This is a genomic window from Rhizobium sp. SVR5-9E (genome assembly GCF_056755095.1).
The window spans coordinates 1-54,948 of record NZ_JBNDHS010000013.1 but is presented as its reverse complement, the minus strand read 5'-3'; the positions used below and the strand labels follow the sequence as shown (position 1 = coordinate 54,948).

Below are 54,948 nucleotides of genomic sequence, written 5' to 3'. Positions count from 1 at the left end.
AACGCAGACCTGCCGCTCAGAAATAGAAAGCGATAACAATCACATACGAGTTAGCAGTTTCATCTCGTCTGGTGTGCCATTTCCTTTCAGGGATGATCGTGGTCTCGGATCCCATATTCATGACGGGCGGCTGAAGCGGGCAACCTGCGCATCCTTCATCAGGTTGCGGAAATTCGGTCCGCTCATATGGACCAGCGTCCGGTGATCGCCACCTTCGAAATAGACGTCAGCCGCGTCGTTGAGGCTCTCATCGAGGAGCATGCGGACGTTGTAGGCCGATCCTACAGGAGGGACCGCGCCAACTTCGCAATCGGCGAAAAGCGAGCTGATCTCATCCTCCGACGCAAGCCCGAGGCGCTTATTCATGACGCTTTGTAGCAGCGAAAGCTCGACCTGGTGCGTGCTCGGAACAACCGCCAGTGTATAGCCCGTTTCGTCGTGAATGAGCACGGATTTGGCGAGGCGGCTGCCGGGAACATGGGCTGCCTGAGCCGTCTGGCTGGTGGTTGCCGTCCGGTGATGCGGGACGGTGTCATAGGCGATTCCGACGCCGTCGATATAGTCCTGAAGTTTCCTTGCGATCGTCATCGTGAGCCCCTTTGTGCTGTGGGGTGGACGCATGCGAAACATTTTCCTCTCATCACTTGTGAAGTCAACGACAAATGGACAGCCACAAATGCGAGTGGTGGCCCTGTTCGGTTGACCGGATGTCTGGCCCCTGTCATGGGAGACTGTGCTGTGACCGCCACCGATACAAATGAGCGAGATCTACATGGTCAGCACATCCAGCATGGGACACTGCGGAACAGCCGCTCCGCTGCACTTGGCCGAAGTCTCGGCGAGAACTCTCTCAATTCTCTTGAGGTCTGCGATTTTGGTGCGGATGTCGGCCAAGTGCCTTTCCGTCCGTTCCTTCACTTCGGTGCAGGTTTGAGTGCCGCCATCGACCAAATTCAGAAGTCCGCGAATGCCGTCGATCGAAAAGCCGAGTTCCCGGGCGCGGAGAATAAAGCGCAGGCGCTGTACGTGCCCTTCCTCGTAGAACCGGTATCCCGTCCTGCTTGGCCGCGGGTCTGGCATCATGCCGATTTTCTCGTAGTAGCGGATGGTTTCGAGATTGCAGCCGGATCGCCGTGCCAGGTCCGCGCGCTGCAATCCCTTCTCGGACTTGTGATCGCTCATGCGCAAAGTCTCCCTTGAGTCTGTAGATCCTACAGACTGTAGCTTCGATTCATAGATGTTTCGATGTCGGGATCGCATGCGTGACATGGAAACTGGAACTGTCTCTATTGAGGTACCGCCGTATACCGCGAATCGCGGCAAAGGGTGGTTGGCCGCCGGAGGCTTGATCGGCGCGGTTCTGGCTTCGACGTGTTGTGTTGGGCCGCTGGTTCTGTTGATGCTCGGCATTTCCGGAGCGTGGATCGGCAATCTGACGGCACTCGAACCCTATAAGCCCCTATTCGCCGCTATCGCGCTCGGCTTCATCGGTTTCGGCTTCAGGCAGGTTTATTTCTCAAGCAAGGTTGTTGTTTGTGCCGAAGGCGCCTATTGCGCACGATCCGCATCGTCGTTGGTCGTCAAGACCACGCTTTGGCTCGCGACCGGGCTGGTCGTTCTCGCCCTGACCGTCGACTGGTGGGCGCCCATTTTCTACTAGGAGAACCCTCAGGGATGAAACGATCCTTCTTCTTTAAGGCCATGGCAGTCACTATAGGTGCGATTGCAATCGAGGCCGCCACCCCGGTGGTGCTACTTGCGCAGCCGCTCGCCACCAAAGGTGTGGCCATGCAAACAGCGACCTTTGCCATAGACAACATGACCTGCGCCCTTTGCCCGATAACTGTGCAAGCGGCGATGCAGGCCGTCAAAGGCGTCGGCTCGGTTGATATAGACCTCCAAACGAAAACAGCGACGGTCGCATTTGATCCTGCCCTCACCACGACCGAGGCAATTGCTGCTTCATCGACGAACGCAGGTTATCCGGCATCTGTTATGAGCGAAACCGGGCCATCATGACAATTTTCCACCGGTCGACAATCACCTGCCCGGAATGCGGCCATCGGGCCTTGGAGGCCATGCCCACCGACGCCTGCCAGTATTTCTATGACTGCAAAGGATGCGGCGCTGTGCTGAGGCCGAAAGTGGGCGACTGTTGCGTCTATTGTTCATACGGAGACATCCCATGTCCGCCTGTCCAGGCGGCACGCGACAATGAAATTGATGCGGGAAATTGTCACCGCTGTTGAGGACCATTTCCCCGTTTCATTCTGTTGTCGTGCCATTCGTTTTTCTGCACTCCGTCATCGCATGCTTAGCTTCGCGCAATCTTGAAGCGGTACCTATTCTGTGCCGGGGTCGAAAGCAGCTTGCGCAGGAGAGAAATGCATGAAAGCGAGGATGGGGATTGCGATTTCAATGGCGGCAGCCGCAGCCATTCTTGCCGGGTGCGTCCAGGACCCCAGCCAGCCGGTTCTTTATCCTGTCGGCAGCCCGGTCAATCCGCCATTCCTTGCGAACCTCATGTGCAACGGTGAAGGCAATGCGATGTACCGCGAGGCGATGCAGCAATACAGGCTGAACGCGCAGATCACCGGTCACTATGACGCCGCCGAGGCAGATGCGCTGGCGCGCAGCGCGGCGCACAGGAAATACATCACCTGTGCCTCGTCCGAGGGTTATCGGGCCGTTTACCCTCAATAAGGGGGGCTAGATCTTGGGCGTCGATGATCTTGTCGAGGCTCACGCCCGTCATGATGTGCTCTCTTGTTTGAATGCGTACCGTACGGACGTCAGGCTCTCGGCTGCCTGCCAGAGCTGTCGTCGCAGCTGTTCGTCGTTGGCTTGTTTCGGGACGGCGATTGCGCCCGGCGATCCGCGGGACTGGATGATTCTGGTCGGCCCGATGTAGGCGCCTGCCTTCGCCATCGTTGCCGCGAAGGCCACCGTGTCGGCGACGCGATCGAGCGGGTAGCCGATCAGGCTTATCAAAATCTCCGCCGCCCGGCGCAGGACCGGCGAGGTGTGGCGCTGCAAGGCCGTTTTGGCTGTTCCGGGGTCCACGGCGAGGCTGGCCACGCCCGTTGCGGCGGCGCGCTTGTTGAGTTCGAGGGCAAACAGAATATCGGCGAGCTTCGACAACGCATAGGCGCGCATCGGCCGGTAATCTCCTTGCGATTGCAAGTCGTTGATGTCGAGAGGATACCAGCTGGCCGCGCGGGCGCTGACGGTGACGACGCGGCCGGACGCTGCCTCGATCGCCGGAAAAAGCCGGCCGGTCAGCGCGAAATGACCGAGGAAATTTGTGCCCATATGCATCTCGAAGCCGTCCGCCGTGAGCGTGCGTTTGGGGATCATCATGACGCCGGCGACATTGAAGAGATGATCGAGAGGCGCTCCGCTTTCGAGCACGGCTTCTGCGAAGCGGGCGATTGAAGCCACATTGCCGAGGTCGAGAAGGCCGAAAGAAAAGCTGGCCTGCGGCACGAGTCTGCGCAGCTCGGCGACCGCGGCGATACCCTTGTCTTTATCCCGTCCCGTGATCAGCACATCTGCGCCCTTCAGCGCCATTGCCCGGGCAACCTGGAAGCCGATGCCGGACGCTCCGCCTGTAACAATGACCTTTTTTCCGGTCTGTTGCGGCATGTCTTTCGCGGTCCACATATGTTTCGATCCCTGTAGCAGATTGCAAACAAATATTGCATTAACTGCAAAAATGCAATAGATATAAAATTGCAACAGATAAAGGATTTGTGAGATGAGGCCGAACGAAATCGATGGAAGTGCCGCAAGCTGCATGAGAATGCCTTGGAATTGCCATTCTCGAAGCGATGGTCGTGCGGATACTCAAGCGGCATTTCAGTCAGGTGGGCCAATCAAGATGGTTGCAGGCATTGGACACTCGGATTACCTGCATTTTTTCCGCTCATGGATCAGCAACCCCCTCCGCGTGGCGGCGATCGCTCCGTCCGGCACTTCGCTGGCGAAGCTTATGACGCAGGAGATTGCCGCGCTTGACGGACCGATTATCGAGCTCGGACCCGGCACCGGTGTTTTCACGCGGGCGTTGCTCGAACGCGGCACAAGAGAACAGGACTTGACGCTGATCGAATATGGCCCCGAGTTCGTCAGCAGCCTGAGGTCGCGCTTTCCGGGCGCGCGTGTTCTGCAGATGGATGCCGCCCATCTCGGCCAGGCCGGTATCTTCGAAGGCGAGCCGGTCACTGCGGTCATCAGCGGTTTGCCGCTGCTTTCCATGTCGCCGCGCAAAATCACAGCCATTCTCGTCAGTGCCTTTGCGTATATGCGGCCTGGCGGTGCGTTTTATCAGTTCACCTACGGGCCTCGCTGCCCGGTGCCGCGCCCGATCCTCGACAGATTGGGGCTCAAGGCAACGCACCTCGGTGGTACTGTGCGCAACTTGCCACCCGCCGCAGTCTATAAAATTTCACGCCGTAAGCCGCTTGAGCTCTCGCGGGATCGTTTCAAATACCGTACCAGGGAAGCGGAGACGGGCACGGCCGCCGTTCCGGGAGAGACCCGCGGCTGACACAATCGGACGCAGATGGTTGAATTGAAACAAAGCGGCGCGGCGGAAGGCCGGCGTGAGCGCAAGCGGCGGGAGACGCGTGAGCGTATCGAGCAGGCGGCAATGACGCTGTTCCTCGAGAGAGGCTTCGACGCAACGACGATCGAGGACATTACCGAAGCCGCCGATGTCTCCAAGCGCAGCTTTTTCGATTATTTCCCTTCGAAAGAGGAGGTCGTCTTCGCATGGCAGGATTCCTTTGCCGATCGGCTGATGGCGGCCATCCTCGCGAGGCCGAAGGGCGAGCCGCGACTGAAGACCGTGGAGGAAGCGCTCATAGAAACCATCGTCGCTTCCGCCGATGAACGCGGTCTTGCCGTGGGCGAACTCGTCCGCTGCACACCGGCACTAAAGGCGCGTGATCAGCTGAAATATGCGAAACTCGAGCTGAAATTGACGGAAGCATTGGCGCTAAGAGCCGGCGACAGCAAGGAAGCGCGTATTCGCATGCGGCTTCTCTCGGCAATCGTCATTGGCGCATTGCGCGTGGGCGGCGAACTCTGGCAGGAACGCTCACCAGGGGCGCCGCTCGAAGCTTTCGCCAGGAGCATTTTTGCCGATCTGTGGGCGGTCCTGTCGGAATTCGGCGAGACGGCAAAAACCCGGCTTTAGAGATTGGCGCCTTCCGTTTGCGGCCCATGGTGGTTTGAGGGCAAATGTCTTCGGCCTCGTTACTGTCATGCAAGCCATGATGCCCTATGTACGCAGGCGTCGCAGAGGCCGCACCATCAACGTCAAGCTCCACCGACTTTGAGCTTTTTGATCAACGAGAGGAAAGACCATGCCCGCCTTGAACGCAGCAAAATCCGGCACCTTCAAGATCGACGGTGATATCGAGGTCAATCGCCTCGGCTTCGGCGCAATGCGCATCACCGGCGAAGGCATCTGGGGTGATCCGGCAGACCACGACGAATCCATCCGTACGCTGAAGCGCCTGCCGGAACTTGGCGTCAACTTCATCGATACGGCCGATTCCTATGGCCCGGATGTTTCCGAGCTACTGATCCGGGAAGCGCTTCATCCTTATAGCAAAATGATTGTCGCCACCAAGGGCGGGCTCACACGGCATGGCCCCGACATCTGGCTGCCGCTCGGCCGTCCGGAATATCTGATCCAGCAGGCGCACAAGAGCCTTCGCAATCTCGGCGTCGAGCAGATCGATCTCTGGCAACTTCACCGCATTGATCCGAAAGTGCCGGCAAAGGAACAGTTCGACACGGTCAAGTCGCTGCTCGATGCAAAGATCATCCGGCATGCCGGTCTCAGCGAAGTCTCGGTTGCCGATATCGAGGCGGCTTCGAAGCACTTCAAGGTCGCCACCGTGCAGAACCGTTACAACCTCGTCGACCGCACCAGTGAAGATGTGCTGGACTACTGCGAAAAACACAAAATCGGCTTCATCCCTTGGTATCCGCTGGCTGCGGGGGATCTCGCAAAGCCGGGATCGCTACTCGATACGATCGCAAAGAAGCACAATGCAGCGCCAAGCCAGATCGCGTTGGCCTGGGTGCTGAAGCGCAGCCCCGTGATGCTGCCTATCCCCGGCACTTCCAAGGTGAAGCATCTGGAAGAGAACGTCGCTGCCGTGGATATCGCCTTGTCCGACGAAGAGTTCAAGGCGCTCGACGGCGAAGGCAAGAAGCTCTTCAAGGCTGCCTGATCTGCTCCGCCAATTTGAATCGGCCGCGGCTTTCCGCGGCCGATTCTATTTTATCTCATCTCGAAACCGCGGGGTGATTGGCAGACCGGGAAGACATCGACTTTATGCGGTCATATTTTGCGCAATAATTTAACCCCCGATCCAAAATTGCTGCAAAATGAGGCGGCTTTGCAATATTGCTCCGTTAAGCCATGCGAAAAGTGCATTGCTGCGTTGCGGTAATATCTCTATTCCCGATGAAATTAATTGGGTATTCATAGCCTCGTAAGCAGCGCACTCCTCCTCCCAGCGCTCCTTACTTCGACTGGTAACACTCCTCCTCCCAGTTAACCAGTCAGGATCAAGAGCCCGGTGCACCTCCTCCCGCGCCGGGCTCTTTTCTATTTCAACCTCCAAACACCAATTCCAATCCGCGAAGCTATCGTCCGCAGGCGGCTGCCTTATTTGACTCCCATTGCGCCCGCTGGTTATTAGGCCGCCATCCAGCGCGTCCGGTCAGGCGCCGATGTTTAGGGTAGGCGATGTTTGATGGATTGGCGGCGATGCGGAAGACGCTTGTGAGCGTAACGCTCGCCACCTTCTTGTTGTCAGCCTGCGGTGGGCGGCATATCGGCGTGATGACGCCGGTCGGATCAGCGCAGCCCGGCACGTCCGAAGTCGATCTTCTCGTCGCAACCACCCGCGCACCGGACAAAGATCCGGCCGTTCTCTTTTCCGGCGAGCGTGGCTCCGGCCTGATGCTAAATGCCGTCGAGGTGTCTATCCCGCCGGATGCCAACCGCAAGATCGGTCAGGTGCAATGGCCGAAGCGCCTGCCGGCAGATCCGCTTCGTGATTTTGTTACCGTGTCGGTCGATCCGTTGGAAGGCGAAAAGCCCGGCGAGGTCTGGCTGAAGAACCATATGCCGAAGAGCCGCCGTGTGCTGATCTTCGTCCACGGCTTCAACAATCTCTACGAAGATTCGGTCTACCGCTTCGCGCAGATCGTTCACGATTCGCACGCGGACGTCGCCCCGGTCGTCTTCACCTGGCCATCACGCGGCAGCATCTTCGACTATAATTACGACAAGGAAAGCACCAACTATTCCCGCGACGCGCTGGAAGAGCTGCTGCACCGCGCTGCCCAAAATCCTGCGGTCGGCGATATCACCATCATGGCCCATTCGATGGGCACCTGGCTGACGGTCGAGGCGCTGCGCCAGATGGCGATCCGCGACGGGCATGTTGCAAGCAAGATCAACAACGTCATCCTTGCCTCGCCTGATCTCGATGTCGACGTCTTCGGCCGCCAGTTCGCCAGCCTTGGCAAGGAGCGGCCCCACTTCACCATCTTCGTTTCGCAGGACGACCGGGCTCTTGCGCTGTCACGCCGCATTTCCGGCAACGTCGATCGCCTTGGCCAGATTGATCCTTCCGTGGAGCCTTATCGCAGCAAGCTCGAGGCGGCGGGTATCACTGTCCTCGATCTCACCAAGCTCAAGGGCGGCGACAGGCTGAACCATGGCAAATTCGCTGAAAGCCCGGAGGTCGTGAAACTGATCGGCGACCGGCTGATTGCCGGCCAGACGATTACCGATTCGCGGGTGGGCCTCGGGGAGGCGGTTGGCGCTGTCGCGATCGGCGCGGCACAAACCGTCGGAAGTGCGACGAGCGTCGCCGTCAGCACGCCGATTGCGATCTTTGATCGGCGCACGCGACGTAACTACAATGCCCAGCTGAAACGCCTCGGCCAGTCCATGGAAAATACCGCGGGCTCGGTCGGAGATACGGTCGGCGCCGGCTTGCCGACGCAATAAAATTTCCCATAGGCATTCGTGCAGTTCTGATATATCACAGAGGCAAATCGCGGCCCGAAGCCGTTGCCTCTGATGGATGATGACATGAGCAATGAAATCAGGCCGACCGTGGCCGTTGTCGGTGCGGGCGTGATCGGCGCTTCGATCGCTTTCGAACTGCAGCGGCGCGGCTTCCAGGTGACATTGATCGATAAAGGCGAGCCCGGCCGCGGCACCTCCTACGGCAACATGGCCAGTATTGCGCTTGACTTCGCCGCGGGCTCCGGCCCGGCGACGTGGAAGAGAATTCCAGGCTGGCTGATGGACCCCGAGGGGCCGGTCTGGCTGCGTCCATCCTACGCGCCGAAAATGCTGCCTTGGTTCCTACGCTTCATTGCGGCCGGACGTCCATCCCGCCTTCGCGAGATCGAAGATGCAGGCATGAGCCTGACTCGCCAGGCACTTGGCGATTTCCGCGCCATGCTTTCTGCGATCGGCGCGCCGGAGCTGATGACGGAGGAGGGCTGCCTCGCGATCTATGAGACCGAGGCCGAATTTGCCGCCGATCGCGGTCATATCGAGATAATGCAGCGCTACGGCTTCGATTTCGAGGTGCTGAACGGCGGCGCGATCCGGCACTACGAGCCGGAACTTTCGCCTTCGATCGCAAAGGCCGTGCTTTTGCCAGACAACAAATCCATCCGCGATCCGTACCAGTTGGTTGTCAAATTGGCGGATGCCGCCCAGGCGGCAGGCACGCGCTTCGTCTCCGGCGCGGTGCGCAACATCGAACGCAAGCCGGGTGGGGCTGCAGTCGTGTTGCTCGAGGATGGTAGGGCCATTGAGGTAAACTCTGTCGTGCTGGCAGCTGGGGTGCATACACGCGCGCTTGCCGAAAGGCTCGGCGAGCCGATCCCGCTCGAAACTGAGCGCGGCTATCATACGCAGGTCATGAAACCCGGCATCTCCATGCGTTATGCGGTCATCTGGCCGCATCGTGCCTTCATGGTAACGCCGACGGCAGGAGGCATTCGCGTCGGCGGGAATGTCGAACTTGCGGGTCTTGCAGCACCACCGGATTTCCGCCGGGCGCGCGTGCTGGTACGGCATGCACAGCGCGCGCTGCCGGGTTTGAAAATCGAAGAGGCGTCCGAGTGGATGGGCCACCGCCCCGCGTTGCCGGACACGATTCCGATTATCTCGCCTTCATCGAAGGTGCCTGGCGTCTGGTATGCGACCGGCCACGGTCATCTCGGCCTGACGCTTTCGGCAACGACAGCGCGGTTGATCGCCGATATGGTGACAGGGGCCGAGCCTGCGGTCGGCATGACCCCTTTCCGCATTGATCGATACTAGGAGGAAACCGATGCCGGATAATGCGAAACCCGTAGCGCTGATTACCGGTGGCGGCCGGGGCATGGGCGAGGCAATCGCCCGCGAGCTCGCCGCACAAGGCTACCGCCTGGCACTGATGTCGCCTTCCGAAAGCTGCGAAAAGCTGGCGGCGGAGCTCGGCGGCGTCGCCTCCCGCGGCGTCGCGGAAAAGGCAGAGGACATTCAGGCGATCTTCGACCTGACAATGAGGACCTATGGCCGCATCGATGCGGTGGTGAACCACACCGGCCATCCGCCCAAGGGCGACCTCCTGGACATCACCGACGAGAATTGGACCCTCGGTTCAGACATGATGGTGCTTTCGCTGGTGCGCATGGCGCGGCTCGTGACACCGGTGATGCTGAAGCAAGGCAAGGGCGCCTTCGTCAACATCACGACTTTCGCCGCCTACGAGCCGTCGCTGATCTTTCCTGTTTCCTGTACCTACCGCGCAGCAGCGGGCGCGTTTACCAAGCTCTATTCGGATCGCTATGCGGCTGACAACATCCGCATGAACTGCATCCTTCCCGGCTATATCGACAGCCTCAACCACAAGCCGGAAACTGCCGAGAAGATCCCGATGAAGCGTATCGGCCACATGGAAGAAATCGCCAAGACTGCGGCCTTCCTGCTCTCTGACGGCGCCGGCTACATCACCGGCCAGAATATCCGCGTCGATGGCGGCATCACGCGCCACGTTTGATTTTGGAGTTTGAACGATGAGATGGAAGCGCACGATCCAGCTTCTGGATGTCCATGCGGAAGGCGAAATTGGCAAGGTCGCGATCGGCGGCGTGCCGAAGATCCCTGGCGAGACAGTCGCCGCGCAGCTTGCCTGGCTGAACAGCGATCCGAAGGGGCAGGAGCTTCGCCGCTTCCTCTGCCTGGAGCCGCGCGGCGCCCCGATCGGCTCCGTCAACCTGCTGCTGCCGCCGAAGCACCCCGATGCAGATGCTGCCTTCATCATCCTGCAACCGGATCAGGCGCATGCGAGTTCCGGTTCGAACTCGATCTGCGTGACCACAGCGCTGCTCGAATCCGGAATCGTCGAAATGCAGGAGCCGGAAACCGTCGTCACGCTGGAAACGGCTGCCGGTCTCGTCAAGGCGGTCGCGACCTGCCGCGACGGACGCTGTGAAAAGGTGAAGCTCACCATGGTGCCCTCCTTCGTGCATGAACTCGACGTGCCGGTCGAGACGCCGCATTGGGGCACGATCAAGGTCGATATATGCTATGGCGGCATCTTCTATGCGCTTGTCGATGTCGGTCAGATCAACCTGACGATCGAGAAGGCCAATGCCGCGGCCCTTGTCCAGGCCGGCATGATCCTGAAAGACCTCATCAACCGTGCCGTGCCGGTCGTGCATCCGGAAATCCCGGCCATCTCGGGCGTTGCCTATGTGATGTTCCGCGATCTCGAAGCAGACGGCACGGTACGCACCTGCACGACCATGTGGCCCGGCCGCGCCGACCGCTCGCCCTGCGGCACCGGCAATTCCGCCAACCTCGCCACGCGTTATGCCCGCGGCACCGCCAAGGTCGGCGACGTCTTCAAGTCGCGTTCGATCATCGGCTCGGAATTCGAGGTCGGCCTGCAGGCGGTCACCGAAGTCGCGGGCCGCCCTGCGATCATTCCGACGATCACCGGCCGCGGCTTCACCTTCGGCCTGTCGCAGGTGGCGCTCGACCCCTTCGATCCGCATCCTGGCGGTTTTGCTCTGACGGACGTCTGGGGACCGCAGGCGGGCGAGATTTGAGCGTTAGCAATTCCAGGAAAAGTACGCAGCGGTTTTCCGTCCGGAATTGCGTGAAAACAAAGAGATAGAGCGGTTCCGTGATTCCGTGAAAAGCTGAGCCGCTCTAGTAGTCGAAAGGCTCTGCCGTCGTCTTGACGTCCTCGCCGGGGGCTTTCGGATAGATGACCCCCTTGCGCAGGATAATGTTGGCGTAGAGGCGCGGCTCGCTCGTCTGGATGACGGCGTGGGCGGCACGTACGCGATTATAGAAATCCTGGCCGACGAGTGGCGTCACTTGGCGATGTGGCTCGTGCTTGGCACAGCAATCGATCATCTCCTCGTGCACGGGGTCGAGCTTGTCGCGCTCGGATTTCACCGTCGATCGGAAGATCGCTTCCGGCACGAAGTCGTCGATCGGCAGGACGCTGAGAACGGCGTCGAGTACAGGCACGATAGCGTGGCCGTCGAGGCGGATCAGCCGGCGCGCATGCTCGACACCCGGATAATTGCCGTCGACGATGGCGATTTCGTCGCCGTGGCCCATCTCTCGTAGCGTCGCAAGCAATTGCGGACTCAAGAGAGGATCAAGCCCCTTCAGCATTCTCGATCTCCTTGAAGAGTACATTCTGATCGGTCAGATAGCGGGCGAAAATCGGCAGGCTCGCTCCGCCGATGGCGCGTGCCTGGGCCCCGACCGCGCCTTCGATAATCTCCGGCATGACGACGCCCTGCAGGTCAAGCTTCGCCGCTTCCTGGATGGTCGCATGCACGATACGCTTGCGCACCCAGCCGGGGAAGCCGCCGTCGATGACGGCGGCGCTGAAATCAATGATCGAGGCTGCAGCGACGATCGCCTGCGCCAGCGCTTTCGCCGTATCCTGGATCCAGGTTTCCATCGGTTCGCCGAAATCCACCCAGTCGTTGGCGGAATACCAGAGCGGCTGAGGGTCGATGCCCTTCTCGCGCAGCATGTTTTCAAGCACGAAGATCGAGGCGATATCGAGAAGCTGACGGTTTTCACCATTCTTGCCGCGGACCGGGAGAGGGCCGATCGCGCCTGCGGTGCCCGTGCGGCCGGAGAAGATCGCCGAGTTGAGGACGATGCCGCCGCCGATGAAAGAGCCGATGAAAAGATAGACGAAATCGGGATAGGACGGGCCGACGCCGAAGACGAGCTCCGCTCCGCAGGCGCTGGTCGCGTCGTTTTGCAGATAGACCGGATGCGAGACACGGGCCGCAACTTCGGCCTGCAGGTCGAACCCGCGCCAGACCTCCATCGCGCCCTCCGGGGCACCGACCTCGTCAGCCCAGTTCCAAAGCTCGAAAGGAGCCGCAATGCCCAGTCCAGCGACACGGCTTCGCTGCTTGTCGTCAAGCCTGCTTTCGAGCTCCCCAATGCCGGCGATGATAAAATCAAGTATTTCGCCGGGCAATGGATAGGCATAGGTCCGGTGCAGTTGCATGCGAATGCGTCCGACGAAATCCATCAACACCAGATCGGCGCTGCGGCGACCCATTTTGACCCCGAAGGAATAGACGGCGTCCGGGTTGAGAAGCATCGGGATCGACGGTTGCCCGACGCGGCCGCGCACGGGTTCGCCTCTTGAAAGCAGGCCCTCCTTCTCCAATTCCCGCATGATGACGGAAACGGTCTGGGCGGAAAGACCGCTGCGGCGTGCGATATCGGCTTTCGAAAGGGAGCCGTAGAGGCGTACCAGCGAAAGGACAAGCCGCTCATTATAGGCGCGCACCCTGATCTGGTTCGCGCCTCCGGCGGGGTTCAGAATAGGTGGTGGAGCCGGTGCTTGCACCGGACCGTCCAAGGACGACATTGGCCACTCCTCCTGTTCATTGGCCTATGCCTGATTTTTTGTCAGCATGCCATAGGGAATTAATAATTCAATCAGATTTATTTATTGACAAGCGAATTTGTTTTCGCTCTTAATTGCGATCGTCAACGGTAGGGACGGCCTTGGGGGAGACCTTTGACCAATCCGCAGCGCCGTCCCGTGCTTTCATATTCCGGTTCTGCCATGCGGGCGTTCCGGCTAATCTGTGGGAGGAGTTCATGAAGAAATCAGTTCTTGCTTTCGGCGCGCTTGCGCTCGGCGTCGCCTTTTCCGCTCCGGCGATGGCGGCAGATGTTTCCGCCTGCCTGATCACCAAAACCGACACCAATCCCTTTTTCGTGAAGATGAAGGAAGGTGCGACTGCCAAGGCCAAAGAGCTTGGCATGACGCTGAAGTCCTACGCGGGCAAGATCGACGGCGACAGTGAAACTCAGGTGGCGGCCATCGAAACCTGCATAGCAGACGGGGCAAAAGGTATTCTGCTGACCGCCTCCGATACCAAGGGCATCGTTCCCGTGGTGAAAAAGGCGCGTGATGCGGGAATTCTGGTGATCGCGCTGGATACGCCTCTCGATCCGATCGATGCGGCTGATTCCACCTTCGCCACTGACAACTTCCTTGCTGGAAAGTTGATCGGCCAGTGGGCCGCCGCAACGCTCGGCGATGCCGCCAAGGATGCGAAAGTCGCCTTCCTCGACCTGACCCCGGCACAGCCGACGGTCGGCGTCCTCCGTGACCAGGGCTTCATGACGGGCTTTGGCATGGATACGAAGGATCCCAACAAGATCGGCGACGAGGACGACTCGCGCATCGTCGGCCACGACGTCACCAACGGTAACGAGGAAGGTGGACGCACCGCGATGGAGAACCTTCTCCAGAAGGATCCGACCATCAATGTCGTCTATACGATCAACGAGCCGGCCGCTGCCGGTGCGTTCCAGTCCCTGAAGGCCGTCGGACGCGACAAGGACGTCCTGATCGTCTCCGTTGATGGTGGCTGCCCGGGCGTCAAGAACGTCACGGAAGGCGTCATTGGCGCGACGTCTCAGCAGTATCCGCTGCAGATGGCGGCGCTCGGCATGGAAGCCATCAAGAAGTTCGCCGACAGCGGCGAAAAGCCTAAGCCGACAGAAGGAAAGAATTTCTTCGATACGGGTGTCGCGCTGGTGACCGACAAGCCCGCATCGGGTGTCGAATCGATCGACACCAAGGCAGGCATGGACAAGTGCTGGGGCTAGGAAGCCGCAGCCGATGCGAAGGCGGGGGCGCGCTTGCCCCCGCTGCCCGACTCATCTTTGACAGCACGCCGAATTGGGTGCAGCTTAATCGAAATCGCTAAAATACCGGACCCTGCAAGCCGGGCAGCGATGCGCCCCCGGAAATGGGGCACAGGCGGGAGGAATATCCATGAGCGAGCCTACAACAGCCGCACCGCATCACGACTACGAAAAAGTTCTCAGGGACAGTTCGACCGAGGTCGCCTCATTCGACACGCATGAGCGGACAGCCCTTCAGAAGTTCCAGCATTTCCTGCACTCCAGCCCGTCGACAGTGTCGCTGATCGTGCTGGTACTGTCGCTGATCGTCTTCGGGGTCCTGCTCGGGACCAAGTTTTTCTCTGCCTTTGCCTTGACGCTGATCCTGCAGCAGGTCGCGATTACCGGCATCGTCGGCGCGGCCCAGACGCTGGTCATCATGACCGCCGGCATCGACCTGTCGGTTGGCGCTATCATGGTCCTCTCTTCCGTCGTCATGGGGCAGTTCGTCTTCCGCTACGGCTTTCCGCCGACTATCGCCATTCTCGGCGGTTTCGCTCTGGGCGCGCTCTGCGGCTATATCAACGGGCTGCTCGTTGCGCGCATGAAGCTGCCGCCATTCATCGTCACGCTCGGCATGTGGCAGATCGTGCTGGCGACGAACTTCCTCTATTCCGCGAATGAGACCATTCGGGCGCAGGACATCGAGGCGAATGCGCCGATGCTGCAGTTCTTCGGCAACACGTTCCGTGTCGGCGGTGCGGTCTTCACCTATGGCGTCATCGTTCTGGTGCTGCTGGTGGCTCTGCTCTGGTACGTGCTCAACCACACCGCATGGGGCCGGCATCTTTATGCCGTCGGCGACGATCCGGAAGCGGCGCAGCTGTCCGGCGTCAACGTCAAGCGCATGCTGATTTCCGTCTACGTTCTTTCGGGCTTGATCTGTGCGCTCGCGGGCTGGGCCTTGATTGGCCGGCTCGGCTCCGTCTCTCCGACCGCGGGCCAGTTCGCCAATATTGAATCCATTACGGCGGTGGTGATCGGCGGCATCTCGCTCTTCGGCGGGCGCGGTTCGATCCTGGGTATGCTCTTTGGCGCGCTGATCGTCGGCGTCTTCTCGCTCGGTCTGCGCCTGCTTGGGACGGACGTGCAATGGACTTATCTCTTGATCGGCGTGCTCATCATTGCTGCCGTCGCGATTGACCAGTGGATCAGAAAGGTAGCAGGCTGATGGCTCAGGAACCCATTCTCACGGCGCGCGGCCTCGTCAAGCGTTACGGCCGGGTCACGGCTCTGGACCACGCCGATTTCGATCTCTACCCGGGCGAAATCCTTGCCGTTATCGGCGATAACGGCGCTGGCAAGTCGTCGCTGATTAAGGCCATCTCTGGCGCGATCCATGCGGACGAGGGAGAAATCCGCCTCGAAGGGCAGCCGGTGCATTTCCGTTCGCCGATCGATGCCCGCAAGGCCGGCATCGAGACGGTGTATCAGAACCTGGCGCTGTCACCGGCCCTCTCGATTGCCGACAACATGTTCCTTGGCCGCGAAATCCGCAAGCCGGGCTTCATGGGCAAGTTCCTGCGCAAGCTCGATCATTCCGCAATGGAGAAGGCGGCTCGTGGCAAGCTTAACGAACTCGGCCTGATGACCATCCAGAACATCAACCAGGCGGTGGAAACGCTCTCGGGTGGCCAGCGCCAGGGCGTGGCAGTGGCTCGTGCGGCTGCCTTCGGCTCGAAGATGGTCATCATGGACGAACCGACGGCTGCTCTCGGCGTCAAGGAAAGCCGGCGGGTTCTGGAACTGATCCTGGATGTTCGGGCCCGCGGCCTGCCGATCGTGCTCATCTCCCACAACATGCCGCATGTCTTCGAAGTGGCTGACCGCATCCACATCCACCGTCTCGGTCGCCGCCTGACGGTTATCAATCCGAAGGAGTACACAATGTCCGACGCCGTCGCCTTCATGACCGGCGCCAAGACACCTCCCGCGGAAACGGTCGCCGCATGAGCGAAGAGATTGAAAACATCGCCGGCGAGGTCATCAGACGCGCCGGCGATGCAAGGCGGTTCCTGATCGCCATCGCCGGTCCGCCGGGTGCCGGCAAATCCACCATGGCGGAGGGTCTGGCCGAGGCGCTGAAAGCGAGGGGCGAGAGCGCGGAAGTGCTGCCCATGGACGGCTTTCACATGGACAACGCAATCCTCATCGAGCGCGGCCTGCTCGCCCGCAAGGGCATCCCGGAAACCTTCGATGTCCGCGGCTTCCTCGATATCATACGCGCTGTCAGGCCTGCGGATCAGGAGGTTCTCGTGCCGGTCTTCGACCGCTCGCGCGAACTTGCGATCGCCTCTGCCCGCGTCGTCTCGCCGGAACATCGCTTCATCATCGTCGAGGGCAACTATCTGCTGCTTAGCCTCGGCAAGTGGGCGGAGCTCGAGGGCATCTTCGACTACACCGTCATGCTCGCCCCGCCGATCGAGGTCCTGGAAGAGCGCCTCTGGGCGCGCTGGCGCGGCTACAAGCTGACGGAAGAGCAAGCGAGCGCCAAGGTCTATGGCAACGACCTACCGAACGGCAGGCTGATCCTCGCCAACCGCCGTCCCGCCGATATCACGCTCGAGATTGCCTGATCCTGTGTGATTGCGCCTGGCGTGCTCGCCTTGCGGAGCCTGGAGAATCGGTGCATCCTCACCCGAATACAACTTCTGCTTTGCAGCGGAGGTTCTGCGGGCCAGAGGGAGCCGGACATGAACTTCACGGAAGCCGTATCGTCAGTCTTCTCAAAATACGCTGTCTTCAGCGGCCGGGCCGGGCGTCCGGAATTTTGGTTGTTTGCGCTCTTCAATGTGATCGCGTCTTTGGTCGTTGCATTCATCGACAATCTGCTGTTCGGCCACGAAATCCTCGGTGCAATCTATGGCCTCGGCGTGCTGCTTCCCAGCCTTGCCGTCGCTGTCCGGCGACTGCACGACATAGACCACTCCGGCTGGTGGATTCTGGTCGGTCTCGTCCCGCTGATCGGCTGGATCATCCTGCTCATCTGGTATATCCGCCCAGGAACGCCCGACCCGAACCAGTACGGTCCGCCGGTCTGAAAATCCGAGGCAAAATGTTGCCATTGCCTGCACAGGGGTGATAATGCCGGGGCTGAACCTATAGGCCAGCCGCCGGAGCCGCAGCATGCAATCGATCACCATTCGCCGTCCAGATGACTGGCACCTCCACCTACGTGACGGCGCCATGCTCGAAGGGGTGATCGGCGATACCAGCCGCGATTTCGCTCGCGCCATCATCATGCCGAACCTCGTGCCGCCGGTCGTGACGACGGCGGACGCGGCAGCCTATCGCGAGCGGATCATGAAAGCCCTGCCGAAGGGCGATCGCTTCGAGCCGCTGATGACACTCTATCTCACGGAGCACACGAGCGCCGACGATGTGGAGGAAGGCTACAAAATCGGTCTGATAACGGCGGTGAAACTCTATCCGGCAGGTGCCACCACCAATTCACATGGCGGCGTGCGCGACCTGGAAAAGGCGATGCCGGTGTTGGAGCGCATGGCGAAGATCGGTCTGCCGCTCTGCGTGCATGGCGAAGTCACGACGCCCGAGGTCGACATCTTCGATCGCGAAGCGGTGTTCATCGAAACCGTGCTGGACCCTTTGCGCAAGCGCCTGCCGGAGCTGAAGGTCACGATGGAGCATGTCACGACGGCCGACGGCATCAACTACATCAAGTCGTCGAAGGCCAACCTCGCAGGCTCCATCACCACACATCACCTGATCATCAACCGCAATGCCATCCTCGTCGGCGGCATTCGCCCGCATTATTACTGCCTGCCGGTCGCCAAACGCGAAAACCATCGGCTTGCGTTGCGTGCGGCAGCGGTCAGCGGCGACCAGCGCTTCTTCCTCGGCACGGATTCGGCACCGCATATCGATCCGCTGAAGGAATGCGCCTGCGGCTGCGCCGGCATCTACACGTCGGTTAACACTATGAGCTGCCTTGCGCATGTCTTTGAACAGGAAAACGCGCTCGAAAAGCTCGAAGCCTTTGTCTCGCTGAGCGGCCCCGCCTGGTATGGCCTTCAGCCGAACGAAGAGCGCATCACGCTCGTGAGGCGTGAAAAACCCGTGGCGTTTCCGGCAAAAGTCGAAACAGGTGCCGGACTGGTGACCGTGTTCGACCCCATGTTCCCCCTGCATTGGGAGGTTGAACGCTAACTGTGCGGTCACGGCCACTTGCCGCTAAAGAGTGGCGGGAGGACAGCACCGTCCGGCGCTTGATCAATCACAGGATCATCAGGGCCCGGACGAACGCGATTGCGGCAAGGAGCGATGCGGCGGTGCGAACATGGTTCCACCGCGTCCAGTCCTTCAGATAGCTATTCCACACGCTTACCGCTTCTGCCCCGCTGCCGCTGACTTTCGCCAGCGCATCGTTCATCGGCACGTTGAAAACGATGGTCGAGATGAAGCATGCAACGACATAGAGCGTCGCACCAGCCAACATCCAGACGCTGGCGCTTCCACGCCAATCGATGAGCGCTAGGACGCCGATCAGCACGCACAGGATCGCGGTCGGAACGAACAGCACCATGAAAGGCGAGCGCACGATGGTGACGTTGATCGAATTCATCGCCGCGATTCCCTGCTCCGGCGGAATGCGGGCGAAGGCCACCATGATGAAGGTCGAAAAGGCGAAGAAGATACCGGCAACAAGACCGCTGCCGATCGCCGCCGCCGCAAGTGCGAGCATGAGGATCGTCGCCATGTTCATGCCCTCCAGACGCCGGTCGCCGCGGCCTCGCGGACATATTGGCCGAAGTCTTTCGGGGGCCGCCCGAGGATTTCCTTCACGCCGTGCATGACGCGCGAATTGCGGCCGTCGAGCACCTGACTGAAGAGCTCTTCCAGAAGATCAATTGCGTCTTCCGGCATGCCGCCCAAGGAAAGGACGGCTTTAAATTCGGCCATCGCTATCTGCCGGTAGCGGATCGGCCTGCCGGACGCTGCGGCAATCTCGGCAACCGCCTCGCTGAAAGTGAGCGCGCAAGGTCCAGTCAGCTCGTAGGTTTTGCCGCGATGGCGCGGATCGGTCAGTGCTGCAACGGCGGCGTCGGCAATGTTGTCGGCATCGATGAAGGGTTCCTTTACCTCACCCGCCGGCAGCGCGAGTTCTCCCGCAGCAATTGATTCCGCAAACGCGCCTTCGCTGAAGTTCTGGAAGAACCAGGAGGCTCGCAGGATCGTGTAGTCAATGCCCGAAGCCTTGAGTACCTCTTCGCTACGCTCGGCGCCGTCCTCACCACGGCCGGACAGCAGCACGATGTGCCGCAGGCCGCATTCTACGGTTGTCTTGGCCAGTGCGCCGATAGCGTCGGCCGCCCACGCGACGGCGAGATCGGGCTGAAAGGCAACGTATACGCTAGTGCCCCCTGCGAGTGCCGCGGGCCAGGTCGTCTTATTTCAATCGAAAGGGCGGGCGGTGGACCGCGAGGCGAGGCGATGCTTGAGGCCGAGATTTTCGAGGCGTGCCGCTACACGGCCGCCGGTTTTGCCCGATCCGCCGACAAGGATGATTTCCGCATTCTGCATGTCGAATCCTCTTCCTAAAAAGAGAGAAACTCTCTCATTTGCTTAATGAGATAAACTCTCTTATTTTAAGAGTCAATCGAAAATTGGAGCAGCGAATGCCGGAGCCGGCGGCGGTCAAGCGCAAGAGACAGCAGGAGCCGACTGGCCAGCCGAGACGGATTCCGCGTCAGCAGCGGGGGCGTGACCGTTTCGAGAAGATCCTCTCGGTGGCGGTCGAACTGATCGAAACAAGGGGCAGCGATGCCCTGAAGATGAGCGAAATCGTCGAAAAGGCGGGACTTTCCTTCGGTGCGCTGTACCAGTATTTCCCGGACAAGAGCTCCATCATCCGAACCCTCGCCGAGCGCTTCAACGAGCAGGGCAGACACTGCGTCGAGCAGGAGTTGGCCAAGGTGACGAGCCCCGAAACGCTGCAGCAGGCGCTCTGCAACATCGTTGATCAGTATTATGACTTTTTCCGCCGCGAGCCTGTCATGCGCGACATCTGGCACGCAACGCAGGCCGACAAGCTGTTGCAGCAGGTCGACGCCGAGGACATGGAATTCCACGCACAGAGACTATTCACGGTTCTGGCGAAGCTCTGGCCGAAGCGTGAAGCGCACGAATTGCTCTCGGTTGCGCGGCTGACGATGCATCTGCTGGCGGCGGCCGTGCGCTATTCGATCTCGGTCAGCGAGGAGGAAGGACGGGCCGCGATGGCGCTCTACAAGAGGATGCTGCCGGCCGATATCGGCGGACTCCTCGATAGCGGCTCGTGTTAGTCGCCGATAAAGCTGCGGAACGCGAAATAGGCCACGCCGCCCATGGCAACGGCGACGGTCGACGCCAGCCCCAAAGCGATCCCATATTGCCGCGCGCCGCCGGTGGAGGCCAGAATCGCCTTCGTCGCCGTGTTGACGGCCACCGCGATCAGGATGACGTCCGAGGCTGTTTTGACGTTGATCGCAGAGCCCGCCAGCCGCGCCGTTGAAAGCGTGATTGCGTCCACATCAACAAGACCGGAGATCGCGGCTACGGCAAAAAGCGCAGCCGCGCCGAGGTAGTCGATGGTCATCTTCGATACCAGGCTGATTAATCCGAGTAGCGCCGCGAAGGAGAGAACTGCCCGCAACTCAAAGGGGTTCTTCAGCTTTATTTCCGGCACCTCGGTTCCGGAGCCGGAGCGCCAGACACAATAGAGACCTGCAACCAGAAGGCCGATGATCGCCGGGATCAGGGCGGACGCAAGCGGGGCAAGCAAGTCGAAGGACAAGGCGGCGCCGATAATCAGGACGCGGGCAAAGGACAAGGCGCCTGCGATCGCTGCTCCGGCCGCAAGATGGGTCGAACCCTCAGGCGCTTCCTTTGAGTACCGGGCAAAGGAGAGCGTCAGTGCGGTGGAAGACACCAGCCCTCCCGCCGCTCCTGCCAGTAGAATGCCTCGGCTCGTGCCTGTCGCCTTGATTGCGATGTAGCCGGCAAAGGAAAGGGCTGCGATGGTGATGGTCAGCACCCAGAGAGAGAAAGGATTGAGCGCACCCCAAGGGTCGAGTGCCCTGTCCGGCAGGAGCGGCAGCGCAATCACCGTCATGGCGAGCAGCATCAGCGCCGAGCGCAACTCCCGCCATGTCAAGCCTCTGAGAAAGCCGTGCAGCTTCTGGCGTGCAGCAAGGATTACCGCTGTTGCAACGCCGCCAGCTGCCGCAGTGACGATATCACCGAGAGCGGCAAGGGCGCCGAGCCCGAAAACCACGAGTGCGGCCACGACAGAGGTTATGCTGTAGTCCTCGTCTTCCTGTGTTTCCTGCCACTTGCCTGCGATATAGGCGAGGCCGAGCAACAGCGCGATCGTCGCGGGCAGGAAGGGGCCGGTCATGGAATGAAGCGTTCCGGCTATTCCGCCGAGAAAGCCGGTGAGCCCGAATGTACGGATACCCGCGGTTCTCCCGCCCGCGCGTATGTCGCGCTCTTGCCAGCCGCGCTCGACGCCGACGAGCAGACCGATCGCAAGCGCCACACCGAGCCGTTGGAAGATTTCGATATGTTCCATGCCACAACGATATGCCCGTCGCGCGGCCGTGCAAGCTGAAAGAAGGCGACATCTCCTGCCACAGAGCCATTCCGGTTGGCAGATGCCACGACACTGCCCGGAGAGGCCGTTTTTGCCGGCATTCTTCGCGCCAAGGCGTTCGCCGTTCTGGAATCTTGCCGTGCTTGCTGCTATGGCCCCATAGATTTGAGCAAAGGAGAGAGCGATGATCCAGACGACATTCACCGACCGCGCCGTGATGGCGGAACTCGTGGCGAAGATGCTCTGGGAGATCAAGGCGGTGCACTTCAACGCCGCCCAGCCGTACAAGTTCGCCTCCGGCATGGCGAGCCCGGTCTATATCGATTGCCGCAAGCTGCTCTCCTTTCCGCGTGTCCGCTCGACTGTGATGGATTTTGCCTCCAGTATTGTGTTGCGCGAGGCCGGCTTCGAGCAGTTCGATTGCATCGCGGGCGGCGAAACGGCGGGCATTCCGTTTGCCGCGCTGCTCGCCGATCGCCTCAGCCTGCCGATGATCTATGTCCGCAAACAGCCGAAAGGTCATGGCCGCAACGCGCAGATTGAAGGCAACATGCCGGAGGGCTCGCGTGTCCTCGTCATTGAAGACTTGACGACTGCCGGCGGCAGCATGTTCAAGTTCATTGATGCCGTCCGCGCCGCTGGTGGCGTGGTCGAACACGGCATCGCGCTCTTCTACTACGGCATTTTCGATGAGGGCGCGCTGCGCTTTGCCGATGGTAAAGTGAAGCTGCACTACATCGCTACGTGGCGCGATGTTCTTGCCGTTGCGAAAGCGCAGAAGCTCTTCGACGAGAAAACGCTTAGCGAAGTCGAGGCGTTCCTGGACGCGCCGCTCGCCTGGTCCGCACGCCACGGTGGCATCTCGTCGCTTTAGGGCAGAATAGGCGAAGTGCCGCTTTGCTTTTGCCATGAAGTTATTTAATCGATTTGAACATCCAAATTCGCAAATGCCTGGGAGGTCGGAATGATTTTGTGCTGTGGCGAAGCGTTGATTGACATGCTGCCGCGGGAAACGACGCTCGGCGAGCAGGGCTTTGCGCCCTATGCCGGCGGCGCGATCTTCAACACGGCGATTGCGCTTGGCAGGCTCGGCGTGCCGACCGCCTTCTTCACCGGCATTGCCGACGACATGATGGGCGAAATCCTGCTCGACACGCTGAAGGCGAGCAATGTCGATTACAGCCTCTGCGCCATCACGCCGCGCCCTTCGACGATCGCCTTCGTCAAGCTCGTCAACGGTCAGGCCACCTATGCGTTCTATGACGAAGGCACGGCAGGCCGCATGATCACGACGGAGGACCTCCCGTCGCTTGGCGACGATTGCGAGGCGCTGCACTTCGGTGCCATCAGCTTGATCCCGAGCCCCAGCGGCGAAACCTATGAGGCGCTGCTTAACCGGGAGGCGGAAAAGCGCATCATTTCGCTCGACCCGAACATTCGCCCCGGCTTCATCAAGAACAAGGAAGCCCACATGGCGCGCATCAAGCGCATGGCGGCTAAATCCGACATTCTGAAATTCTCCGACGAAGATCTCGCATGGTTCGGCCTCGAAGGCAGCCATGACGATCTGGCGGCCTTCTGGCTGAAGCAGGGTGCCAAGCTCGTCGTCATCACCAAGGGCGCGGAAGGCGCTGAGGGCTACACGAAGGACCGCAAGGTTGCGGTTCCGAGCCAGCGCGTAACGGTCGTTGATACGGTCGGTGCAGGCGACACCTTCGACGCAGGCATTCTCGCTTCGCTGAAGAGGGACAATCTGCTGACCAAAACCCAAGTCGCCTCTCTCGACGAGAAAGCGCTGCATAATGCGTTGTCTCTCGGCGCCAAGGCGGCGGCCGTCACCGTCTCCCGTGCTGGCGCAAACCCGCCATGGGCGCGCGAAATCGGTCTCTGAACCTCAACCGAGTCTATCGAGAAACCCGAGCACTTCACGGTTGAACAGTTCGGGTCGCTGCAGCGGTGCGAAGTGGCTGACGCCGGGCATGAGAATGAGCTCGGCGTCGGGGATGTTCCGCGCCAGATAATCCGCATGCTCGCGGCGGATGAATTCATCCTTTTCCCCTAGCGCAATCGCAACCGGGACCCTGATGCCTTGGAGCTGCTCCGCAGTATAGTTCGGTTCGCTCTGCATCATCTTCGTCACATCGGCGACAAAGGCGTCGAACCCGTTAGGCGTTGCGGAAAGCGCCAGATAATCCTTACGGTGCCGGCTGAAGCAACGGTCGATAACCGGTGTCGGCTTGAACTCGAAGGTGCCGCTCGGATCCATGTTGCAGGCGAAGAAGAAGACGCCGAAGACCCGCTCCGGATGCTTGTCGGCAAGGATCAAGGCCGTGCAGGCGCCATCGCTCCAGCCGACGAGCGCAGCCGTTTGAAGCCTCAGGTGATCCATGACGGCGAGGACGTCCGATGCCATCCGTTCATAGCTGAACGACCGTTCGTCGCGGGTGCTGCGCCCATGCCCGCGGCTGTCGATAAGGATCACCTGCCGGCCGGAATTCACGAGAGCTGGAAGCTGATAGCCCCAGTTTCCGGCATTGCCGAGCCCGCCATGCAGCAAGATGACAGCCGGGCCGGAGCCATAGGCGGCATGCCAGATCCCGGCACCATCGTTTTCGACGAAGCCGTCGCGGTCAGCCACCGGCAACGGCGCCGCACCGTGCGCCTCGAAGCTAACGAGTTCGTCGTCCGTCACGTTCATTCGACCTCTCCTGAAAGCAATTTACATGAAGACGAATTGTGAGGCCGCATTTCGACATTGGCCAGACGAAATGCCATTCGGCAGCTGATAGGAGTCCGATTGACTGGCAACGATTCGGGGCGCTGGATAAGGGCGAACGCGTCGTCACCCGGTCGATCCCCGGCGCATTCGGGACGTTGGAAGCCATCCGCCTTGCAATATTGTCAAAAGCGGGTAAAGGCCGACCGAAATGGCCTGATTGGGAGGAAACATCGTGAACGTTCGCGCGACCGGCGCCGCCGGCAATGCGGTGCTCGCCGGGGTCCTCCTGATGCTCCTCGGCGACTTCCTGTTCTCGCTGAATGATGCGATGGGCAAGTGGCTGGTTGCGAGCTTCTCTGTCGGCCAGGTTTTGGTAGTGCGGTCGCTCGGCTCCTTTGTCATTCTGGGGCCGATGATCGTCGCGCAGGGAACCGCCGCGCTCGTTCGCGTGGAGCGTCCTCCACTGCACGTCCTTCGCGTGGTGCTGACGACCGCGGATGTCGCATTCTTCTATGCCGCGGTTGCCTATCTCCCGCTTGCCGATGTCATGACATTCTACATGGCCGGTCCCATCTATGTGGCGGCTCTCTCGCATTTCTTTCTGGGCGAGACGATTGGCTGGCGCCGCTGGCTCGCTGTCATCCTTGGTTTCGTCGGGGTTGTCATTGCGCTGCGACCCTCGTCGGCGATGTTGTCCTGGCCCTCGGTCTTCGGTCTTGTCGGAAGCCTGTCCTTCGCGCTGACGCTCGTCCTTAGCCGACGCTTGCGTCAGACGAGTGATGTCACGCTCGTGACCTGGCAGACTGTCGCGGCCTTGGTTGCCGGCCTGGCCTTGAGCATCGGGAACTGGCGCGCGGTTTCTGCCCTCGATTTTGCGGCTATGCTGGCGCTCGGCATCGTTGCCGGCAGCGCGCATATGATGATCACCCGATCGCTCAAGCTCGCCCCGGCCTCGCTGCTGGCACCGCTGCAATACAGCCTGCTGCTATGGGCGATCCTCCTGGGCTATCTCTTCTTCGGCGATTTGCCGGACAGCCAAATCCTGGTGGGATCCGCCGTGATCGTCCTCGCCGGCCTCTTCATTTTCCATCGGAAGAACCTGGTCGCGAATGTTCCCAAAGACGACGTCCCGCCCGACGGGCACTGATGGAAGGAGGGTAAGAACAAAAAACTTATGGCGCAGCACCCTGCGCTTCGAATCCAATCAGCACATCATCAGCCAAGTCCATAGGCTTCTCCTGCTTACCTTCCAATGTGAGATGATCAGGTGGTTCGGCTTTCGACGGCTTCAAGCGAAAGACTATCGTCGCCATTCGGCATTTTTGAAGGGCGATCCGATAGCCATCGGGATCTTCGAATGTTCGCCCGGTAACGTCCCAGTAAGGATTGTAGGACATGACGGCGGAAAAGCCGGCATCAGTCATCCTTCCGATGGCCATCTCCCATGTGGATCGAATGGGTACATAAAATACGAGAAGATTGTCTGCTGTGGGTGCGCGACCGACAGTATGGCCGCGGTGATGCGTGAATTCAAAGTGGTAAGGCCACAGTGGATGGCCAAGGACCAAACCGTCAAAGCCGCTATGGTCCTCGAATGAAACGAGTTCGACAAAACCAAGCCCCGCCTCATAGAAGGGGCGGAGCCGGCTTATGTCATCCGTCGGACGCGCGATCCGAAGAACGGGAACATCCATTACTTCGCGAGCTTGGCCAGCGCGGCAACGAGGCCCTGCGTCGAGGAATCGTGGCCCGCGGCGCTTTCCTTGCCTTCGATGACCGGCAGAAGGCCGGTCGCGAGTTCCTTGCCGAGCTCGACGCCCCACTGGTCGAAGGAGTTGATCCGGAAGAGCACGCCCTCGACGAAAACGCGGTGCTCATAGAGCGCAATTAGGCGGCCGAGCGCATAGGGCGTCAGCTTGTCATAGACGAAAGTGATCGACGGGCGGTTGCCGGTGAAGACGCGGTGCGGCGCGATGAAGTCGGCCTTCTTGTCGTCCATGCCCTTGTCAGTCAGCTGCTTCTTGGCCTCCTCGAAGGTGCGGCCCTTCATCAGCGCTTCCGACTGGGCAAGCACGTTTGCCATCAGAAGCTGGTGCTGGTGGCGAAGTTCCGGCTCGAAGGCGTTGGCGGCAATCATGAATTCTGCCGGGATGATGCTCGTGCCCTGATGGATGAGCTGGTAGAAAGCATGCTGGCCGTTGGTGCCCGGCTCGCCCCAGACGACCGGGCCGGAATTGCCCTCGACCGGTGTGCCGTCGATCGTGACACCCTTGCCGTTCGATTCCATGTCGAGCTGCTGCAGGTAGGCCGGGAAGCGCGACAGGCGCTGGTCGTAGGGCAGGATCGCGCGGGTCGGATAACCGAGCACGTTGCGGTGGTAGAAGCCGATCAGGCCAAGCAGCATCGGCAGGTTTTCGGCAACCGGTGCCTTACGGAAATGATTGTCGACGGCATGGGCGCCGTCGAGGAACTTGCCGAAGTTTTCCGGTCCGATCGCGATCATCAGCGGCAGGCCGATCGCCGACCAGATCGAGTAGCGGCCGCCGACCCAATCCCAGAAGCCGAAAACGCGTTCGCTCCCGATGCCGAAGGCGGCGACCTTGTCGAGCGCCGTCGATACGGCCGCGAAATGATGCTGCACGGCCGCTTCGCCGAGCGCCTTGGCGATGAAATTGCGCGCCGTCTGTGCGTTCGTCATCGTCTCGACGGTCGTGAAAGTCTTCGAAGCGATGATGAAAAGCGTCGTTTCCGGCTGCACGAGCTTCAGGGTATCGGCGATGTGTGCGCCATCGATGTTGGAAACGAAATGTGCGCGCGGACCGTCATGGAAGGGTGCCAGGGCAAGCGTCGCCATCACGGGGCCGAGGTCCGAACCACCGATGCCGATATTGACGACGTCGGTGATCTTCTTGCCGGTCGCGCCCTTTAGCGCCCCAGAGCGGATGCCGTCGGCGAACTTGCCCATGGCGGCCAGTACGGCGTTCACCTCAGGCATGACATCCTTGCCGTCCACCAATACGGGCGTATTGGAGCGGTTGCGCAGCGCGGTGTGCAGGACAGCGCGGTTTTCGGTGAAGTTGATCGCCTTGCCGGAGAACATCTCTTCGCGCTTCTTCTCGACACCGCCTTCTTCTGCGAGCTTGACGAGAAGCGCCAGGATTTCATCGTTCACGGCGGTCTTCGAATAGTCCATCAGAAGGTCGTCGAGGGAGGTGGTAAAGCGCGAGAAACGCTTGGGATCGGCGGCAAAGGCGGCGCGAAGATCGGTTGCCTTGGTGGCGGCCGCGGTGCTCTTCAATTGTTCGACGATGGCTTTCATGGGAAGCTCCTTTGCAGGGCGTGAGGGTCGCGAAAACTATTCGCTTTGTAGGGCGCAAATCAAGTTCGGCGACCGCCGCAATGCAAAAAAGCCACCCGCACCAGGCGGATGGCTTCAAATTTCACGCAACTGTCAAAATCAGCCGCGCAGGTCTTTCCGGAGAATCTTGCCGACCGGCGATTTCGGCAGTTCGGCGCGGAACTCGATGAAGCGAGGACGCTTGTAGTTCGTGAGGTTGGCAGCGCAATGGGCCCTCACGTCTGCCTCGGTCAGCGCCGGGTCCTTCTTGACCACGAAGAGTTTCACCGCCTCACCGGAATGGCCATCCGGCACGCCGACGGCGGCGGCCTCGACGATGCCCGGATGCATGGCAGCGACTTCCTCGACCTCGTTCGGATAGACGTTGAAGCCGGAAACCAGGATCATATCCTTCTTGCGGTCGACGATCTTGGTGTAGCCGCGCTCATCCATGAAGCCCATGTCGCCGCTGCGGAAAAAGCCATCCGGTGTCATCACCTTCGCGGTCTCCTCCGGCTTCTGCCAGTAGCCCGCCATCACCTGCGGGCCTCGGATGCAGATTTCGCCGATCTCGCCGAGCGGCAGGGAATTGCCGTCCTCGTCGCGAATGTCGATCTCCGTGGATGGGATCGGCAGGCCGATGGAGCCTGTGAATTCCGCAGAATCGAAGCGGTTGGCGGTCGCAACGGGCGAGGTCTCGGAGAGGCCATAGCCTTCGGTGATGTGCGAGCCCGTCATCTTCAGCCAGCGTTCGGCGACCGGACGCTGCACCGCCATTCCGCCGCCGAGCGACATGATCAGCGAGGAAAAGTCGAGCTTGGCAAAATCGGCATTGTTCATCAGCGCGTTGAATAGCGTGTTGAGGCCGGGGAAGATATGCACGTTGGACTTGCCGAATTCCTTGACGAAGCCGCGGATATCGCGCGGGTTGGCGACCAGGATATTGTGTGCGCCGAGCGACATGCCCATCAGCGAATTCACCGTCAGCGCGAAGATGTGATAGAGCGGCAGGGCGCACATGAAGTTCAGAACGTCGGGCTGCTTCTTGAGCTCGAAGGCGGATCTCAGCCAGAGCTGCAGCTGCAGCTTGTTGGCAAGAAGGTTCCGATGCGTCAGCACAGCGCCCTTGGCGACCCCTGTCGTGCCGCCGGTATATTGAAGGAAGGCGATATCGCCGGCCTTGATGGCTGCCGGCTGCAGCGTCCTGCCTGCGCCTTCGCTGAGGATCTGCTTGAATGTCTTGTGCTGCGGGATCGACCACGAGGGGACGAGCTTCTTCACCTTGCGAACGACGAAGTTGACGAGCACCCCCTTTGCGCCCAGCATCTCGCCGAGAGCGGTCACGACGACGTGGCGCACATCGGTCTTTGCAAGCACCTGCTCGACAGTACGGGCGAAGTTTTCCAACACGAACAGCGCCTTGGCACCTGAATCGCGCAGCTGATGCTCCAGTTCGCGCGGCGTATAGAGCGGGTTGACGTTCACGACGACAAGGCCAGCGCGCAATATGCCATAAACCGCGATCGGGTTCTGCAGCACGTTCGGCATCATCACGGCGACTCGATCACCCTTTTGAAGCCCGATGCTTTGCAGCCAGGCGGCAACCTTGCGCGTCTGCCGCTCCAACTCGCGGTAGGTGAGCGTTTTGCCCATACTGGAGAAAGCGATGCGGTTGGCGTAGTCCTTGCACGATTTTTCCAGCAGTTCCGCCAGCGACTCATGTTCCAGCGGCGGCAGCTCGGCGGGAACGATCGCCGGATATGTGGCAAGCCAAGGCTTTTTTGGCTGAGCGCCGCTCGGATGGACGGAACTGTTGCTCATCGTGTCTCTCTCCCCTGGCCGTCCACGGATCCCGGTCTGCTGCTGCCGACCGGATGATCCTCCATCTTCCGATCGTCAGCTTATGCCATTGCCTGAGTGGATCAAGCTCAGATTGGAATTACACTGACTTTGACGTAAACGTCAATAAAGGCGCTGTATGCTGGCGATGAAAACCGGAACTTTGGGTCTGAAGGGGCGTTATCACAGCGAGGAATGCAACGAAGAGGAGCTGCATAGATGCTTAACGAGGACAGCAATGTCAGCCGCCGCGACCCCAACGTCACAGACACCCCGTCGCTGATCGCAAGCGACCGTGTTGAAGGTACTCGCGTTTATGGCGCTGATGGCAAGCACATTGGCTCGATCGAGCGCCTGATCATCGGGAAGCAGGATGGCCGCGTGGCATACGCCGTGCTCAGTTTTGGCGGCTTCCTGGGTATCGGCAATGACTATTATCCGCTGCCTTGGGAAAAACTGACCTACGACACCCAACTTGACGGCTACCGTATCGATCTCACGAAGGAAGAAATCGAAGGTGCGCCAAGCTATGCGGACGATGACGACAGCTGGTACAATGACAATGGCCGCCGCGTCTATGATTATTACGGTGTGCCACCCTACTGGATGTAACGTCGTTCGCGAGGACGAGCCGGAAAGGGCCCCGCCGCTGGTGGGGCCTTTTTGGTGCGCTGACCGCTACTGAAAACGGCCGTGGCGCTGCAGGATTTCGATCTTGTAACCGTCGGGATCCGTAATGAAGAAGAACAGGCCGAAGAGCTTGCCGTCGCGATTGAGTTCAACAAGATTGCCGGGGTTGAGGCCCGCCTTGGTCAGCCGCTCGTGTTCGATAGCAACTTCATCCACCGAGACCGCGAGATGGCCATAGCCGTCGCCGAGATTGTAGGGCACGGTTCGGCCCTTGTTGACCGTCAGCTCGAGCTCGAAGCCGGTCTCGGCATTGCTCATGTAAATCAGCGTGAAGGTTTCGAAATCGACCCGGTCGGCAACCGTCAGCCCGAAGACCCTGTTATAGAAACTAACCGATCGCGCCTCGTCGACAACGCGAATCATGGAGTGGATCATCTTTGCCAAGGGTGCCTCCCATTGCCGTGTCACGGCAGCCTTGGTAGCCGCCGGATCAGGCGGGGTGCAAGCCAATTCTGCGCGTGATCGCGCTTTCGACCAGACCCATTGCGTCATAGATCAGCACGGCCATCAGGCCAACGATGAGGCCGCCCTGCAAGATGAAGGCGGTATTGTCGGAGATCAGCCCGGCGATAATGACTTCGCCGAGCCCCTTTGCCGCAACCGTGGAGCCGATCGTCGCGGTGCCGATATTGATGACGGTTGCGACCTTAAGGCCCTCCAGGATGAGCGGCAGCGCCAGCGGTAGCTCGACCCGGAAGAGCCGTTGCGTGGCGTTCATCCCCATGCCGTCGGCGGCATCGAGTACGGACGCTGAAACCTGCCGAAGTCCGGATACGGTATTCTCGAAGATCGGCAACAGGCCGTAGAGAAAGAGAGCGATCAGCGTTGGCGCGGCGCCGAAGCCCGTTGCGGGAACGGCAAGCGCCAGCACGGCGACAGGCGGGAAGGTTTGCCCGGCATTGGCAATCGCACGCGACAACGGCAGGAAATCCTCGCCGCTTTTCCGCGTGACGAAAACGCCGGCGAGGACCGCCAGAACGGCACTGCCGACGATCGAGGTCACCACAAGCTCCAGGTGGCCGAAGGCAAGCGAGGGCAAACTGTTTTGGGTATAGATTGGCGGCGCGTTGTTGCTTGTCAGCGGGACCAGGATGAAAGACAGCCACTCCGTCCTGAAAAGCAGGATGAGAAGCAGCACCAGCGCCGCCACGCGGAAGAGATTGGCAACAACAAGCTTCATGCCTTGCGGCCCAGTTCGAGGAGCCGCGTCATGGAGATCGAGCCGACCGGAGCTTTGTTGGCGTCCTGCACCGCTGCCTCGTCGACCCCCTGCCAGATCATTTCCGCGAGCGCGTCTCTGAGGCTGAGCGATTGCGGCAGTGTATAGGGCAGACCGGTCTTGGCGGGCGCCATGCTTTCCTTGAGCGGCAGCAGCGACATCAGCTTCAAGGCCTTGTCGGAGGTGCCCGTCAGTTGCTGCACGAAGGGATCGGCCGGTTCGGTGAGGATCTTTTCCGGCGTCGAACATTGCAACAGCCTGCCGTTGCTCATGACCGCGATCTGGTCACCGAGATGGAAGGCCTCGTCCATGTCGTGGGTTACGAGAATGATGGTGGTGCCGAATTGCTTCTGGATCGCCAGAAGATCATCCTGCGCCTTGCCGCGGATGACTGGATCGAGCGCGCCGAAGGGCTCATCCATCAGCAAGAGTTCGGGCTCCGCGGCAAGCGCGCGGGCAACGCCGACGCGCTGCTGCTGGCCGCCGGAAAGCTGATGCGGATACTTGCCCGCAAAGGTCGCCGGGTCCAGGTTGAACAGCCCGAGCAAGTGGTCGACGCGCTTGGCGACGCGGCCAGCCTCCCAGCCCAGAAGTTCAGGGACCGTGGCGATGTTCTGCGCTACTGTCCGATGCGGAAAGAGACCATGGCCCTGGATCGCATAACCGATCTTGCGGCGGAGCTCCGTCGCTGGCACGTCCATGACGTTCTGTTCGGCAACGAAGATTTGCCCCTCGGTAATCGGCACCAGACGGTTGATCATCCGCATCAGCGTCGATTTGCCCGAACCGGAGGTGCCGACAATCACCGTAATCGAACCCTTCTCAACGCCCATCGAGACATTGTCGACGACGGCTGCGGCACCGTAGCGCTTGGTGACGTTTCTGATCTCGATCATGGTCATGCGGTCGGTTCCCGGATGCTGTCGATGACCGCATCGAGGATGACGGCCGATGAAAAGGCGAAGAAGACGGTTGGCACAGCGCCTAACATCACGAGGTCCATGGCTGTCTGGCCAAGGCCCTGGAAGATGAAGATGCCGAAACCGCCGCCGCCGATCAGCGCCGCGATGGTCACCAGGCCGATCGCCTGCACCAGCACGATGCGGATGCCGGTGAGAATGACCGGAAAGGCAAGCGGCATATCGATGCCCGTCAGGATCTGGCGGCGTGTCAGCCCCATGCCGGCCGCCGCATCCCGGACGGAAGGATCAACGCCCTCGAGACCGACGACGGTATTGGCGACGATCGGCAGCAGCGAATAGAGCACGAGGGCGATCAGCGCAGGCGCCGTCCCGATGCCGCGGATGCCGAGATCGGCTGCAAGCGGCACATGCGTCGCGAGATAGCCGAGCGGCAGCATCAGGATGCCGAAGAGCGCAAGGCTTGGAATGGTCTGGATCAGGCTGAGCCCTTGCAGCACGACGGCGCGAAGCTTGGGCACCCAGAAGCAGAGGATGCCAAGCGGCAGGCCGATCACGATGGCAATAGCGAGCGATCCCAAGGCAAGCAGCAGATGAGCGACGGCCTCGGACCAAAATTGCGCCGAGCGCGTTGCGAACTCTTTCATGATCGACAGGCTGTCCAGCAGACCGGAGTAAAGAAAGGCGGCAAGCAATGCCGTGTACGCGATCAGCGCCGCCACACGCATCCATGGTGTCAGCCGGATCTTGATGAGTGCGTCGGAAATGATGAGGCCGACAACCGCAAACAGGACCCAGAACCCGCCGCCCGGCGTCATGCGCGCCGCGTTGCTGTTGGGCGGCGTGAAGGCCGTGGCGATCAAGCCGATCGATGCAATCAAGGCGGCCAGAGCGAGTGTTGCGATCGCAAGCCGCAGCGTCGCGTTTCGGACGAAGAGGGTGGCAGATGCGGTGGCAACAAGCAGAATGGTGAGGATGACGACGGAGGGGTGGTCGAGAAGCTGCATGAGCAGCAACGGCTTGCCGGAGGCGATGCGGTTGGCCTTCACATAGATGAAGGGCAAAAGCGCTGTGCCAACGACGCCGGCAGTTACTAGAACCACGCCAAGCCGATCCAGTTTGCGGACCGCTAAGGTTTCTTCCATCGATCCATCCCTGCCCGGAAAGCGCTCCGCCCTGCGACGAGGGCGGAGCGTCGGCAAATTACTTGAGGAAGCCTTTTTCCTTCAGATAGCCTTCTGCGACGGATTTCGCCGGTTCGCCATCGACCTGGATCTTGGCGTTCAGCTTGCGGAGTTCGTCCGCCGTCAGGCTCTTGAAGATCGGAGCAAGGATTTCCTCGATCTTCGGGTTTGCCTTCAACACGGTCTCACGGACGATGGGCGTCGGCGCATAGACCTGCTGCACGCTCTGGTCGTCTTCGAGGACGGTGAGCTCGGCAGCCTCGATCGCACCGTCGGTGCCGTAAACCATGGCGGTGTTGACGCTGTTGGTCTGGTCGGCTGCGGCCTTGATCGTTGCGGCAGTGTCGCCGCCGGAAAGAACGACCATCTGGTCAGGCTTCAGTTGGAAGCCGTAGGTCTTTTGGAAAGCGGGGAGCGCACCGGCGGAGTTCACGAATTCGGAGGACGCTGCGAGCTTGACATCTCCGCCGCCGGCGACCCACTTGCCGAATTCCGACATGGTCTTGAGTTTGTTCGGGCCGGCGACGTCGTTGCGGATGCCGAGCGCCCAAGTGTTGTTGGCAGGCGAGGGTGTCAGCCAGACGATCTTGTTGGCGTCGTAATCGAGCTTCTTTGCAAGTTCGTAGCCTTGCTCGAGGTTTTTCCAGGCGGCATCATCCGGCTTGTTGAAGAAGAAGCCGGCATTGCCGGTATATTCCGGATAGATGTCGATTTCGCCGGCCGTGATCGCCTTGCGCACGACCGGTGTTGCGCCGAGCGCGATCCGGTCCTTCGTCTTGATGCCGTTGGCTTCCAGTGCAAGTACGATAACATTGCCGAGCAGCGTGCCTTCCGTGTCGATCTTCGACGAAACGACGACATCGGCAGCATGGGCCGCACCCGCCGCAAAAGCGGAAAGTGATACGGCGAGCGCGAGTTTCTTGAGCATGGCGTGTCCCTTTGTTAACACCAATTAACCCGTCGCGAGGGTCCGGGCGGGAACCTTCGCGCATAAAAGCCGCCGGCGAAAGCGCAAAGCCGCGATCACGCCGGACGTTCGAGCATCATGGAAATAGTGTGCACGCTCGAAAAATCGATGCAACCCTCTCCAGTATCTGCAGTCGCGGCGCGATTATGGCCGTGAAAGCATAGCCGCGCGTGGAATTGCATTTCCTTTTGCCGGGTCGCCGCGATTTGTTTTTGTTCCCTAGCGTGTTTCCACGACCTGCCGGTGCTCTTTTCCGTCGTTCCGCCCGGCAGTTGTACTTGACGGCGACGATAGGCCCGCTGGTCCCTGAGCAGGGATATCTTTTTTTGCGAACACAGCATATCGTCTGCTTTTTCAGTCACTTCCGGAGAACGCATTGCATCTCGGCGCCATCTTTGTTGCCAGCCACGTTCTCGCCTCGGGTTCGGTGCGAATGACCGCGCGGCGTTTTTCGCTCGCGGCTTCCACGGTCTCGGCAGCAGTCAGCAATCTTGAAAGCGAACTTGCAATCAAACTCACCGAACGCAGCTCGGGGGAACTGGTCAAGCTGATTGCGAGCGGCAAGGTGCGCGACGGACTGCAACCGATCATGCTCGCCGTCGAGCAACTCCGCGAATTGACGGGCGGGCCAGCCGAAACCTTCGAGAACTGGGCTTCACGAATCCCCATCAAGATCGTGACAATCGAGCGCTTTCTGGAAGTGGCGGATCAGGGCAGCATCAATCGGGCTGCACGGCGTCTTAGGCTTGGCCAGCCACAGCTTTCACTGCAGATCGCCAATCTTGAGAGGTTCGTCGGATATCCGCTGCTTCAACGTCAGGCGCACGGCTCTACGCTAACCGAAGAGGGGAGGCGGGCTTACGCCATCTTCTCGGCGATCAGCCAGGCCTGGAACGATCTCAAGTCGGCGGCTGACGAGCGCTATCGGCGTGCTGCGCATTCGCTGCGCATCGGATCGATCATTCCGACGGGCGCAGAAAGCTGGGTGGCGCGCTGCCTGGGCGCTCTGGTGGCCGATTGGAATACCGGGCGCAACAAGAACGCCATTTCCCTCATCTCCATGACCGCGGACGACCTGCGCGAGGCCCTGAAGTCGGGCCGCATCGACGTGGCGATTTTGGATTCCGTCTTCGAATTGGAGAGCTTCGGCCATCGGGAACTCCTGCGCACGGATCTGGTCGCAATCGCGCCGCAGGAAAGCACTGCGCTGACAGTTGCAGATCTCGTGGCCGAGCACCCGATATGTACGCCGAGCGAGCGAACCGGCCTGGGCGAGGCCGCAGCGGCGCTACGCCGCGAGCGAGCCGCAAGCCGGCGCTTTCGCAACCAGGATATTACGGCTGCCGATTCACTGCCGGTCATCGTGGATCTCGTCGCTAACCACGGCTACGTCTCTTTTCTCGGACGGGTCAGCGCGATGCCGATCGCCGATCGGGTGCGCATCGTCGAGCTCGCGGACCATATCCCGATCACCTATCATATCGCCTTCAACCACCGGAAGGCGTCGGCCGATGCCTGTGCGATGATCGCCGAGGCGGTGCGCAAAATCGTTTCCACACCTGTCGCGAAAGCCGTTTCCGTCGCTTAAAGAAGATGGCGGCGGGATGAAGGAGATTCGAAGATGCCGGTTTTGCTGGAAGTCTGCGTGGATAGCCCAAAAGGCCTCGCCGCCGCGATTAAGGGCGGCGCGGACCGAATCGAACTTTGCTCGGCACTCGAACTCGGTGGCTTGACGCCGGTTGCTGGCCTCATGAAGGCCGCTGCCGCTGCGCCGATCCCGGTTTACGCGATGATCCGTCCGCATGCCGGTCCCTTCATCTTCGACGCGGCGGATGAAGCTGCGATGATGGCAGATATCGATGCCGTCCATGCCTTCGGTCTCGAAGGTGTGGTCATCGGCGCCAACCGGCCGGATGGTACGCTCGACATGCCGCTGATCCAGCGCCTCAAGGCGCATGCCGCGGGCCTCGGCTCCACGCTGCACCGGGCCTTCGATCTGGTTCCGGATCCGGATGCGGCACTTCAGCAGGCGATCGAACTCGGCTGCGAGCGCATTCTCACCTCCGGCTGCACACCGAAGGCGATGGATGGCCTGGAGACATTGAAGCGGCTTTCGGCCAAGGCGGAGGGGCGGATTTCGATCATGCCGGGAAGCGGCGTGCGTCCATCCAATGCCGCCGAAATTCTGCGCGCTACCGGCGCCCGCGAAATTCACGGCTCCTGCAGTTCGCCGGTCGCGAGCCAAGACCCGCGCGCCGTCGCGTTCGGCTTCGAAGCGCCGGGTTCGAACCAGACGGATGCCGCCATCGTGCGGCAGATGCGCGCCGTCATCGACGCTATCTGAGGTCTCTACGCCGCAACCTTGATGACGGCCTTGATCAGGCCGGTTTTTTCATGGGCCCAGCGGGCGAGATTGCGCGGCGCATCGGCCAGCGTCGTGCGGTGGGTGATCAGCTTGTTGACCGGCACCAGGCCCTTTGCGATCGAATCCGCCACATGCTCGAAATCGGCGCGCGTCGCATTGCGGCTGCCGATCACCATCATTTCGCGCTTGTGGAACTCGGGATCGGAGAAGCGGATATCGTCCTTCACGACGCTGACCAGAACCAGCGCGCCGCCGTGAGCCACGAAATTGAAGGCCTGCTCCATCGAAGGGCCGAACCCTGTCGCATCGAAGACCACGTCGAAGCCGTCGCCATTGGTCTTCGCTTTCACTGCGTCTATCGTGTTATCGTTCGCGACAATGCCGGATGTGAAACCCAAAACCTCGGCCGCCATCTGCAGCCGTTCGGGGCTGGTGTCGAGCAACGTCACGTCATAGCCGGCAATCCGCGAAAAGATCGCAGCGCCGAGTCCGATCGGTCCGGCGCCGATGACGAGCGCGCGTGAACCCGCCGGTGCCATGGAACGGCGCACGGCGTGCGCGCCGATGGCAAGAAACTCAACCGTCGCGGCCGCTTCGAGGCTCAGCCCCTTCGCCGGATAGAGATTGCCAGCCGGAACGGTGATCTCTTCGCAGAAAGCTCCATCGGTGTGGACGCCGAGCACCTTGATATTCGTGCAGCAGTTCGGCTTGTCCTTAAGGCAGGCAACGCAGCTTCCGCAGGAAAGATAGGGATTGACGATCACAGGCGTTCCAGCGGCGATCGCAGCCCCGTCGCCACCTTCCAGCACGATTGCCGAGATCTCATGGCCCATGACGCGCGGATACTCGAGGAAGGGGTGCTTGCCTTCGAAGATATGATAATCGGTGCCGCAAATGCCGACATGGCTGACGGCAAGTCGAACCCAGCCGGGAGTGGGAATGCCGGGAGAGGGGCGCTCGACGATGTCGAGCACACCCGGTCTGTGGCAAAGCACTGCTTTCATGACGGATCTCGCATTCTGAACATGAGGAAGCCGGCTAGGCACCGGCTTCGCGATGTTTGTGCCTTACGGGCTCCGGCGGCGGCGTAACTGATCGAAATAGACGATCACGATAATCAGCAGGCCGGTGATGATACGCTGCCAGAACGAGTTGACGTTGAGCAGGTTCGCGCCGTTGTTGATCGTGGCCAGAATGAAGGCGCCGATCAGCGGTCCGTGCACGGTGCCGATCGCGCCGAACAGGCTGGTGCCGCCGATGACGGAAGAGGCAATCGCTTGCAGTTCCCATCCGTCTGCCTGGGTGGCGTTGCCGATCGCGATGCGCGAGGCAAGCAGGACGCCGACGAAGGCGGCAAAGGTCGCCGAGAGAATATAGGCCAGGTAGATGATGCCGTTCACCCGCACGCCCGAAAGGCGCGCCGCCTCGCGGTTGGAGCCAACCGCAAAGAGATAGCGGCCCCAGCGGCTCAGATGAAGGAAGATGTAAGATGGAACGGCGACAAGCACGACCATCCAGAACAGGCTCGGAACGCCGAGGAAGTCGGCGCGCGCGAAGTTCGTGAAGGGCTCGTTGACGATGTTGATCGTCGACCCATTGGTGATCAGCAGGCCGATGCCACGCAGCGAAGTCAGCGTCGCGAGCGTGATGATGAAGGGCGGCAGACCCATTTTGACGATGCCGAAGCCATGGAACGTCCCGATGCCGACGCCGATTAGCAGCGTTATCAGGATCGATGCCCAGACCGGCACACCTGCCTGCAGCAGCCAGGCGATGACGACGGTGCAGAACCCGACGATGGCGCCGACCGACAGGTCAATGCCGGCGGTGATGATCACGAAGGTTTGGCCAAGCGCCAGAATTGCCGTCATTGCGCCCTGCCGCAGCAGGTTCGAGATGTTGAGCGGCGTCCAGAAGCTGGCAGTGACGAAACCGAGCACGATCCAGAGGAAGAGCAGGAGCCCGATCAGAGTGAGCCCGAACAGGAAGCTCACCTTTCCGCGCGACGGCGGCGCGACGACTTCTGCAGGTGTTACGGTCATGGTTCTCTCCCTCCCATTCTTTTATTCAGACGCCGATCGCTTCGCTGAGCACTTCTTCGTGCGTCGCCGCCTGGTAGTCGTGGCTTGCGACCAGCCGTCCGCGACGGAAAACGTGCAGCCGGTCAGCGAGCTCGTAGACTTCCGGCAGATAGGACGAGATCAGGATGATGCCCGCACCCTCCTTCAGCAGCTTGGCGAACAGCCGGTAGATCTCCGCCTTGGTGCCGACGTCGACCCCGACCGTCGGCTCGTCGAAGATGAACAGGCGTGCGCCGTAGCTGAGCCACTTGCCGATGACCACCTTTTGCTGGTTTCCGCCTGACATGCTGGACACGAGGACGCGGCGGCTCGGCGTCTTGATCGACAGATCGCGGATCTGCCTGTCGGCGTTCTGCGATTCTTCGCTGTGGCTTATCACCGGACCTTTGCTCAGCTTTTTGAAGACCGGCAGGTTGATATTGAGCCCGATCGGCAGGTTGAGGCAGAGCCCCTGGTCGCGGCGGCTCTCTGGCGCGAGCGCGATCCCGAGCTCCATGGCCGTGCGTTCGTCCTTGATGTCGACCTTCTTGCCCATCCAGTGGATCTCACCGGTCGTCGTTTTCTCCCGGCCATAGAGACCGAGTGCGAACTCGCTGCGCCCGGCGCCGATCAATCCGTAAAGGCCGACGATTTGGCCAGCCTTGACCGAGAGCGATACATCCTCGAAACCGGGACCGGAAAGCCCGCGAACATCGAGGATCGTGTCGCCGATCGGGATAACTTCCTTGTGATAGATCTGCTCGATCGAGCGGTTGATCATCAGCGCGATCAGTTCCGCCTCGCTCGTTTCGCTGATATTGCGCGTGCCGACATGGGTGCCGTCGCGGAGCACCGAGACGCGGTCCGCAAGCTCGAACACTTCCTCCATGCGATGGCTGATGTAGACGATCGTGACGCCTTCGCCCTGCAGGCGGCGGATGAGCTTGAAAAGCTGCGCCGATTCCTGGCGCGTGAGGTAAGCCGTCGGCTCGTCGAAGATCAGGAACTGGGTGCCGCGCATGGCCGCGCGCGCCGTGGCGACAAGCTGCTGCTGCCCGATCGTGAGATCGCTGAGCAGCACGGCGGCCGGCAGGCCGAAACCGAGGTCGTCGAGGACAGCCTGAGCCATTCTCTCCATCTGCTTCTTGCGCATGAGGCCGTATTGGTTGACTTCGTCGCCGAGAAAGAGATTGGCCGCGACAGTCAGGTGTGGGCAGAGCACGACCTCCTGGTGGACGGCATTGATGCCCCGCGCAATCGCTTCGTTTGGCGTCGCCAGGGCGACCGGGTGGCCGCACCAGAGGATCTCGCCTGAGGTCCTGGTGATCACGCCAGTCAACAGCTTGATCAGCGTCGACTTGCCGGCACCATTTTCGCCGACGATCGCGTGAATTTCACCGGCCAGAAAGGTCATTGTCGCGGGCTTCAGCGCCTGGACGTAGCCGTAATTCTTCTGCAGTCCCTTGAGTTCGAGGATCGGGGAGCCTGCCGGAATGCGGTTTGCTTCCGTCTTCTTGACGCTGTCATCATGACGATGACTGACCTCTTCCAGGCTCATGGATTTCTCCTCCCATGGCACACGTTCCCGCCATCTCCACCCGGCCGGATGTGCATTCCTCACGGACCATAACACAGCTTGAGTGAGGGCCGCGCCGGATTTCGCCGGCGCGGCCCGCACCATTTGGATTACTTGACCTTCGGATTGATCAGCGCATCGATCTTCGGATCGTTCATGTTCGCCTTGGTGACGAGATTCGCGCCGGTATCGACCTTTTCTTCGACCTTCTCGCCCTTCGAAACGGCAAGCGCGGTCTTTATGCCGTCATAGCCCATGCGATAGGGGTCCTGCACGACGAGACCCGCCAGCGAGCCGTCCTTGAGGAAGCCTACCGTCTTGTCGTCGCTGTCAAAGGCGATGACCTTGATCTTGTCGCCGAGCTTGTTTTCTGCAATCGCCTGGCCGACGCCCTGTGCCAGGATCAGGTTCGAGGCAAAGACCCCGATGAGGTTCGGGTTGGCCGTAATCAGGTCGGTCATCATGTTGAGACCGGTCGTTGCCTGGCCGTCGCCATACTTGTCGGCAATGACCTTCAGGCCAGGATATTTGGTCTTCACTTGATCCAGGAAGCCTTCGCGGCGCTGCTCGAGCGAGCCGACGCCCGGAAGATTGGTGAGGATCACCACTTCGCCTTCTTCCTTGCCCGTCATTTCCTTGATCGCAGCAGCCAGACCATCGGCAGCGATGCGGCCGCCCTGAACGTTGTCGGTCGTCAGGAACGACTTGAAGGCCGTGGAATCGGCGGCGGAGTCGATACCGATGATCGGAACCGATTTGGCGGCTTCGTCGATCGGCTTGCCGAGAGCTTTGAATTCCGTCGGCGAAATCACGACCGCTGCAGGTTTGCCGGCGACGGCGTTCTCAAGAATGCTGATCTGGCCGTTGATGTCGGCTTCCGACTGCGCGCCGAGTTCCGGGACGTCGACGCCAAGATCCTTACCGGCCTTGCGGGCGCCGGCCAGAACGATCTGCCAGTAGAAGGACGTCGTGTCCTTGACGATGATCGGGATCGTCACGTCGGCGGCGAAGGATGGAATCGGCATTGCAGTTGCGATGACGGCAGCGCCCGCGAGAGCCGTGAAGGCTCGACGCGACAGAATGGATTTCATGCGCATGTGGGTTCTCCTCTCAGGTGCGTTCTCCTCCAGGAAACCTCTCGCGAACGCCAACGAGAGATTTTTATCGATAAAAAACATTTGGAAGCTAGCCGAGGCTGACCGGAATTGCAAGTCTGCGTCCGGCGCCTCTGGCTTTACTTCAGGCTGGGCTCATCCGGTCACTGACATGGGGTTGAGTCCATGTAACAGCCTGTGCCGGTTTCTCTCCTCGGATATCCTCCCTCACCGACGAAGACAGCTCACAGTAAGTTTATGAAATAGAAGTTCCGCGATATTGTCAACGCGGAATGTTTATTCCATTTCGTATCGGCACGTTGGCAAATCAGCCTCTGAAGACCTCGTGCGGAAGCACGACTCCCTTCTTCAGAATGAGGTTTCCATACAACCGAAACTCGGTTGTCGCGACGATGTAGGCGGCCTTCCTGGAGCGCTCGTAAAATGCGAAGCGCTCAAGCGATGCGATCTTGAAATCGCCGGCACGGCGATGAACGATTTCCTGGAACTCGGCGCAAACATCAGGCACCGCGCCGGCATCGCCGACAACCTCCATGCGCCACGCGCTTTCCGGCACGAAGGTGTCGAGCGGGAAGTGGGTGAGAATGGCCTCTGCCATCTCCGTTGCCGAAACTCCGTCAGCGCGGATCATTTCCGGCCCCATGGTACTTGAGGGAAAATTGGCGTCGGCAATGACGATCTCGTCGCCATGACCCATCCTGGCGATTGCCAGCAGAAGATCCGGGCTGAGGACGGGGTGGATACCCTTGAGCATAAGCGGTTCCTATACGCGGACTGCGTCGGTGCCCAAGGGCTTCGCGACGAGAGTCTGGCTTTCGAATTCGGGGAAGATGCTGTCTGGCAGTCGCGGCTCAAAGAGCTGCATGTTGCGGTCGAGGCTCGAGGCCTTGGCCGTTCCGATCAGTGCCGATGAGACAACTGGGTCGCGGAGTGGAAACTGCAAGGCTGGAGCGGCAAGCTGAACGCCGTGACGCTTGGCGATTTCTTCCATCGCTCTGACCTTGGCAAGCACGTCCGGTGTTGCGGGCATATAGTCGAAATGCGAGCCTTCCACGGCACCGGTTGCGAGGATGCCTGAGTTGAAGACGCCGCCCACGACAAGGGACGTGCCCTTCTTGCGGCAGAGCGGCAATAGCTCGGCTACCGCGGAACGGTCCAGCAAGGTATAGCGCCCAGCCATCAGGATGACGTCGATATCAGCGTTGTGCATGACGTCGAGGCAAACCGGCACTTCGTTTACGCCGAGCCCGAAGGCCTTGATCCTACCCGATGATTTCAGCTCTTCGAGCGCCCGGATGCCGGAGCCGAGCAGTTGCTTCAGGTAGACGGCATTCTTCTCGGCGCCGTGCGTATAAATACCGATGTCGTGGACATAGAGGATGTCTATGCGGTTGAGGCCCAGACGCGCATAACTGAAATCGACGGATCGCATGATGCCATCGTAGGAATAGTCATAATCGGCATCGAAGGAGAGCGGATCGACATAGCCATAGTCCGGCACCGCACCGGTCGGCACTGGCCGCAGGAGTCTGCCGACCTTGGTCGAAAGCACGTATTCATTCTCGGGTTTCGCTCTCAGGAAGTCGCCGACGGTGCGCTCGCCGAGACCAAGGCCATACCAGGGTGCCACGTCGAAATAGCGGATGCCGCTCGCCCACGCGGCCTCGAGCGTTTCCATCGCCTGATCGCGCGGGCAGGCGCGGTATAGGCCACCCAGAGCCGCAGCACCGAAGCTGATTTCGGTGACCTCGAGGTCGGTCGTGCCGATTCTCCTCGTCTTCATCATACCTCCCGTGAAAAGTGCTTTCTGTTTTAAAGTGTCGCTCCAAGATGCCACGGCACGAATTCGTTGTCGCCGTAGCCAAATTCCTCGCTCTTCGTCTTCTTCCCCGAGGCGGTATCGATGATGAGGTCAAAAATTTCCCGGCCCTTGCCGCTGATCGTTGCATCGCCGGTAGCGATCGTGCCGCAATCGATATCCATGTCCTCTTCCATCGAGGCATAGAGCGCAGAGTTGCTGGAGAGCTTGATCGAAGGCGCGGGGCGACAGCCGAAACAGCTGCCGCGCCCGGTCGTGAACGCAATCATGTTTGCGCCGCCGGCGACCTGTCCCGTTGCGGAAACCGGGTCGTATCCGGGGGTATCCATGAAAACGAGGCCAGGGGCGGTGACGCGCTCGGCATAGCCGTAGACCGCCGTCAGCGGCGACCGGCCACCCTTGGCGACGGCGCCGAGCGACTTCTCGAGAATGGTCGTCAGTCCACCGCGCTTGTTGCCGGGCGAAGGGTTGTTGTCGAGCGAGGCGCCATGCAGTCCGACATACTTCTCCCACCAGGCAATCTTTTCGTCGAGCTTTCTCGCCACGTCTTCGTTGATCGCGCGGCTGCGCAGCAGATGCTCGGCGCCGTAGATCTCCGAGGTTTCAGAGAGGATCGCCGTGCCGCCGGCAGCGGCCAGAAGATCAGCGGCAACGCCGAGCGCCGGATTGGCCGTGATGCCCGAAAAGCCATCGGAACCACCGCATTGGAGACCGATGATAATCTCGCTGACGGGGATCGGAACGCGCCGCTCGCGGCCGACGTCGGCGGCAATTTCCTTGAGCATGCCCATGGCGCGCTCGACCGCGCGTCGCGAGCCGCCGGCGTCCTGGATGTTGAAGTGCCGCTTGGAATTGCCGGCGCCGCTCTGGCCGTAGAGCGTCAATTGGTTCACTTCGCAGCCGAGGCCGATCATCAGCACGCCGCCAAAATTGACATGGCGCGTATAGCCGGCAAGCGTGCGGTGAAGAACCGCCATGCCGTCGCCCGTGGAACTCATGCCGCAACCCTGGTCGTGGACGATCGGCACGAAGCCGTCGATGCCTTCATAGTGCGGCAGGATCGTGCGATTGGCCGCCTCTGCGATCGCACGGCAGACGGTGGTGGAACAGTTCACGCTGGCGATGATGCCGACATAGTTGCGGGTCGCGGCCCGCCCGTCGGCGCGCCTGTAGCCCATGAACGTTCGCGCCTTATCTTCCGCCGTGGCCGGCTCCGGCGCCGAATTCGCCGTCGCCGCCAGGCGGTCGTTCTCGAAATGCAGATTATGGCTATGGACATGGTCGCCCGCTTTCACGTCGGCCGTCGTGCGGCCGATCGCTTGGCCATATTTCACCACCGGCACGCCGGTGGGAATGTCGGCAATGGCGACCTTGTGACCGGGATCGATTTTCTGGCGCGTTTGAATGCCCGCGACTGTCGTGCCGGGGTCGATCGCGGCCGTTGCGACAGCCACGTTGTCTCCGGCCGAAAGGACGAGCCAAGGCAGTTTGTCCACTTGTCTTCTCCCTGAAGAAGCGCTCGCTGCATTGGCGAAATGCGCATTGATTTTGTTTTTTATCTACAATAAACATTTTGGAGTCAACGGGGAATATCGTTCCTGTGGGCAAGGGAGACAAACAGCCACAGCCGGCCGCGAAATACGATAAAGGGTCGCGATAGATAACCTTCCGGTGCGCGCCAGACTTGCGATTTCGCGAAGCCTTGAGAGCCGCGAAGGGAGAAAGAGCAGGATGCATGGCAAGGCAGAATACCGTCTTCAAGGAGGCTTACAACAGGTACGCCTCTGCGCTGCGCCCGGATACGGCCCTTCCATCAGAACCGGAAATCGCCGCACAACTCGGCATCAGCCGCAGTACGGCCCGCGCGATCCTGACCCGCCTGAATGCCGAGGGCATCATCCGCTGGAACAAGCGCCAGAAGATCGTCCTTCGTGTCCCGACCGAGAAAGACTTTTTTCCGTCCGAAGAGACGGATTCATTGCATGACATAATCGAGCGCAGCTTCATGCAGCGGATCTTGGCGGACGATGCGGCACCGGGCATGCAGATCAACGAGCTGGAGCTCGCCCGCGAGATCGGTACCGGAACGACCAGCGTCCGCGAATTCCTCATTCGCTTCTCGCGCTTCGGCCTCATCGAAAAGCGTCCGAATAGCCACTGGATACTGAAGGGCTTCACCCGTGAATTCGCGCTCGAGCTCGCCGACGTCCGCGAAATGTTCGAGTTGCACTCAGCCGCGGAGTTCGGCAGGCTACCGCCCGAAAGCGAAGCCTGGTCTGCGCTGGCTGAGATCAAGGCAGAGCATCGAGCGATCCTGAACGATTTGGACGCGCGCTACAAAGAATTCTCAGTCCTTGATGAGCGGTTCCACCTCCTGATCCACCGCGCCTCCAAGAACCGCTTCATCGCCGATTTCTACGACGCGATCGCCATTATCTTCCACTATCACTACCAGTGGAACAAGGCATTCGCCCGTCAGCGCAATGAACGCGCCATTCACGAGCACCTCGACTATATTGCGGCGCTGGAATCGCGTGACCAGGCGGCAATCGACTTCTCGTGCCGCCTGCATCTGCGTTCTGCCCGGCAGACATTGCTGCAGTCACTGCCGCAAAATCCCGCCGAAGCGCTTGCCGGCTGACCAGCCGCTCTCAACCGTTCGCCTACGCCTAGTGGGCGGTATAAGCTCCGTCCACCAGGTGGTAGCTGCCGGTGATAAAGCTGGCCTGCTCGGACAGGAGAAAGCTTACGAGAGCGGCGACTTCCTCCGGCTTGCCAAGCCTTCCCATCGGCTGAAGCGATGCCATCCGCCGGCTATTTGTTACCATCGGATGCTCGGCCAAGAGCGGTGTTTCGATCCAGCCGGGCGCCACAGCGTTGATTCGGACCCCCATTCTCGCATACTCGATCGCGGCAACCTTGGTCAGCCCGACAACGCCGTGCTTGGCGGCCGTATAACCGGCGGCAAACGGTACTCCAACAGAACCGAGAGTGGAGGACATGTTGACGATGGCGCCTCCGCCGCGTTCCAGCATGGCCGCTATCTCGTATTTCATGCAGTAGAACACGCCGTTCAGGTTCACGTTGATCAGCCTGCACCATTCGTCGAGCGGGTAGTCTGCCGTCACCTTGCGCGGGCCATCAACCCCCGCGTTGTTGACGGCCAGATCCAAACCGCCGCATGTCTCGACAGTGCGCCGGACCAACTTTTCCACAGCCCCGGCGTCGGTCACATCGACTGCGAAATCCCTGGCCCGGCCGCCCTCTGAATGGATCTCGGCCGCAACGGTGCGCGCTGCCTCCGAATCAACATCAGCGACGATAACCTCCGCCCCCTGCCCAGCCAATTGCCGTGAAATAGCGGCCCCTATGCCCGAGCCGCCGCCGGTGACCAGCGCGACTTTCCCCTCGAAGTCAAGCTTCATTCGTGTCCATCCTCATTACCCCACCGCACCAAGTCGAGCAGAGGCAGAGCGATGATGCAAGCCATTTGATCAGCGGGAAGGAACGTCGCTTGTTCCGCTGGCGAGCGCTGCATCTCCGTCCTCTTCGCTGCCGTTTGCTGGCGAGCGATTCGAATAGGTTATCAAGACCAAATAGGTTCATCGTGCTTAAAAGCCACAGTCACCGCATGACTTGATGTTACCGGGTGAAGTCTAAGGCTTGGCCAGCCGCCGCTTGGATGGTAAGACTATGATGAAGGGGCAATCAATTGCTTAGCAGGTAAAGATGGACAACGACCGTATTACGCGCCGGGGCCTCATGCTGGCCAGTCTGGGCTTCCTTGTTTCCGGATGTGCTTCAGGGGGTGGGTGGCAATTCGAACCGTCATTTGCCTACCCGCGCCTCAGTTCTCGCTACCGGCGACAGGAGGTGGACTATTATGGAAATGAATCGCCGGGAACGATTGTCGTCAACACGATGGAGCGCCGTCTCTACTTGGTCGAGGGGGGCGGCCGGGCGAGGCGTTATGCCATTGCCGTCGGCGAGGAGGGGCTCACGCTCAAGGGGCGGGCAACGGTCGGCCGTAAAGCGGAATGGCCTTCATGGACGCCGACCGCCAGCATGATAGAGCGCAAGCCGCGGCTGGCGCAGTATGCAGGCGGTGTTCCCGGCGGGGAAAACAATCCTCTCGGCGCGGCTGCGCTTTATCTCTACCGCGGCGCACAAGACACTTATTTCCGGATTCACGGAACAAACGAACCTTGGTTGATCGGGCAGGCGGTGTCCAACGGATGCATCCGTTTGACGAATGAGGATATTGTCGATCTCTACGCCCGAGCGCCGACAGGAACCCCGGTATTGGTGATCTGAAAGATGAGACAACCTCATCTTTACCTATCGCAGGGGCATGTCTATCCCCGGCTGCAGAAGGGTAAATCAGCTCGTGAGCATAAACCGATGCAAAGTGTTGCCTTTCTGCACTTGCCGAAACGCATTTTGCCGCTATTAGTATAAATGTTGCCTTCGATAAACCTATTCCGTGCTAAGGAGAGGACTTCTTGATGAGCAGACTTCTAATCGTGACAATAGCTGCCTTGTTTTCGGTCGCCAGCCTGAGCGGTTGCGGCTGGGTTGGTAAAGGCAAGGGGAAGGCCCCGCCACCGGTCGCAGAGCCGGCACCTGTATATAAGTAACAGCTGACCTTTGGTCCTTGGGGAAGGGCCATTGGCCCTCCCCACCATCGCCATTGCAACACAGCACTAGACCGCCTGCAGCTTTAATGCAGGCCGCCAGTGATCTGGTGAAGGGTTGACCTTGCAAGTCTTCTTATTCAGAGTTCAGAGGGAATAGAGCACGGATGTTGCTTCGAGGAGGCCGTCTATCGCTTGTGATCGTGTTCGCACTCGCGGTCGCATCCTGTCAATCGGAAGACAAGAGTCCCCAGCCGCGCTATGTGACGGATACCAGGGGCGTGACAGCTACCCAGACGTCCAAAAATGCGGCCGGTCGGTATGCCATTGAATTCCGCTCTCGCTACGCGCTCAGCTACGGACACACCTATGTAGTTTTCGGCCAGGTGAACAAAGCTGGAGCGATCGTCAATCCACAAGTCGCTGGCCTTGCGCCGGCGTCGCCCGACGCGGCACCTTATGTTCTGGGCCATTTCATCCCTGTGCCTGCGACGACCGGGCCGACCGACGGCGACCTGGAAGAGGAGTACAGGTCCGCCAGCTGGCGAGTTATCCTGACAGAAGCCGAATACAACAAAACGGTGGCCTACATCCACCAGTTGCAGGCCAAATCTAAGTTCTGGCAAGCGACAGTCTCCAATTGCAACGCATGGGTTGGCGAAATCGCCCGCTCCATGGGGTATGAGACTCCCAGTATCTGGCTCAGGCCGCAGCAATTCGTGACCGAGCTCAGAGAGATGAATACAGGTTGAATGCGATCCGCAACGCGGGTCACATGTCTGGATTCGCGTCCGGGGCTTGCGTCTCGGCGTTTTCAGTCGACATGAGCGCTGACGATGATATGTGTTTCGCCATGTTCGCAGATCTCTCAAATGCTCAGGTGAATTGAATTGAACCTATCGTTAGGCGCTGTCGGTGAAATCGCGTGGGTGCTTGGCATTGTTGCCTGGTACATCGTTCGCCGTCCTTTCGAGCGCCGGGCCAAGCGCGTGCGTGTCGTGAGCAGCCGCCGGACGCTTGTCGAAAACGTCGGCCTTGCATCGGCTCTTCTCGGCCTTGCCGTCATACCGGGCTTCTATGTTGCCACCGGTATCCCGGAAGCTGGCGACTACGCGCCTCGTGCCTGGGCTGTGGTTCTTGGAGCAATTCTGTTCGCCAGCGCGATTTGGGTCTTTCGCCGGACCCACAAGGAACTCGGCCGCAATTGGTCGATCTCACTGGAGATTCGCGAGAAGCACGAGCTGATTTCCACCGGGCCTTATGCTCTCATTCGCCACCCGATGTACACGTCTTTCCTGCTTATGGCCTTGGGCCAGGCCTTTCTGATAGCGAACTGGGTGGTCGGACTTGCGGGCCTGGTCGGCTTCGCAATCCTGTTTTTTCTCCGGGTCGACAAGGAAGAGCGTATGATGCTGGAAATTTTCGGGACCCGGTACCGCGACTATATGGAGAGGACCAAGCGCCTTATTCCGTATCTTTACTAAGGGGGGAATGATGCGAGGCCGAACCATCAAGCTTTCGGCGGCGCGACGCCTTGTCGGAGATCTGATGAGGTTCTCGATCGGCGTGCCACGGGTCACCGTGCAGCGGCATATGAACGTCCGTCCGCTCCAGGCAGCTCGAATGATGCAACAAAGCAAGCCGTCCTGGACTGTCCTGTTCTTGAAGGGCTATGCCCTTCTCTCCCAAGAGATACCTGACCTTAGGCGCGCTTACATCAAATTTCCGAGACCGCAGCTCTATGAATATCCTGAAAGCGTGGCCTCCATTGCCCACGAGCGCGAGCATGACGGTGAACGAATCGTCTTGCTGAGTTCCATCAAGGGCGCGGAGCGGCGCTCCATCACGGAGCTTGAGGCGCTCATCCACGCGGCGCGTTCACGCCCGGTCCAGGAAATCAAGGAGTTTCGACGGGCGTTGAAGTTTGCCCGCATGCCGGCGCCTTTGAGGTGGCTGCTGATGTGGCTTGGGCTCAATATTGGGCGGCAGCGGGGGCGCCGTTTCGGCACTTTCCAGCTGTCGGTCTATTCGGGCTTGGGGGCGGAATCCCTCAATCCCCTTTCGCCGCTGACCACGATTTTCAACTACGGGCCCATCCTGCCTGATGGATCGGTCACCGTGCGCATCCACTACGACCACAGAGTCATGGATGGCGCCAATGTGGCACGAGCGCTGGAGCGATTCGAAAGGATTTTGAACGGTGAAGTCGCCAGTGAGCTGGACGGCCTTGCTCAGCAAAGCGGAACCATGGCCGGACCCGCGATAGGGACAGCCACATGATCCTTTATGATGGGTTCCGGCCGGCTGTCGTGGTGGTCGGTGCATCGCGTGGTATCGGCAGGGCAATCGCCAAAGTCGCCGCCCGCGAAGGTTCTGTGGTCGTGCTCGTCGCGCGCTCGCCCGAGGGCCTGGATGCCGCCGCGGCGGATGTGCGACAGGTGGGCGGCGAGGCATTCACTCTCGCGCTGGATCTTCTTTCAACCGATGCGTCGGCGCGCCTACAGGACTTCCTGACCTCAAACGGGTTGATCTGCGACGTACTCGTCAACAGCGCCGGATACGGTCTGCGCGGTGCGGCGACGCTCATCCCGGCCGGTGACCAGCTTGGCATCGTTGATCTCAACATACGTGCACTCACCGACCTGACCCTGCGCTTTCTGCCGGGAATGGCGGCGCGCGGACGAGGCGGAGTGGTCAATCTCGGTTCCATAGCGGGTTTTGCTCCTGGGCCGAATATGGCCTTGTACTATGCCAGCAAGGCCTTCGTGCGCTCCTTCTCTGAAGCGCTGCATCAGGAACTGCGCAGCACGGGGGTGACCGTTACGTGTGTCGCGCCTGGACCGGTGTCGACGGAGTTCCTTGAAAAATCCGGCGCCGGTCGTGCGACGCTCTTCAAGGTCTTGCCCAAGCTGGATGCCGATCGTGTCGCCGAGAGCGCCTGGCGCGGGTTCAAATCCGGACGTCGCCTCGTCGTGCCGGGCATCTCGGCCAAGCTTGTAGCCTTTCTGGCAGCCTTGTTGCCTTCCGCAGTGACGCTTCCTCTTGTCGGCCGGTTGCAGCGCCGCAGCGGCGATCCGTGCCCTTGCGGTTCAGGCAAGACGTTCAAGGAATGCTGCCGCATCCGCCCGCGAGGCGCGATCGCGGGTGACCGTTAGGCGCGACCTAGTCTTCGAGCGGCTTACGCGACGGCACTCCGCGACCTTGTCCAGGCCACAGAGTGCGTGAGCCCGATCGGACGCATCGGACTGTCCGGCTGCCCTAGCTCGGCGATAGTATGCTGAGGCTGGGGCTAAAGCTTCTTGAGAATCGCGTCATCCGAAGTGATATTCGCTAGCCAGGCCTTCTCGTAAGCGGTCGTTGGATTGTCAGGTATCTGTGCTTTCAATTTAGCCAAAAGCTTGCGTTCGCCCGTTACCAACGTAGCAAAGTTCGCGTCGTCACTCTCGTTGACGAACTCTTTGTTGGCCAGCTTGTGGTTTTGAAAGCCGTCGATCCAGCTCTTCTTAATACCCGGGTCAAGGTCCATGACATTGACGATGGCAACGAACAAATCCATCATGAATGCTTCATTATCAAGCAAATTTCTCGAATTCGCCTTCACCATGTTTGCCTCCATTGGTGGACAATACGACATGAGAATAGAATTAGAATTGCAGTCGCTTGATGCTTTTTCAGAGTATATTATTTATTTCTGAAATAATAGGGTTGCCTCAATCCGTACTTGTAACAGCCGCTCGGGATCGCGACATGCGAAGCACGTTATGGGTTTTGCTTGGCCGCATGCTTGAGATGCATGACTAAACAAGATAATAAAGCGCCAGATTTGTAAAATTCAGACATACAGAAGACGGTCAATTCACGGCCGAAACGGGCGCAGATTTTTTCCAGCCGATCAATCTTGGCCTTTTCCATTGCGTACTTCGGGCTTCCGCTTTCCAGTTCGCGAATATTGGAATCACACAGAACTTCTCCCGGAAGCAACAGGTTGTTCACGATCCCCGCGCGAGCTTCCTCTTGCGAAATATCGATGATTTCGCAATGCCGCTCGATCTCGCGAACACACGTCCGATCAGCAGCCGAAGTGCACAACATTACCGCCTCTTCAGTGAGGCGAAAGACCCAGCAGTCAAGGTGATACAGATATGGATCGGCAACGCGAAACGGGATCACTTCCATCTCGAACCGCTCGGCGGCCCACGTCAATGCATTGCGCGAGGTGCGCGTCCCATGCGCCCCGATATAGAGGTTGCCCCGTATCCACTTGAAGTCCGCCTCGCCCTCCAGGTAGACCGGCTCCGCGTCGATAGTCTCGGGAGGTTGCTCAACGGCGAAGTTCATCAACTTGAAGAAGTCGGCGCCAACCCTGGCCTCTCCCACGCGAGGCTCGGTTCGAAACCGCGAGACAATGACCGTATCCTCTTTGCAATGCGGTAATACCACTCCAAGGTTCGATACATATGTCTGGTCCTGCAGCCCGAAATGGCTCGGCAGGATATAGACAATCGCTTGCCGGGTAACGTGCCGATACAGTTCCTGAAACTGTGTGACCGCACGATCCAGGCGAATGTCGCGCTCATTCGGACCGATATCGTTCATCCAGGCATTGTTGGGGACCTGGGTAGAGAGCGACAGCGGCAGGTTCATGAGCAGAACCGGACAGTTGATTTGCCCAACTTGAAGTCCTTCCGAAAAGGACCGAACGGGCGCGGCGCCGCACGCGGACACTGCCGCCCGGCTATCATGTGGATCAGTCTGTGCCTCACTTGGCGACGGAACACTAAGTCCCTTCCATGGCTGATGAACCTCTTCATGCATGATCGTATCCCCCGCTACACATCATCCTGAGCCCTCACCGCCATCCGTCAAGCAATCCCTCCGGTAAGATATTAGCTGGCTCTGTCGTCAGTACCTCTTTATCTCAATTAGGTAGCCCCGCCCGGCGTAACGTTTCCACCCGCCGATCGCGTTGCTCCTTCAATTTGTAAGGACGAGCCTCGGCGAAACCTGCAGACGAGAACGTCGGATCGAGCGCCAAAATTTCTTTGACAATCTTATGTGCATCGTCGGTTCGGCCAACCTTTGGGTCAGCATAGGCTGCCGCCAGACTAGGCAAAAGCCACAGTTGCTCCTCAGTTGGATTCGGATTGACTACTTCTTCAAGCGTAGTGACCGCCTCCGAAGGCATGCCAGCCTCCTGATAAGCCCATCCCAAATACTCGACATACCAGTCCTCGTGGAATGGGTTGAGACGGATTGCCTCCTTTAGCTGAGCGACGGCCTGTTCAGGCTGGCCAACGTAAATCAGGAGATTGGCCATTTCCGCGAGGAGCTCGGCGTCGTTTGGATTCAGGTCTCGAGCGCGCGAGTAACTCGCCATCGCCTTGTCGTACTCGTGGTGATAAAGATAAGCCCAGCCCAGCACCCAATGACTACGATAATCACTGCTATCGAGGCGAACCGCTTTCTCGGCCATCTCAAGCGTGAGCCTTAAGGTCTCGTCGTAATTATCGGTCCAGTCAAAATCGTAGTCCAAGGAATATGTCCAGGCGAGGCCAGCATAAGCACGGGCATAGTTCGGATCTACCTGCCGCGCCTTCTCAAACAGACTACGCGCAGCCAGATTTCCCTCGCGCGTAAAATTTGACCACTCTTGCCACCCTTTCATAAGATAATCGTAGGCCGTGAAACTGTTCGGGTTCTTCCCGGCTAGGCGCGCAAGTTCGGCATCGGCAAGCTTGCCATGCGTCCCCATGACACTCCCGGCGATCGACCGCGCAATATCGTCCCGAACTTCGAATATGTTGTCCACCTGTCGATCATATCGGTCGGCCCAGATCTGGCGCCCCGAATCTGCATCGATCAACTGTGCCGTCACGCGAATCGAGTGGTCGGACCGTTGTAGAGTGCCTCCCACGATGTAATGGACATTCAGATCCTTCGCGATCTTTCGGATGTCCAGCGCCTTGTCCTTGTACGCAGCGGTCGAACTCCGAGCCATGACCGTCAGATCGGGAAACTTAGCCAATGCCGTACTCAACTCTTCCGTAATTCCATCAGCGAGATACTGCTGATCGGCCTTAGGGCTCAGATCGTCGAAGGGAAGAATGGCTATGGCTGAATGTTCCGGCAGTGAAGATTTATCACCGAACACGACGTTCTGCACCGCGGACGGCCAAAGCAAATAAGACCCGCCAACTATAGCCATCAAGAGCAAGGCAAAAAAACCGGCAGCGAGAGAGAGCCTCCGGCGGTGGTAGGTGGCTTGCAAGAGTCTAGATCGTGTTACTTGTTCCGGTAGAAGGCGATATACATGCACTGGATCGGAAATGTTTTTCAATCGACACTCGCCGATATCCTCGAACGCCATTTCGACGACTCTTCGAACCTGGTCGTACACGGGTTGCGAAATGCAAATTCCTCCGGGTTCGGCCATTTGTTCCAGCCGCGCTGCGACGTTCACCCCGGTTCCGTACAGATGGTTCTCTTCGGCGATCATGTCGCCGAGATTGACGCCGATGCGAAAACGCATGCGCCGGTTTTCAGGGACTGAAGCGTTACGATCCTCGATTTCGTGTTGAATCTCGACAGCGCAGCGAAGCGCGTCAACAATACTG

General features: G+C 60.0%; 59 protein-coding genes and 1 pseudogene. 31 read left to right on the top strand and 29 right to left on the bottom strand.

The features are described 5' to 3' along the window. Window positions 1-117: 117 nt before the first annotated feature. On the bottom strand, window positions 118-588 hold the full coding sequence (locus ACPYOJ_RS09360; protein WP_481415998.1) for an aminoacyl-tRNA deacylase: 471 nt from the start codon (window positions 586-588) through the stop codon (window positions 118-120). A 180-nt stretch (window positions 589-768) separates the two neighbouring features. Then, window positions 769-1,182 carry a MerR family transcriptional regulator gene (locus ACPYOJ_RS09355; protein WP_481415997.1) on the bottom strand — a complete coding sequence of 138 codons (414 nt, stop codon included), beginning with the start codon at window positions 1,180-1,182 and terminating at the stop codon, window positions 769-771. Between the two features lie 55 nt (window positions 1,183-1,237). Here ACPYOJ_RS09355 and ACPYOJ_RS09350 point away from each other — a divergent pair, with 55 nt between their 5' ends. The 4 genes from ACPYOJ_RS09350 (at window position 1,238) to ACPYOJ_RS09335 (ending at window position 2,703) form a co-directional block, all read left to right on the top strand. Further along, window positions 1,238-1,660, top strand: a complete 423-nt coding sequence (locus tag ACPYOJ_RS09350) for a mercuric transporter MerT family protein (protein ID WP_481415996.1) — start codon at window positions 1,238-1,240, stop codon at window positions 1,658-1,660. A 14-nt stretch (window positions 1,661-1,674) separates the two neighbouring features. Beyond that, a complete protein-coding gene (locus ACPYOJ_RS09345; RefSeq protein WP_281408066.1) occupies window positions 1,675-2,019 on the top strand; it encodes a heavy-metal-associated domain-containing protein in 345 nt (114 codons plus the stop codon). Continuing rightward, on the top strand, window positions 2,016-2,249 hold the full coding sequence (locus ACPYOJ_RS09340) for a GDCCVxC domain-containing (seleno)protein (RefSeq protein WP_481415995.1): 234 nt from the start codon (window positions 2,016-2,018) through the stop codon (window positions 2,247-2,249). The genes ACPYOJ_RS09345 and ACPYOJ_RS09340 overlap by 4 nt, the downstream gene beginning before the upstream one ends. A 139-nt stretch (window positions 2,250-2,388) precedes the next feature. After that, window positions 2,389-2,703, top strand: coding sequence for a hypothetical protein (locus tag ACPYOJ_RS09335; RefSeq protein ID WP_481415994.1), 315 nt, complete (start codon window positions 2,389-2,391; stop codon window positions 2,701-2,703). A 48-nt stretch (window positions 2,704-2,751) separates the two neighbouring features. On the opposite strand, the gene ACPYOJ_RS09330 is transcribed toward ACPYOJ_RS09335, so the two are convergent. Further along, entirely contained in the window at window positions 2,752-3,663 is a 912-nt protein-coding gene (locus ACPYOJ_RS09330) for an SDR family NAD(P)-dependent oxidoreductase (RefSeq protein WP_481415993.1), read from the bottom strand. 217 nt (window positions 3,664-3,880) lie between these two features. Between ACPYOJ_RS09330 and ACPYOJ_RS09325 the strand changes: the two genes are divergently transcribed. From ACPYOJ_RS09325 to ACPYOJ_RS09295, 7 genes are all read left to right on the top strand, one after another. Next, window positions 3,881-4,549 carry a class I SAM-dependent methyltransferase gene (locus ACPYOJ_RS09325; protein WP_481415992.1) on the top strand — a complete coding sequence of 223 codons (669 nt, stop codon included), beginning with the start codon at window positions 3,881-3,883 and terminating at the stop codon, window positions 4,547-4,549. A gap of 15 nt (window positions 4,550-4,564) precedes the next feature. After that, window positions 4,565-5,200 (top strand): TetR family transcriptional regulator, encoded by a 636-nt coding sequence (locus tag ACPYOJ_RS09320; protein ID WP_481415991.1) that lies wholly within the window; start codon window positions 4,565-4,567, stop codon window positions 5,198-5,200. Between the two features lie 169 nt (window positions 5,201-5,369). Further along, window positions 5,370-6,248, top strand: a complete 879-nt coding sequence (locus tag ACPYOJ_RS09315; protein WP_481415990.1) for an aldo/keto reductase — start codon at window positions 5,370-5,372, stop codon at window positions 6,246-6,248. Window positions 6,249-6,790: 542 nt separating this feature from the next. After that, window positions 6,791-8,044 carry an alpha/beta hydrolase gene (locus tag ACPYOJ_RS09310; protein WP_481415989.1) on the top strand — a complete coding sequence of 418 codons (1,254 nt, stop codon included), beginning with the start codon at window positions 6,791-6,793 and terminating at the stop codon, window positions 8,042-8,044. 84 nt (window positions 8,045-8,128) lie between these two features. Continuing rightward, entirely contained in the window at window positions 8,129-9,379 is a 1,251-nt protein-coding gene (locus ACPYOJ_RS09305) for an NAD(P)/FAD-dependent oxidoreductase (protein WP_481415988.1), read from the top strand. A 10-nt stretch (window positions 9,380-9,389) separates the two neighbouring features. Continuing rightward, window positions 9,390-10,100, top strand: coding sequence for an SDR family oxidoreductase (locus ACPYOJ_RS09300; RefSeq protein WP_481415987.1), 711 nt, complete (start codon window positions 9,390-9,392; stop codon window positions 10,098-10,100). A gap of 16 nt (window positions 10,101-10,116) precedes the next feature. Next, window positions 10,117-11,154 (top strand): 4-hydroxyproline epimerase, encoded by a 1,038-nt coding sequence (locus ACPYOJ_RS09295; protein WP_481415986.1) that lies wholly within the window; start codon window positions 10,117-10,119, stop codon window positions 11,152-11,154. A gap of 103 nt (window positions 11,155-11,257) precedes the next feature. On the opposite strand, the gene ACPYOJ_RS09290 is transcribed toward ACPYOJ_RS09295, so the two are convergent. Continuing rightward, the gene (locus ACPYOJ_RS09290) at window positions 11,258-11,734 is read right to left on the bottom strand and encodes an RbsD/FucU family protein (protein ID WP_481415985.1); all 477 of its coding nucleotides are present in this window, start codon (window positions 11,732-11,734) and stop codon (window positions 11,258-11,260) included. After that, window positions 11,718-12,965: an ROK family transcriptional regulator gene (locus ACPYOJ_RS09285; protein ID WP_481415984.1), complete on the bottom strand. Its 1,248-nt coding sequence runs from the start codon at window positions 12,963-12,965 to the stop codon at window positions 11,718-11,720. The genes ACPYOJ_RS09290 and ACPYOJ_RS09285 overlap by 17 nt, the downstream gene beginning before the upstream one ends. Window positions 12,966-13,201: 236 nt before the next feature. On the opposite strand from ACPYOJ_RS09285, the gene ACPYOJ_RS09280 reads away from it, so the two are divergent. From ACPYOJ_RS09280 to pyrC, 6 genes are all read left to right on the top strand, one after another. After that, complete coding sequence (locus ACPYOJ_RS09280) at window positions 13,202-14,221, top strand: substrate-binding domain-containing protein (RefSeq protein ID WP_481415983.1); 1,020 nt, start codon at window positions 13,202-13,204, stop codon at window positions 14,219-14,221. 169 nt (window positions 14,222-14,390) lie between these two features. Beyond that, window positions 14,391-15,470, top strand: coding sequence for an ABC transporter permease (locus tag ACPYOJ_RS09275; RefSeq protein ID WP_481415982.1), 1,080 nt, complete (start codon window positions 14,391-14,393; stop codon window positions 15,468-15,470). Beyond that, on the top strand, window positions 15,470-16,252 hold the full coding sequence (locus ACPYOJ_RS09270) for an ATP-binding cassette domain-containing protein (protein WP_481415981.1): 783 nt from the start codon (window positions 15,470-15,472) through the stop codon (window positions 16,250-16,252). Before ACPYOJ_RS09275 ends, ACPYOJ_RS09270 begins: the two co-directional genes overlap by 1 nt. Beyond that, on the top strand, window positions 16,249-16,875 hold the full coding sequence (locus tag ACPYOJ_RS09265) for a nucleoside triphosphate hydrolase (RefSeq protein ID WP_481415980.1): 627 nt from the start codon (window positions 16,249-16,251) through the stop codon (window positions 16,873-16,875). The genes ACPYOJ_RS09270 and ACPYOJ_RS09265 overlap by 4 nt, the downstream gene beginning before the upstream one ends. Before the next feature lie 117 nt (window positions 16,876-16,992). Next, a complete protein-coding gene (locus ACPYOJ_RS09260) occupies window positions 16,993-17,340 on the top strand; it encodes a DUF805 domain-containing protein (protein WP_481415979.1) in 348 nt (115 codons plus the stop codon). An 85-nt stretch (window positions 17,341-17,425) separates the two neighbouring features. Further along, window positions 17,426-18,466 carry a dihydroorotase gene (gene pyrC / locus ACPYOJ_RS09255; RefSeq protein ID WP_481415978.1) on the top strand — a complete coding sequence of 347 codons (1,041 nt, stop codon included), beginning with the start codon at window positions 17,426-17,428 and terminating at the stop codon, window positions 18,464-18,466. A gap of 67 nt (window positions 18,467-18,533) precedes the next feature. Here pyrC and ACPYOJ_RS09250 read toward each other — a convergent pair whose 3' ends face one another. Beyond that, on the bottom strand, window positions 18,534-19,016 hold the full coding sequence (locus ACPYOJ_RS09250) for an anthrone oxygenase family protein (protein WP_481415977.1): 483 nt from the start codon (window positions 19,014-19,016) through the stop codon (window positions 18,534-18,536). 2 nt (window positions 19,017-19,018) lie between these two features. Continuing rightward, window positions 19,019-19,840, bottom strand: a pseudogene (locus tag ACPYOJ_RS09245) (NmrA family NAD(P)-binding protein). 95 nt (window positions 19,841-19,935) lie between these two features. Between ACPYOJ_RS09245 and ACPYOJ_RS09240 the strand changes: the two are divergent. Further along, window positions 19,936-20,601 (top strand): TetR/AcrR family transcriptional regulator, encoded by a 666-nt coding sequence (locus tag ACPYOJ_RS09240; protein ID WP_481415976.1) that lies wholly within the window; start codon window positions 19,936-19,938, stop codon window positions 20,599-20,601. Here the strand turns inward: ACPYOJ_RS09240 and ACPYOJ_RS09235 are convergent. Further along, window positions 20,598-21,869, bottom strand: coding sequence for an MgtC/SapB family protein (locus tag ACPYOJ_RS09235; protein WP_481415975.1), 1,272 nt, complete (start codon window positions 21,867-21,869; stop codon window positions 20,598-20,600). The genes ACPYOJ_RS09240 and ACPYOJ_RS09235 overlap by 4 nt on opposite strands. Window positions 21,870-22,074: 205 nt before the next feature. Between ACPYOJ_RS09235 and ACPYOJ_RS09230 the strand changes: the two genes are divergently transcribed. After that, the gene (locus ACPYOJ_RS09230; protein ID WP_481415974.1) at window positions 22,075-22,764 is read left to right on the top strand and encodes an orotate phosphoribosyltransferase; all 690 of its coding nucleotides are present in this window, start codon (window positions 22,075-22,077) and stop codon (window positions 22,762-22,764) included. A 90-nt stretch (window positions 22,765-22,854) separates the two neighbouring features. Beyond that, window positions 22,855-23,781, top strand: a complete 927-nt coding sequence (locus ACPYOJ_RS09225) for a carbohydrate kinase family protein (protein WP_481415973.1) — start codon at window positions 22,855-22,857, stop codon at window positions 23,779-23,781. 3 nt (window positions 23,782-23,784) lie between these two features. Here ACPYOJ_RS09225 and ACPYOJ_RS09220 read toward each other — a convergent pair whose 3' ends face one another. Next, entirely contained in the window at window positions 23,785-24,588 is an 804-nt protein-coding gene (locus tag ACPYOJ_RS09220; RefSeq protein WP_481415972.1) for an alpha/beta fold hydrolase, read from the bottom strand. A gap of 253 nt (window positions 24,589-24,841) precedes the next feature. On the opposite strand from ACPYOJ_RS09220, the gene ACPYOJ_RS09215 reads away from it, so the two are divergent. Then, the gene (locus ACPYOJ_RS09215) at window positions 24,842-25,756 is read left to right on the top strand and encodes a DMT family transporter (RefSeq protein ID WP_481415971.1); all 915 of its coding nucleotides are present in this window, start codon (window positions 24,842-24,844) and stop codon (window positions 25,754-25,756) included. A gap of 25 nt (window positions 25,757-25,781) precedes the next feature. Here the strand turns inward: ACPYOJ_RS09215 and ACPYOJ_RS09210 are convergent, their stop codons facing one another. From ACPYOJ_RS09210 to ACPYOJ_RS09200, 3 genes are all read right to left on the bottom strand, one after another. Then, complete coding sequence (locus ACPYOJ_RS09210) at window positions 25,782-26,303, bottom strand: VOC family protein (RefSeq protein ID WP_481415970.1); 522 nt, start codon at window positions 26,301-26,303, stop codon at window positions 25,782-25,784. Next, on the bottom strand, window positions 26,303-27,928 hold the full coding sequence (gene pgi, locus ACPYOJ_RS09205; RefSeq protein WP_481415969.1) for a glucose-6-phosphate isomerase: 1,626 nt from the start codon (window positions 27,926-27,928) through the stop codon (window positions 26,303-26,305). The genes ACPYOJ_RS09210 and pgi overlap by 1 nt, the downstream gene beginning before the upstream one ends. 138 nt (window positions 27,929-28,066) lie before the next feature. Beyond that, window positions 28,067-29,767 carry a long-chain-fatty-acid--CoA ligase gene (locus tag ACPYOJ_RS09200; RefSeq protein WP_481415968.1) on the bottom strand — a complete coding sequence of 567 codons (1,701 nt, stop codon included), beginning with the start codon at window positions 29,765-29,767 and terminating at the stop codon, window positions 28,067-28,069. A 237-nt stretch (window positions 29,768-30,004) separates the two neighbouring features. Here ACPYOJ_RS09200 and ACPYOJ_RS09195 point away from each other — a divergent pair, with 237 nt between their 5' ends. Continuing rightward, window positions 30,005-30,397 (top strand): PRC-barrel domain-containing protein, encoded by a 393-nt coding sequence (locus ACPYOJ_RS09195; RefSeq protein ID WP_481415967.1) that lies wholly within the window; start codon window positions 30,005-30,007, stop codon window positions 30,395-30,397. Window positions 30,398-30,463: 66 nt separating this feature from the next. Here ACPYOJ_RS09195 and ACPYOJ_RS09190 read toward each other — a convergent pair whose 3' ends face one another. The 6 genes from ACPYOJ_RS09190 to ACPYOJ_RS09165 all read right to left on the bottom strand — a co-directional run bounded on the left by ACPYOJ_RS09190 (window position 30,464) and on the right by ACPYOJ_RS09165 (window position 35,142). Then, entirely contained in the window at window positions 30,464-30,859 is a 396-nt protein-coding gene (locus ACPYOJ_RS09190; RefSeq protein WP_481415966.1) for a VOC family protein, read from the bottom strand. Window positions 30,860-30,905: 46 nt separating this feature from the next. Continuing rightward, the gene (locus ACPYOJ_RS09185; RefSeq protein ID WP_481415965.1) at window positions 30,906-31,655 is read right to left on the bottom strand and encodes an ABC transporter permease; all 750 of its coding nucleotides are present in this window, start codon (window positions 31,653-31,655) and stop codon (window positions 30,906-30,908) included. Beyond that, on the bottom strand, window positions 31,652-32,596 hold the full coding sequence (locus tag ACPYOJ_RS09180) for an ABC transporter ATP-binding protein (RefSeq protein WP_481415964.1): 945 nt from the start codon (window positions 32,594-32,596) through the stop codon (window positions 31,652-31,654). Before ACPYOJ_RS09180 ends, ACPYOJ_RS09185 begins: the two co-directional genes overlap by 4 nt. Beyond that, a complete protein-coding gene (locus ACPYOJ_RS09175; protein WP_481415963.1) occupies window positions 32,593-33,759 on the bottom strand; it encodes an ABC transporter permease in 1,167 nt (388 codons plus the stop codon). Before ACPYOJ_RS09175 ends, ACPYOJ_RS09180 begins: the two co-directional genes overlap by 4 nt. A 58-nt stretch (window positions 33,760-33,817) precedes the next feature. Further along, on the bottom strand, window positions 33,818-34,726 hold the full coding sequence (gene osmF / locus ACPYOJ_RS09170; protein WP_481415962.1) for a glycine betaine ABC transporter substrate-binding protein OsmF: 909 nt from the start codon (window positions 34,724-34,726) through the stop codon (window positions 33,818-33,820). Window positions 34,727-34,821: 95 nt separating this feature from the next. Further along, the gene (locus tag ACPYOJ_RS09165) at window positions 34,822-35,142 is read right to left on the bottom strand and encodes a hypothetical protein (protein ID WP_481415961.1); all 321 of its coding nucleotides are present in this window, start codon (window positions 35,140-35,142) and stop codon (window positions 34,822-34,824) included. Here ACPYOJ_RS09165 and ACPYOJ_RS09160 point away from each other — a divergent pair. Further along, window positions 35,142-36,353, top strand: coding sequence for a LysR family transcriptional regulator (locus ACPYOJ_RS09160; protein WP_481415960.1), 1,212 nt, complete (start codon window positions 35,142-35,144; stop codon window positions 36,351-36,353). The two genes, ACPYOJ_RS09165 and ACPYOJ_RS09160, sit on opposite strands and share 1 nt — an antisense overlap. Window positions 36,354-36,386: 33 nt before the next feature. After that, window positions 36,387-37,109, top strand: coding sequence for a copper homeostasis protein CutC (locus ACPYOJ_RS09155; RefSeq protein ID WP_481415959.1), 723 nt, complete (start codon window positions 36,387-36,389; stop codon window positions 37,107-37,109). Between the two features lie 5 nt (window positions 37,110-37,114). Here ACPYOJ_RS09155 and ACPYOJ_RS09150 read toward each other — a convergent pair whose 3' ends face one another. From ACPYOJ_RS09150 to ACPYOJ_RS09120, 7 genes are all read right to left on the bottom strand, one after another. Beyond that, window positions 37,115-38,134 carry a zinc-binding alcohol dehydrogenase family protein gene (locus ACPYOJ_RS09150; RefSeq protein WP_481415958.1) on the bottom strand — a complete coding sequence of 340 codons (1,020 nt, stop codon included), beginning with the start codon at window positions 38,132-38,134 and terminating at the stop codon, window positions 37,115-37,117. Between the two features lie 63 nt (window positions 38,135-38,197). Beyond that, entirely contained in the window at window positions 38,198-39,172 is a 975-nt protein-coding gene (locus tag ACPYOJ_RS09145) for an ABC transporter permease (protein ID WP_481415957.1), read from the bottom strand. Between the two features lie 25 nt (window positions 39,173-39,197). Next, a complete protein-coding gene (locus ACPYOJ_RS09140; RefSeq protein WP_481415956.1) occupies window positions 39,198-40,748 on the bottom strand; it encodes a sugar ABC transporter ATP-binding protein in 1,551 nt (516 codons plus the stop codon). Between the two features lie 128 nt (window positions 40,749-40,876). After that, window positions 40,877-41,863 carry a substrate-binding domain-containing protein gene (locus tag ACPYOJ_RS09135; RefSeq protein WP_481415955.1) on the bottom strand — a complete coding sequence of 329 codons (987 nt, stop codon included), beginning with the start codon at window positions 41,861-41,863 and terminating at the stop codon, window positions 40,877-40,879. A gap of 325 nt (window positions 41,864-42,188) precedes the next feature. Next, on the bottom strand, window positions 42,189-42,635 hold the full coding sequence (locus ACPYOJ_RS09130) for an RbsD/FucU family protein (RefSeq protein WP_481415954.1): 447 nt from the start codon (window positions 42,633-42,635) through the stop codon (window positions 42,189-42,191). 9 nt (window positions 42,636-42,644) lie between these two features. After that, window positions 42,645-43,664, bottom strand: coding sequence for an aldo/keto reductase (locus tag ACPYOJ_RS09125; RefSeq protein ID WP_481415953.1), 1,020 nt, complete (start codon window positions 43,662-43,664; stop codon window positions 42,645-42,647). A 29-nt stretch (window positions 43,665-43,693) separates the two neighbouring features. Then, a complete protein-coding gene (locus ACPYOJ_RS09120; RefSeq protein ID WP_481415952.1) occupies window positions 43,694-45,196 on the bottom strand; it encodes a UxaA family hydrolase in 1,503 nt (500 codons plus the stop codon). A 239-nt stretch (window positions 45,197-45,435) separates the two neighbouring features. On the opposite strand from ACPYOJ_RS09120, the gene ACPYOJ_RS09115 reads away from it, so the two are divergent. Further along, window positions 45,436-46,341, top strand: a complete 906-nt coding sequence (locus ACPYOJ_RS09115) for a GntR family transcriptional regulator (RefSeq protein WP_481415951.1) — start codon at window positions 45,436-45,438, stop codon at window positions 46,339-46,341. Window positions 46,342-46,369: 28 nt separating this feature from the next. Here ACPYOJ_RS09115 and ACPYOJ_RS09110 read toward each other — a convergent pair whose 3' ends face one another. Beyond that, entirely contained in the window at window positions 46,370-47,125 is a 756-nt protein-coding gene (locus ACPYOJ_RS09110) for an SDR family NAD(P)-dependent oxidoreductase (RefSeq protein WP_168828202.1), read from the bottom strand. A gap of 304 nt (window positions 47,126-47,429) precedes the next feature. Between ACPYOJ_RS09110 and ACPYOJ_RS09105 the strand changes: the two genes are divergently transcribed. The 6 genes from ACPYOJ_RS09105 to ACPYOJ_RS09080 all read left to right on the top strand — a co-directional run bounded on the left by ACPYOJ_RS09105 (window position 47,430) and on the right by ACPYOJ_RS09080 (window position 51,489). Continuing rightward, window positions 47,430-48,014, top strand: coding sequence for a L,D-transpeptidase (locus ACPYOJ_RS09105; protein ID WP_481415950.1), 585 nt, complete (start codon window positions 47,430-47,432; stop codon window positions 48,012-48,014). A gap of 191 nt (window positions 48,015-48,205) precedes the next feature. Continuing rightward, window positions 48,206-48,337 (top strand): ABC transporter, encoded by a 132-nt coding sequence (locus tag ACPYOJ_RS09100; protein WP_168828204.1) that lies wholly within the window; start codon window positions 48,206-48,208, stop codon window positions 48,335-48,337. A gap of 164 nt (window positions 48,338-48,501) precedes the next feature. Beyond that, on the top strand, window positions 48,502-49,086 hold the full coding sequence (locus ACPYOJ_RS09095; RefSeq protein ID WP_168828742.1) for a hypothetical protein: 585 nt from the start codon (window positions 48,502-48,504) through the stop codon (window positions 49,084-49,086). Between the two features lie 138 nt (window positions 49,087-49,224). Continuing rightward, window positions 49,225-49,818 carry a protein-S-isoprenylcysteine O-methyltransferase gene (locus tag ACPYOJ_RS09090; protein WP_481415949.1) on the top strand — a complete coding sequence of 198 codons (594 nt, stop codon included), beginning with the start codon at window positions 49,225-49,227 and terminating at the stop codon, window positions 49,816-49,818. 10 nt (window positions 49,819-49,828) lie between these two features. Beyond that, the gene (locus ACPYOJ_RS09085) at window positions 49,829-50,614 is read left to right on the top strand and encodes a hypothetical protein (protein ID WP_481415948.1); all 786 of its coding nucleotides are present in this window, start codon (window positions 49,829-49,831) and stop codon (window positions 50,612-50,614) included. After that, the gene (locus ACPYOJ_RS09080) at window positions 50,611-51,489 is read left to right on the top strand and encodes an SDR family NAD(P)-dependent oxidoreductase (RefSeq protein ID WP_481415947.1); all 879 of its coding nucleotides are present in this window, start codon (window positions 50,611-50,613) and stop codon (window positions 51,487-51,489) included. Before ACPYOJ_RS09085 ends, ACPYOJ_RS09080 begins: the two co-directional genes overlap by 4 nt. Window positions 51,490-51,623: 134 nt before the next feature. Here the strand turns inward: ACPYOJ_RS09080 and ACPYOJ_RS09075 are convergent, their stop codons facing one another. The 3 genes from ACPYOJ_RS09075 to ACPYOJ_RS09065 form a co-directional block, all read right to left on the bottom strand. Beyond that, complete coding sequence (locus ACPYOJ_RS09075; protein ID WP_481415946.1) at window positions 51,624-51,938, bottom strand: hypothetical protein; 315 nt, start codon at window positions 51,936-51,938, stop codon at window positions 51,624-51,626. Window positions 51,939-52,093: 155 nt separating this feature from the next. After that, window positions 52,094-53,149, bottom strand: a complete 1,056-nt coding sequence (locus tag ACPYOJ_RS09070) for a dimethylarginine dimethylaminohydrolase family protein (RefSeq protein ID WP_481415945.1) — start codon at window positions 53,147-53,149, stop codon at window positions 52,094-52,096. A gap of 103 nt (window positions 53,150-53,252) precedes the next feature. Then, the coding region (locus ACPYOJ_RS09065) for a tetratricopeptide repeat protein (protein ID WP_481415944.1) at window positions 53,253-54,948 on the bottom strand (1,696 nt) is incomplete at its 5' end.

Coding starts and splice junctions, on each gene's coding strand:
- ACPYOJ_RS09085 (WP_481415948.1), top strand. CDS start 49,829: ATGCGAGGCCGAACCATCAAGCTTTCGGCGGCGCGACGCCTTGTCGGA.
- pgi (WP_481415969.1), bottom strand. CDS start 27,928: ATGAAAGCCATCGTCGAACAATTGAAGAGCACCGCGGCCGCCACCAAG.
- ACPYOJ_RS09100 (WP_168828204.1), top strand. CDS start 48,206: ATGAGCAGACTTCTAATCGTGACAATAGCTGCCTTGTTTTCGGTCGCC.
- ACPYOJ_RS09125 (WP_481415953.1), bottom strand. CDS start 43,664: ATGAAGACGAGGAGAATCGGCACGACCGACCTCGAGGTCACCGAAATC.
- ACPYOJ_RS09095 (WP_168828742.1), top strand. CDS start 48,502: ATGTTGCTTCGAGGAGGCCGTCTATCGCTTGTGATCGTGTTCGCACTC.
- ACPYOJ_RS09340 (WP_481415995.1), top strand. CDS start 2,016: ATGACAATTTTCCACCGGTCGACAATCACCTGCCCGGAATGCGGCCAT.
- ACPYOJ_RS09185 (WP_481415965.1), bottom strand. CDS start 31,655: ATGAAGCTTGTTGTTGCCAATCTCTTCCGCGTGGCGGCGCTGGTGCTG.
- ACPYOJ_RS09150 (WP_481415958.1), bottom strand. CDS start 38,134: ATGAAAGCAGTGCTTTGCCACAGACCGGGTGTGCTCGACATCGTCGAG.
- ACPYOJ_RS09145 (WP_481415957.1), bottom strand. CDS start 39,172: ATGACCGTAACACCTGCAGAAGTCGTCGCGCCGCCGTCGCGCGGAAAG.
- ACPYOJ_RS09230 (WP_481415974.1), top strand. CDS start 22,075: ATGATCCAGACGACATTCACCGACCGCGCCGTGATGGCGGAACTCGTG.
- ACPYOJ_RS09355 (WP_481415997.1), bottom strand. CDS start 1,182: ATGAGCGATCACAAGTCCGAGAAGGGATTGCAGCGCGCGGACCTGGCA.
- ACPYOJ_RS09105 (WP_481415950.1), top strand. CDS start 47,430: ATGGACAACGACCGTATTACGCGCCGGGGCCTCATGCTGGCCAGTCTG.
- ACPYOJ_RS09225 (WP_481415973.1), top strand. CDS start 22,855: ATGATTTTGTGCTGTGGCGAAGCGTTGATTGACATGCTGCCGCGGGAA.
- ACPYOJ_RS09155 (WP_481415959.1), top strand. CDS start 36,387: ATGCCGGTTTTGCTGGAAGTCTGCGTGGATAGCCCAAAAGGCCTCGCC.
- ACPYOJ_RS09265 (WP_481415980.1), top strand. CDS start 16,249: ATGAGCGAAGAGATTGAAAACATCGCCGGCGAGGTCATCAGACGCGCC.
- ACPYOJ_RS09300 (WP_481415987.1), top strand. CDS start 9,390: ATGCCGGATAATGCGAAACCCGTAGCGCTGATTACCGGTGGCGGCCGG.
- ACPYOJ_RS09280 (WP_481415983.1), top strand. CDS start 13,202: ATGAAGAAATCAGTTCTTGCTTTCGGCGCGCTTGCGCTCGGCGTCGCC.
- ACPYOJ_RS09235 (WP_481415975.1), bottom strand. CDS start 21,869: ATGGAACATATCGAAATCTTCCAACGGCTCGGTGTGGCGCTTGCGATC.
- ACPYOJ_RS09350 (WP_481415996.1), top strand. CDS start 1,238: ATGTTTCGATGTCGGGATCGCATGCGTGACATGGAAACTGGAACTGTC.
- ACPYOJ_RS09115 (WP_481415951.1), top strand. CDS start 45,436: ATGGCAAGGCAGAATACCGTCTTCAAGGAGGCTTACAACAGGTACGCC.
- ACPYOJ_RS09275 (WP_481415982.1), top strand. CDS start 14,391: ATGAGCGAGCCTACAACAGCCGCACCGCATCACGACTACGAAAAAGTT.
- ACPYOJ_RS09260 (WP_481415979.1), top strand. CDS start 16,993: ATGAACTTCACGGAAGCCGTATCGTCAGTCTTCTCAAAATACGCTGTC.
- ACPYOJ_RS09210 (WP_481415970.1), bottom strand. CDS start 26,303: ATGGATGTTCCCGTTCTTCGGATCGCGCGTCCGACGGATGACATAAGC.
- ACPYOJ_RS09080 (WP_481415947.1), top strand. CDS start 50,611: ATGATCCTTTATGATGGGTTCCGGCCGGCTGTCGTGGTGGTCGGTGCA.
- ACPYOJ_RS09345 (WP_281408066.1), top strand. CDS start 1,675: ATGAAACGATCCTTCTTCTTTAAGGCCATGGCAGTCACTATAGGTGCG.
- ACPYOJ_RS09295 (WP_481415986.1), top strand. CDS start 10,117: ATGAGATGGAAGCGCACGATCCAGCTTCTGGATGTCCATGCGGAAGGC.
- ACPYOJ_RS09320 (WP_481415991.1), top strand. CDS start 4,565: ATGGTTGAATTGAAACAAAGCGGCGCGGCGGAAGGCCGGCGTGAGCGC.
- ACPYOJ_RS09240 (WP_481415976.1), top strand. CDS start 19,936: ATGCCGGAGCCGGCGGCGGTCAAGCGCAAGAGACAGCAGGAGCCGACT.
- ACPYOJ_RS09075 (WP_481415946.1), bottom strand. CDS start 51,938: ATGGTGAAGGCGAATTCGAGAAATTTGCTTGATAATGAAGCATTCATG.
- ACPYOJ_RS09130 (WP_481415954.1), bottom strand. CDS start 42,635: ATGCTCAAGGGTATCCACCCCGTCCTCAGCCCGGATCTTCTGCTGGCA.
- ACPYOJ_RS09325 (WP_481415992.1), top strand. CDS start 3,881: ATGGTTGCAGGCATTGGACACTCGGATTACCTGCATTTTTTCCGCTCA.
- ACPYOJ_RS09250 (WP_481415977.1), bottom strand. CDS start 19,016: ATGGCGACGATCCTCATGCTCGCACTTGCGGCGGCGGCGATCGGCAGC.
- ACPYOJ_RS09220 (WP_481415972.1), bottom strand. CDS start 24,588: ATGAACGTGACGGACGACGAACTCGTTAGCTTCGAGGCGCACGGTGCG.
- pyrC (WP_481415978.1), top strand. CDS start 17,426: ATGCAATCGATCACCATTCGCCGTCCAGATGACTGGCACCTCCACCTA.
- ACPYOJ_RS09110 (WP_168828202.1), bottom strand. CDS start 47,125: ATGAAGCTTGACTTCGAGGGGAAAGTCGCGCTGGTCACCGGCGGCGGC.
- ACPYOJ_RS09175 (WP_481415963.1), bottom strand. CDS start 33,759: ATGGAAGAAACCTTAGCGGTCCGCAAACTGGATCGGCTTGGCGTGGTT.
- ACPYOJ_RS09200 (WP_481415968.1), bottom strand. CDS start 29,767: ATGAGCAACAGTTCCGTCCATCCGAGCGGCGCTCAGCCAAAAAAGCCT.
- ACPYOJ_RS09360 (WP_481415998.1), bottom strand. CDS start 588: ATGACGATCGCAAGGAAACTTCAGGACTATATCGACGGCGTCGGAATC.
- ACPYOJ_RS09180 (WP_481415964.1), bottom strand. CDS start 32,596: ATGACCATGATCGAGATCAGAAACGTCACCAAGCGCTACGGTGCCGCA.
- ACPYOJ_RS09290 (WP_481415985.1), bottom strand. CDS start 11,734: ATGCTGAAGGGGCTTGATCCTCTCTTGAGTCCGCAATTGCTTGCGACG.
- ACPYOJ_RS09330 (WP_481415993.1), bottom strand. CDS start 3,663: ATGTGGACCGCGAAAGACATGCCGCAACAGACCGGAAAAAAGGTCATT.
- ACPYOJ_RS09305 (WP_481415988.1), top strand. CDS start 8,129: ATGAGCAATGAAATCAGGCCGACCGTGGCCGTTGTCGGTGCGGGCGTG.
- ACPYOJ_RS09165 (WP_481415961.1), bottom strand. CDS start 35,142: ATGCGTTCTCCGGAAGTGACTGAAAAAGCAGACGATATGCTGTGTTCG.
- ACPYOJ_RS09195 (WP_481415967.1), top strand. CDS start 30,005: ATGCTTAACGAGGACAGCAATGTCAGCCGCCGCGACCCCAACGTCACA.
- osmF (WP_481415962.1), bottom strand. CDS start 34,726: ATGCTCAAGAAACTCGCGCTCGCCGTATCACTTTCCGCTTTTGCGGCG.
- ACPYOJ_RS09315 (WP_481415990.1), top strand. CDS start 5,370: ATGCCCGCCTTGAACGCAGCAAAATCCGGCACCTTCAAGATCGACGGT.
- ACPYOJ_RS09140 (WP_481415956.1), bottom strand. CDS start 40,748: ATGAGCCTGGAAGAGGTCAGTCATCGTCATGATGACAGCGTCAAGAAG.
- ACPYOJ_RS09270 (WP_481415981.1), top strand. CDS start 15,470: ATGGCTCAGGAACCCATTCTCACGGCGCGCGGCCTCGTCAAGCGTTAC.
- ACPYOJ_RS09285 (WP_481415984.1), bottom strand. CDS start 12,965: ATGTCGTCCTTGGACGGTCCGGTGCAAGCACCGGCTCCACCACCTATT.
- ACPYOJ_RS09310 (WP_481415989.1), top strand. CDS start 6,791: ATGCGGAAGACGCTTGTGAGCGTAACGCTCGCCACCTTCTTGTTGTCA.
- ACPYOJ_RS09335 (WP_481415994.1), top strand. CDS start 2,389: ATGAAAGCGAGGATGGGGATTGCGATTTCAATGGCGGCAGCCGCAGCC.
- ACPYOJ_RS09135 (WP_481415955.1), bottom strand. CDS start 41,863: ATGCGCATGAAATCCATTCTGTCGCGTCGAGCCTTCACGGCTCTCGCG.
- ACPYOJ_RS09070 (WP_481415945.1), bottom strand. CDS start 53,149: ATGCATGAAGAGGTTCATCAGCCATGGAAGGGACTTAGTGTTCCGTCG.